Source organism: Paenibacillus guangzhouensis, assembly GCF_009363075.1.
In the GTDB taxonomy this organism is placed as follows: domain Bacteria; phylum Bacillota; class Bacilli; order Paenibacillales; family Paenibacillaceae; genus Paenibacillus_K; species Paenibacillus_K guangzhouensis.
In genome coordinates, this window is the sequence record NZ_CP045293.1 from 3,979,329 (window position 1) to 4,036,999 (window position 57,671).

General features: G+C 46.3%; 58 protein-coding genes, 2 tRNA genes, 1 pseudogene, 1 riboswitch and 1 other annotated feature (1 of these 63 only partly in view). Of the genes and pseudogenes, 13 read left to right on the plus strand and 48 right to left on the minus strand.

What is annotated here, in order from left to right:
• Positions 1-217 precede the first annotated feature (217 nt).
• Positions 218-1,009, minus strand: a complete 792-nt coding sequence (locus tag GCU39_RS17825) for an ETEC_3214 domain-containing protein (protein ID WP_152394752.1) — start codon at positions 1,007-1,009, stop codon at positions 218-220.
• A 621-nt stretch (positions 1,010-1,630) separates the two neighbouring features.
• Between GCU39_RS17825 and GCU39_RS17830 the strand changes: the two genes are divergently transcribed.
• The 4 genes from GCU39_RS17830 to GCU39_RS17845 all read left to right on the plus strand — a co-directional run bounded on the left by GCU39_RS17830 (position 1,631) and on the right by GCU39_RS17845 (position 6,326).
• The gene (locus GCU39_RS17830) at positions 1,631-2,197 is read left to right on the plus strand and encodes an NUMOD4 domain-containing protein (RefSeq protein ID WP_193726533.1); all 567 of its coding nucleotides are present in this window, start codon (positions 1,631-1,633) and stop codon (positions 2,195-2,197) included.
• A gap of 842 nt (positions 2,198-3,039) precedes the next feature.
• Positions 3,040-4,893 carry a hypothetical protein gene (locus GCU39_RS17835; protein WP_152394754.1) on the plus strand — a complete coding sequence of 618 codons (1,854 nt, stop codon included), beginning with the start codon at positions 3,040-3,042 and terminating at the stop codon, positions 4,891-4,893.
• A 441-nt stretch (positions 4,894-5,334) separates the two neighbouring features.
• Positions 5,335-5,790 carry a hypothetical protein gene (locus tag GCU39_RS17840; protein ID WP_152394755.1) on the plus strand — a complete coding sequence of 152 codons (456 nt, stop codon included), beginning with the start codon at positions 5,335-5,337 and terminating at the stop codon, positions 5,788-5,790.
• Between the two features lie 80 nt (positions 5,791-5,870).
• Complete coding sequence (locus GCU39_RS17845; RefSeq protein WP_152394756.1) at positions 5,871-6,326, plus strand: hypothetical protein; 456 nt, start codon at positions 5,871-5,873, stop codon at positions 6,324-6,326.
• 44 nt (positions 6,327-6,370) lie between these two features.
• Here the strand turns inward: GCU39_RS17845 and GCU39_RS17850 are convergent, their stop codons facing one another.
• Positions 6,371-6,796, minus strand: a complete 426-nt coding sequence (locus GCU39_RS17850) for a hypothetical protein (protein ID WP_152394757.1) — start codon at positions 6,794-6,796, stop codon at positions 6,371-6,373.
• 29 nt (positions 6,797-6,825) lie between these two features.
• Positions 6,826-7,017: a hypothetical protein gene (locus GCU39_RS17855; protein ID WP_152394758.1), complete on the minus strand. Its 192-nt coding sequence runs from the start codon at positions 7,015-7,017 to the stop codon at positions 6,826-6,828.
• Between the two features lie 122 nt (positions 7,018-7,139).
• Here GCU39_RS17855 and GCU39_RS17860 point away from each other — a divergent pair, with 122 nt between their 5' ends.
• Positions 7,140-7,343 (plus strand): hypothetical protein, encoded by a 204-nt coding sequence (locus tag GCU39_RS17860; protein ID WP_265333549.1) that lies wholly within the window; start codon positions 7,140-7,142, stop codon positions 7,341-7,343.
• Positions 7,344-7,573: 230 nt separating this feature from the next.
• On the opposite strand, the gene GCU39_RS17865 is transcribed toward GCU39_RS17860, so the two are convergent.
• From GCU39_RS17865 to metA, 6 genes are all read right to left on the minus strand, one after another.
• A complete protein-coding gene (locus GCU39_RS17865; protein WP_152394760.1) occupies positions 7,574-8,623 on the minus strand; it encodes a tyrosine-type recombinase/integrase in 1,050 nt (349 codons plus the stop codon).
• A 151-nt stretch (positions 8,624-8,774) separates the two neighbouring features.
• Positions 8,775-9,908 (minus strand): cyclic dehypoxanthinyl futalosine synthase, encoded by a 1,134-nt coding sequence (mqnC, locus tag GCU39_RS17870; protein WP_152394761.1) that lies wholly within the window; start codon positions 9,906-9,908, stop codon positions 8,775-8,777.
• 194 nt (positions 9,909-10,102) lie between these two features.
• A complete protein-coding gene (locus GCU39_RS17875) occupies positions 10,103-11,461 on the minus strand; it encodes an EAL domain-containing protein (protein WP_152394762.1) in 1,359 nt (452 codons plus the stop codon).
• A gap of 89 nt (positions 11,462-11,550) precedes the next feature.
• Positions 11,551-12,720 carry a trans-sulfuration enzyme family protein gene (locus tag GCU39_RS17880; RefSeq protein ID WP_152394763.1) on the minus strand — a complete coding sequence of 390 codons (1,170 nt, stop codon included), beginning with the start codon at positions 12,718-12,720 and terminating at the stop codon, positions 11,551-11,553.
• Positions 12,721-12,722: 2 nt separating this feature from the next.
• Positions 12,723-13,895 (minus strand): aminotransferase class I/II-fold pyridoxal phosphate-dependent enzyme, encoded by a 1,173-nt coding sequence (locus tag GCU39_RS17885; RefSeq protein WP_152394764.1) that lies wholly within the window; start codon positions 13,893-13,895, stop codon positions 12,723-12,725.
• Positions 13,896-13,920: 25 nt separating this feature from the next.
• Positions 13,921-14,856 carry a homoserine O-acetyltransferase MetA gene (gene metA, locus GCU39_RS17890; protein WP_152394765.1) on the minus strand — a complete coding sequence of 312 codons (936 nt, stop codon included), beginning with the start codon at positions 14,854-14,856 and terminating at the stop codon, positions 13,921-13,923.
• Between the two features lie 108 nt (positions 14,857-14,964).
• A riboswitch (SAM riboswitch) is annotated at positions 14,965-15,076 on the minus strand.
• Positions 15,077-15,463: 387 nt separating this feature from the next.
• Here metA and corA point away from each other — a divergent pair.
• The gene (gene corA, locus GCU39_RS17895; RefSeq protein ID WP_152394766.1) at positions 15,464-16,399 is read left to right on the plus strand and encodes a magnesium/cobalt transporter CorA; all 936 of its coding nucleotides are present in this window, start codon (positions 15,464-15,466) and stop codon (positions 16,397-16,399) included.
• Positions 16,400-16,472: 73 nt separating this feature from the next.
• Here corA and GCU39_RS17900 read toward each other — a convergent pair whose 3' ends face one another.
• The gene (locus tag GCU39_RS17900) at positions 16,473-17,486 is read right to left on the minus strand and encodes an HRDC domain-containing protein (RefSeq protein WP_152394767.1); all 1,014 of its coding nucleotides are present in this window, start codon (positions 17,484-17,486) and stop codon (positions 16,473-16,475) included.
• A 235-nt stretch (positions 17,487-17,721) separates the two neighbouring features.
• Between GCU39_RS17900 and GCU39_RS17905 the strand changes: the two genes are divergently transcribed.
• On the plus strand, positions 17,722-18,018 hold the full coding sequence (locus GCU39_RS17905) for a DUF3055 domain-containing protein (RefSeq protein ID WP_152394768.1): 297 nt from the start codon (positions 17,722-17,724) through the stop codon (positions 18,016-18,018).
• A 78-nt stretch (positions 18,019-18,096) separates the two neighbouring features.
• On the opposite strand, the gene GCU39_RS17910 is transcribed toward GCU39_RS17905, so the two are convergent.
• The 9 genes from GCU39_RS17910 to GCU39_RS17950 form a co-directional block, all read right to left on the minus strand.
• Complete coding sequence (locus GCU39_RS17910) at positions 18,097-19,230, minus strand: phosphodiester glycosidase family protein (protein ID WP_152394769.1); 1,134 nt, start codon at positions 19,228-19,230, stop codon at positions 18,097-18,099.
• 8 nt (positions 19,231-19,238) lie between these two features.
• On the minus strand, positions 19,239-20,075 hold the full coding sequence (locus GCU39_RS17915) for a 5'-3' exonuclease (protein WP_265333550.1): 837 nt from the start codon (positions 20,073-20,075) through the stop codon (positions 19,239-19,241).
• Positions 20,076-20,344: 269 nt separating this feature from the next.
• Positions 20,345-20,704, minus strand: coding sequence for an arsenate reductase family protein (locus tag GCU39_RS17920; protein WP_152394771.1), 360 nt, complete (start codon positions 20,702-20,704; stop codon positions 20,345-20,347).
• A gap of 23 nt (positions 20,705-20,727) precedes the next feature.
• Positions 20,728-21,699: an RluA family pseudouridine synthase gene (locus GCU39_RS17925; RefSeq protein ID WP_152394772.1), complete on the minus strand. Its 972-nt coding sequence runs from the start codon at positions 21,697-21,699 to the stop codon at positions 20,728-20,730.
• Positions 21,696-22,265 carry a cob(I)yrinic acid a,c-diamide adenosyltransferase gene (locus GCU39_RS17930; RefSeq protein ID WP_152394773.1) on the minus strand — a complete coding sequence of 190 codons (570 nt, stop codon included), beginning with the start codon at positions 22,263-22,265 and terminating at the stop codon, positions 21,696-21,698. Before GCU39_RS17930 ends, GCU39_RS17925 begins: the two co-directional genes overlap by 4 nt.
• Positions 22,262-22,825, minus strand: a complete 564-nt coding sequence (locus GCU39_RS17935; protein WP_227793648.1) for a bifunctional adenosylcobinamide kinase/adenosylcobinamide-phosphate guanylyltransferase — start codon at positions 22,823-22,825, stop codon at positions 22,262-22,264. The genes GCU39_RS17930 and GCU39_RS17935 overlap by 4 nt, the downstream gene beginning before the upstream one ends.
• Positions 22,826-22,885: 60 nt before the next feature.
• On the minus strand, positions 22,886-23,437 hold the full coding sequence (locus GCU39_RS17940) for a hypothetical protein (RefSeq protein ID WP_193726534.1): 552 nt from the start codon (positions 23,435-23,437) through the stop codon (positions 22,886-22,888).
• A 104-nt stretch (positions 23,438-23,541) separates the two neighbouring features.
• The gene (locus GCU39_RS17945; protein WP_152394776.1) at positions 23,542-25,335 is read right to left on the minus strand and encodes a sensor histidine kinase; all 1,794 of its coding nucleotides are present in this window, start codon (positions 25,333-25,335) and stop codon (positions 23,542-23,544) included.
• On the minus strand, positions 25,325-26,038 hold the full coding sequence (locus GCU39_RS17950) for a response regulator transcription factor (protein WP_152394777.1): 714 nt from the start codon (positions 26,036-26,038) through the stop codon (positions 25,325-25,327). The genes GCU39_RS17945 and GCU39_RS17950 overlap by 11 nt, the downstream gene beginning before the upstream one ends.
• A gap of 191 nt (positions 26,039-26,229) precedes the next feature.
• Between GCU39_RS17950 and GCU39_RS17955 the strand changes: the two genes are divergently transcribed.
• The gene (locus GCU39_RS17955; RefSeq protein ID WP_152394778.1) at positions 26,230-27,246 is read left to right on the plus strand and encodes a M23 family metallopeptidase; all 1,017 of its coding nucleotides are present in this window, start codon (positions 26,230-26,232) and stop codon (positions 27,244-27,246) included.
• Between the two features lie 16 nt (positions 27,247-27,262).
• Here the strand turns inward: GCU39_RS17955 and GCU39_RS17960 are convergent, their stop codons facing one another.
• The 9 genes from GCU39_RS17960 to GCU39_RS18000 all read right to left on the minus strand — a co-directional run bounded on the left by GCU39_RS17960 (position 27,263) and on the right by GCU39_RS18000 (position 34,683).
• Positions 27,263-27,475: an aspartyl-phosphate phosphatase Spo0E family protein gene (locus tag GCU39_RS17960; protein ID WP_227793252.1), complete on the minus strand. Its 213-nt coding sequence runs from the start codon at positions 27,473-27,475 to the stop codon at positions 27,263-27,265.
• A gap of 122 nt (positions 27,476-27,597) precedes the next feature.
• Positions 27,598-28,797 (minus strand): aminotransferase class I/II-fold pyridoxal phosphate-dependent enzyme, encoded by a 1,200-nt coding sequence (locus tag GCU39_RS17965; RefSeq protein WP_193726535.1) that lies wholly within the window; start codon positions 28,795-28,797, stop codon positions 27,598-27,600.
• Positions 28,798-28,815: 18 nt separating this feature from the next.
• Positions 28,816-29,307: an Lrp/AsnC family transcriptional regulator gene (locus GCU39_RS17970; RefSeq protein ID WP_227793253.1), complete on the minus strand. Its 492-nt coding sequence runs from the start codon at positions 29,305-29,307 to the stop codon at positions 28,816-28,818.
• 181 nt (positions 29,308-29,488) lie between these two features.
• On the minus strand, positions 29,489-29,902 hold the full coding sequence (locus GCU39_RS17975; RefSeq protein ID WP_227793254.1) for a spore coat protein: 414 nt from the start codon (positions 29,900-29,902) through the stop codon (positions 29,489-29,491).
• A 27-nt stretch (positions 29,903-29,929) separates the two neighbouring features.
• Positions 29,930-30,166, minus strand: coding sequence for a hypothetical protein (locus GCU39_RS17980; protein WP_227793255.1), 237 nt, complete (start codon positions 30,164-30,166; stop codon positions 29,930-29,932).
• Positions 30,167-30,354: 188 nt separating this feature from the next.
• The gene (gene cysK / locus GCU39_RS17985; protein ID WP_152394780.1) at positions 30,355-31,272 is read right to left on the minus strand and encodes a cysteine synthase A; all 918 of its coding nucleotides are present in this window, start codon (positions 31,270-31,272) and stop codon (positions 30,355-30,357) included.
• A gap of 19 nt (positions 31,273-31,291) precedes the next feature.
• A complete protein-coding gene (locus GCU39_RS17990) occupies positions 31,292-31,714 on the minus strand; it encodes a hypothetical protein (RefSeq protein ID WP_152394781.1) in 423 nt (140 codons plus the stop codon).
• A gap of 141 nt (positions 31,715-31,855) precedes the next feature.
• Positions 31,856-32,275, minus strand: coding sequence for a DUF350 domain-containing protein (locus tag GCU39_RS17995; protein WP_152394782.1), 420 nt, complete (start codon positions 32,273-32,275; stop codon positions 31,856-31,858).
• A gap of 44 nt (positions 32,276-32,319) precedes the next feature.
• Positions 32,320-34,683, minus strand: a complete 2,364-nt coding sequence (locus GCU39_RS18000; protein WP_152394783.1) for an endonuclease MutS2 — start codon at positions 34,681-34,683, stop codon at positions 32,320-32,322.
• Positions 34,684-34,835: 152 nt separating this feature from the next.
• Here GCU39_RS18000 and GCU39_RS18005 point away from each other — a divergent pair, with 152 nt between their 5' ends.
• The gene (locus GCU39_RS18005; protein ID WP_152394784.1) at positions 34,836-35,183 is read left to right on the plus strand and encodes a phage holin family protein; all 348 of its coding nucleotides are present in this window, start codon (positions 34,836-34,838) and stop codon (positions 35,181-35,183) included.
• A 114-nt stretch (positions 35,184-35,297) separates the two neighbouring features.
• Here the strand turns inward: GCU39_RS18005 and GCU39_RS18010 are convergent, their stop codons facing one another.
• The 7 genes from GCU39_RS18010 to kduI all read right to left on the minus strand — a co-directional run bounded on the left by GCU39_RS18010 (position 35,298) and on the right by kduI (position 44,490).
• Positions 35,298-35,798, minus strand: coding sequence for a CvpA family protein (locus tag GCU39_RS18010; RefSeq protein WP_152394785.1), 501 nt, complete (start codon positions 35,796-35,798; stop codon positions 35,298-35,300).
• Between the two features lie 33 nt (positions 35,799-35,831).
• Complete coding sequence (gene zapA / locus GCU39_RS18015; protein WP_193726536.1) at positions 35,832-38,075, minus strand: cell division protein ZapA; 2,244 nt, start codon at positions 38,073-38,075, stop codon at positions 35,832-35,834.
• A gap of 91 nt (positions 38,076-38,166) precedes the next feature.
• Positions 38,167-40,602: a phenylalanine--tRNA ligase subunit beta gene (gene pheT / locus GCU39_RS18020; protein ID WP_152394787.1), complete on the minus strand. Its 2,436-nt coding sequence runs from the start codon at positions 40,600-40,602 to the stop codon at positions 38,167-38,169.
• Positions 40,603-40,654: 52 nt separating this feature from the next.
• Complete coding sequence (gene pheS / locus GCU39_RS18025) at positions 40,655-41,689, minus strand: phenylalanine--tRNA ligase subunit alpha (protein WP_152397312.1); 1,035 nt, start codon at positions 41,687-41,689, stop codon at positions 40,655-40,657.
• A 69-nt stretch (positions 41,690-41,758) separates the two neighbouring features.
• Positions 41,759-42,015 (minus strand) — a binding site (T-box leader).
• Between the two features lie 52 nt (positions 42,016-42,067).
• Positions 42,068-42,820, minus strand: a complete 753-nt coding sequence (gene kduD / locus GCU39_RS18030; protein ID WP_152394788.1) for a 2-dehydro-3-deoxy-D-gluconate 5-dehydrogenase KduD — start codon at positions 42,818-42,820, stop codon at positions 42,068-42,070.
• 19 nt (positions 42,821-42,839) lie between these two features.
• A complete protein-coding gene (locus GCU39_RS18035) occupies positions 42,840-43,595 on the minus strand; it encodes a DeoR/GlpR family DNA-binding transcription regulator (RefSeq protein WP_152394789.1) in 756 nt (251 codons plus the stop codon).
• Between the two features lie 61 nt (positions 43,596-43,656).
• The gene (gene kduI, locus GCU39_RS18040) at positions 43,657-44,490 is read right to left on the minus strand and encodes a 5-dehydro-4-deoxy-D-glucuronate isomerase (protein WP_193726987.1); all 834 of its coding nucleotides are present in this window, start codon (positions 44,488-44,490) and stop codon (positions 43,657-43,659) included.
• A 223-nt stretch (positions 44,491-44,713) separates the two neighbouring features.
• On the opposite strand from kduI, the gene GCU39_RS18045 reads away from it, so the two are divergent.
• Entirely contained in the window at positions 44,714-45,052 is a 339-nt protein-coding gene (locus GCU39_RS18045) for a YrdB family protein (RefSeq protein WP_152397314.1), read from the plus strand.
• A gap of 607 nt (positions 45,053-45,659) precedes the next feature.
• On the opposite strand, the gene GCU39_RS18050 is transcribed toward GCU39_RS18045, so the two are convergent.
• The 11 genes and pseudogenes from GCU39_RS18050 to GCU39_RS18100 all read right to left on the minus strand — a co-directional run bounded on the left by GCU39_RS18050 (position 45,660) and on the right by GCU39_RS18100 (position 54,417).
• Positions 45,660-45,733, minus strand: a tRNA-Gly gene (locus tag GCU39_RS18050).
• Between the two features lie 22 nt (positions 45,734-45,755).
• Positions 45,756-45,832 (minus strand) — tRNA-Pro (locus GCU39_RS18055).
• 110 nt (positions 45,833-45,942) lie between these two features.
• Positions 45,943-46,587, minus strand: coding sequence for a response regulator (locus GCU39_RS18060; protein WP_152394790.1), 645 nt, complete (start codon positions 46,585-46,587; stop codon positions 45,943-45,945).
• Entirely contained in the window at positions 46,584-47,429 is an 846-nt protein-coding gene (locus tag GCU39_RS18065; RefSeq protein ID WP_152394791.1) for a sensor histidine kinase, read from the minus strand. Before GCU39_RS18065 ends, GCU39_RS18060 begins: the two co-directional genes overlap by 4 nt.
• Positions 47,430-47,468: 39 nt before the next feature.
• Positions 47,469-48,407: an ROK family protein gene (locus tag GCU39_RS18070; protein ID WP_152394792.1), complete on the minus strand. Its 939-nt coding sequence runs from the start codon at positions 48,405-48,407 to the stop codon at positions 47,469-47,471.
• Between the two features lie 27 nt (positions 48,408-48,434).
• Positions 48,435-49,295, minus strand: a complete 861-nt coding sequence (locus GCU39_RS18075) for a MurR/RpiR family transcriptional regulator (RefSeq protein WP_152394793.1) — start codon at positions 49,293-49,295, stop codon at positions 48,435-48,437.
• A 16-nt stretch (positions 49,296-49,311) separates the two neighbouring features.
• Positions 49,312-50,018 (minus strand): annotated as a pseudogene (locus GCU39_RS18080) (N-acetylmannosamine-6-phosphate 2-epimerase).
• Between the two features lie 240 nt (positions 50,019-50,258).
• Positions 50,259-51,248: a LacI family DNA-binding transcriptional regulator gene (locus tag GCU39_RS18085; RefSeq protein ID WP_152394794.1), complete on the minus strand. Its 990-nt coding sequence runs from the start codon at positions 51,246-51,248 to the stop codon at positions 50,259-50,261.
• 32 nt (positions 51,249-51,280) lie between these two features.
• A complete protein-coding gene (locus GCU39_RS18090; RefSeq protein ID WP_152394795.1) occupies positions 51,281-52,636 on the minus strand; it encodes an ABC transporter substrate-binding protein in 1,356 nt (451 codons plus the stop codon).
• Between the two features lie 51 nt (positions 52,637-52,687).
• Positions 52,688-53,527 carry a carbohydrate ABC transporter permease gene (locus GCU39_RS18095; RefSeq protein ID WP_152394796.1) on the minus strand — a complete coding sequence of 280 codons (840 nt, stop codon included), beginning with the start codon at positions 53,525-53,527 and terminating at the stop codon, positions 52,688-52,690.
• Positions 53,524-54,417 carry a carbohydrate ABC transporter permease gene (locus GCU39_RS18100; protein ID WP_152394797.1) on the minus strand — a complete coding sequence of 298 codons (894 nt, stop codon included), beginning with the start codon at positions 54,415-54,417 and terminating at the stop codon, positions 53,524-53,526. The genes GCU39_RS18095 and GCU39_RS18100 overlap by 4 nt, the downstream gene beginning before the upstream one ends.
• 342 nt (positions 54,418-54,759) lie before the next feature.
• On the opposite strand from GCU39_RS18100, the gene GCU39_RS18105 reads away from it, so the two are divergent.
• Both GCU39_RS18105 and GCU39_RS18110 read left to right on the plus strand, forming a co-directional pair.
• Entirely contained in the window at positions 54,760-55,083 is a 324-nt protein-coding gene (locus tag GCU39_RS18105) for a YbjQ family protein (protein ID WP_152394798.1), read from the plus strand.
• On the plus strand, positions 55,080-55,325 hold the full coding sequence (locus GCU39_RS18110) for an HD family phosphohydrolase (protein WP_152394799.1): 246 nt from the start codon (positions 55,080-55,082) through the stop codon (positions 55,323-55,325). Before GCU39_RS18105 ends, GCU39_RS18110 begins: the two co-directional genes overlap by 4 nt.
• Positions 55,326-55,388: 63 nt before the next feature.
• Here the strand turns inward: GCU39_RS18110 and GCU39_RS18115 are convergent, their stop codons facing one another.
• Together GCU39_RS18115 and GCU39_RS18120 are read right to left on the minus strand one after the other, a co-directional pair.
• Positions 55,389-56,069: an MBL fold metallo-hydrolase gene (locus tag GCU39_RS18115; RefSeq protein WP_152394800.1), complete on the minus strand. Its 681-nt coding sequence runs from the start codon at positions 56,067-56,069 to the stop codon at positions 55,389-55,391.
• Between the two features lies 1 nt (position 56,070).
• Entirely contained in the window at positions 56,071-56,718 is a 648-nt protein-coding gene (locus GCU39_RS18120) for a TetR/AcrR family transcriptional regulator (protein WP_193726537.1), read from the minus strand.
• Between the two features lie 197 nt (positions 56,719-56,915).
• Here GCU39_RS18120 and GCU39_RS18125 point away from each other — a divergent pair, with 197 nt between their 5' ends.
• Positions 56,916-57,671: the 5' portion of a C40 family peptidase gene (locus tag GCU39_RS18125; RefSeq protein ID WP_152394802.1), read on the plus strand. Its footprint extends 141 nt past the window's final position; the window shows 756 of its 897 coding nt (coding positions 1-756); the start codon lies at positions 56,916-56,918; its stop codon lies beyond the right edge, outside the window.

The following is a 57,671-nucleotide window of genomic DNA, read 5'->3' on the forward strand; positions in this document are numbered from 1 at the left end:
GTACCTTTATGGAAGGATAGAGTGCCCGTCAAACTATTACTCAATGATAACTTAATCTCTTATTAAAAGGATATGTATACTCGTTTGATGTTGGTTCTTCGACCAAAAGAAAAACCGCTCTTATTGAGCGGTTCATTGGATTCATTGAACTATCGTTAAGACAGAGGTCAGAATGGTTCGAAGCTTGAATATGGTGTTAGATGAAGTGATCTGCATTTCAGTTATACCCTCGTGCTTCAAAATAATCTATACCAATCATGCTCTCTTTATAATAGTTAAAAAAATCTTCCTCTACTTCTTCATCAATGACTGAGAAGGAATTTGGAATATATGTTTGCCTAAATCTATGAAGAACTATAGGGTCTATATTATCAACTAAGTAATGAATGTCACTATTTTGTTGATCTGATATTTGGGTAATACCTGCCGGAGCATATCCAAATTGATAATATTTATATAACCCTGAGTTTCCATAATAATTAGTTTCAGTATATGAGATGAACTTGCTTGACATATCCGCCATCACAAATTCTGGTGAATTATTATTTAACTCAACAAGCTTTGTTTTTCCTAATTGTTTTTTCCTACCCGCTATTTCAATAGGGAAATAAGGATTAAAATCATTCATTCGTTGAGTAACAGAATAATACTTAATCGAGTTGTCTTCATTTGTAACAAGGTATAGAAAAAACTGATCCTTTACATATAATCTTTCAAAGTAACCTTTTAGGTACTCATGCTTTCTACTAATTGAAGGAGGTCCAAACAACTTCCCAACGTAATCTGCATTCATACCAGTCCTAATTTCATTTAGTTTTTGATAGTCTTCTTTATATTTATCCGTAAATAAGTTGATTGTACTGTGACCTAAACTTACGACGTGTGACGCAGTATCGAATACTGTATTTATACCTGTGAGAATTGCCACAATCGTTATTATCATGACGCTTATAGGTTTTTTTACGAACTTGGTTTTATACCATTTTAAAAACTTCTCAATAGAATACATACATTTCCGCCTTTAATAAAATTTGATTTTGAATCTCTAAATCACTAATACTCCAAAATACTCCCTCCACCTTTTGTTGTTTTGTATCCACTATGTAGTAATACGTCGAAATCTATACTTTGTCCTGCTAATCTTCTATTTTTCATACCATAAGCTATTACAATGTGACAAGCAATAACAATAACAAAGTTTTATGTTAAAAAGGGAAGCGGAGATGCTCTAATTGTGTTTCACTACATTTAATCCGAGACAGGTATCGAATGTACGATAGAGATGCTCCCCGAGGTGATTTACAGCCTGAGTTGATACTGAGACGAATTAGATCGCCCGAACACTTACATGCAGAGACACAGCACAATTTAACGGCGATACGACAGAGAACAAATGCTCAACTTCTAAGCAAGATCGTCCTATGTCTTGGTTCTCTAGTTAATCACTTAAAATTTCCCTATTGTACCAAAAAAGGATAAATAAAGATGTTCTTGACTCTTTAAGGAGTGAGGGAGAAAAACGGTATATACCTCTTTCCCAAGAGTGAGAACAAACCAACCTTTGCCAATCATGGTAAGGGTTTTTTTGACATTCTCTCCTCAACAATTCGACAAATAGGAGATGTTTTTCATGACAATTAAAGAAGTGAAAGAATGTTTAAATGAGGATTTACAAGGTGAAATCTGGGCAGACATTGAGGGCTATGAAACATTGTATCAGGTAAGTAATTACGGAAGAATTAAGTCTCTAAGTAATAGTCTTGGGCGACAAGAGAAGATTCTGAAACAGCACATTCAAAGAGATGGGTACAAAAGAATCCAATTGTCCAAGAAAGGTCAGAAAGCAAAATTCCCTATCCATAGGCTTGTCGCTATTGCGTTTATTCCTAATCCACTAGGGAAAGAACAAGTTAATCATCAAAATGGAGATAAACTTGACAATAGTGCAAAAAACTTAAATTGGATGACACGAAAAGAAAATATCGCTCATGCTCACGAAACTGGGCTAGTGAAGAAGAATAACAATCCAGTAATCGCTACTCATTTGGACTCAGGAGAGCAGCGCCAGTTTAAGTCGCAGACAGAAGCATCTAGGGAACTTGGCGTTTATATGAAGAATATCTCTAACGCACTCAAAGGAAAAACCACACATGTAGGTAGATGGGCGTTTGAGTATCTAAGTGATACTGCGGTATAACATGTTGATTAGAGGTGAAATTCCAATGGGTAGTAATGATAACCAAAAACTATATGTATGGAAATATAAAAATGCCCAGAGGTGCTTCCTCATGGGCATTTTTTGTCGGATGCTTTACGAACAAATCAACTTAGTATTATTGGATATCTTTGTAAATAGCGAATTACATGTTTATTGCGGGGGCGGGTAGTTTACAGTTTCAGGAACCCCCATCCCGCGAAAAATTACCCCAACACTTATAGTCACAAACACATATTATGTATTTACCGATACGAGAACTTTACACCTTATTCTAAATAAGTCCCCTATCCAATTCTATAATAAATCATTAATAATCCCACTCTAAGCGATCATAAAATATCATGAAATCGATAAAACTCTCTCGTAAAGCGATTTTATTTTGCCAAACTGTGTGTTTTGCCACCTCTTCTGTATAACTATATATAGGAGGTATTTTTCTCCTGCCAAACTGATGGAAATCTATTGGCTATTAAAATTATATGAAGTGAACCGCTCTCCGAACCCACGGAGAGTTTTTTATTTTGCTTTATACATCACACTATCGTGAAGGGGGGACATGAGAATGAAGGATACTGAATTGCGGTCAGCTTTATTATGTTTCCAGCAAAGGTGCGGAACATCAGTCACATTTATAGCTAATAAATGTGGTGTTTCCAGAGAGCATTTAAGCAGATGGTTAAATAATCAAGACTATGTAATCTCAGAAACATTAATCAGAAAGATTCGCTCGTTCATTTCAATGAGATAGCGAGTATCTATATCAAAATCCCAACCACTCAATGCGGTTGGGATTTTTTAATTACAAAAGGAGATGAAGCATCATGAAATTATTACTCGATAAACAAGCATATACCGATAAACCACAAGAAGCAGGAAAGATTAGCAATCGAATTACAAGTTATGAAGTAGATATTACATTGGGTGAGTTAGCAGACGAAATCGTGAAAGGTAAAACGTTTGTTCCTGCAACGTTGAAGTCGATTGATGGAGTAAAGAAAAGACAAAAGCTATATTGGGATCGTCAGCAAATCATTGCCCTAGACATTGATGAGGGCTTGTCACTCGACCAAGCCTTATCTAATCCATTCATCAAGGAAAATGCGGCATTCATATACACCACCTTTTCACATTCACCAAGCAAACATAAATTCAGAATTGTTTTCGCACTTGATAAGCCTGTATTCCATTACGAACACTTTGAACAAATCTGGTCATATCTATTTGCACAACTCCCTTACGCTGACTCTGCTTGTAAAGATGGTGTAAGGCTTTTTTATGGCGGTCGAGAAGTCCATACAATCAACATGGGTAACAGAGTGCTAGTTGATTCTGTCCTCTCCAAAAGGGGTTTTGAGTCGGACAAAGAGTATATATCTAATATGTCCGCTCAGAAACCCCCTTCGGGAAAACATTCCCTTTCGAATGTAAAAGCCATGCATACAAAAAGCCTTAACTCGGCTAATAATGTACAAGATATCCTAAACAGAGATTATGAATCTCTACACAATAAATTGAATCCAAGTTCAATCCAACTATCTAATATGAATGAAGTCCATGATTATCTGAAACAACAAGACTTAAAGGCTTTCTTAGGTATAGCCAGCAATAATTTTCATGACATTTTTCACGACGAATCAAAACCAAGCGCAAGCATCTTTACAAGCAAGTTAGGTAATGGGCACCAATTATATAAGTGCCACAGTCAGAACCATCCCTTCTGCGGCACAATTTTTCAAGTGGTCGAGCGGCTTCTTAGTTGTACCAATGTTGATGCTGAAGATTTTTTGATTAAAGTATATAGAATTGAACTTGTTGAAACAGAGATACAAAAACAAATGAAAAGAATATTAGATTCGAACAAACGTTTGTTAATGTCTGACGAACTTGATGAACTATATCCAAGCTTCTATAAAGTCATTAATCGTTTTCGTGAAGACCTATACATTCTGTTTGATTTAGTCAAAGAATATCTTCCTTCTGGTGAAAATCCAGAAATTATGTTCTACCATTCAATCAGAAAAATTGGCGAACGATTATTGCTAAAACACGATTCTGCCAGTAGAAGGCTAAACTTCTTCGTACTCTTGAAATTAATGAAAAAATTAGATGAAATTGAAATACCTAGTGAATTGCAAGAATCTTTATTGGAATGGAAGCAAAACAGTAGATACAGGTATCAAAATTCCGTATATTCAATACCAAGTTATACTTACGATTTGTTAAGTGTCATTGATTCAAAGTGTAGGATATGGCTTGAAAATGGTTGTACGTTAAAAACAATTAGCTACGAAGGAATCGCACGAAATTTTGGAGTTGAAGAAGCAAACAGGGTATTTCCACAAGATAAAGACAAGGTTATTCCTGAACTTAACGAAATAGTAGCACGAAAACTCGAAGAAAGTATGCTAACCCAAATTCATTTAAACGGATTCACTACTGAGAAAGAAGTTCTGGAAAGCATCAATTTATACTTTCAAGGTCAGAAGCAGTTCAAGCAAGAACAACTCAAACGATGTTTGGGCGAGATTATTGAAAGTTATTGTCTTGTTAGAGTGCGATTAAATAAAGCACTTCGCGAAAAATTAGGTTATAAAGGTAATGGTTATCCTGTTGTAATTATGTATGAAAGAGATTTTGACACTACGACGAATAATAGTCTTATTGTTAGTGCTTAGTTATATCACAATAATTTCTAACTCATCTAAGTTGATTATCTCATTTTCGGATGTTTTACTGTACTCACATTCTAAGTACAGTACATCAAGGACTAAAGCGAAGCGTAGTCCGCGACAGCAAGAAATCTGTAATGCCAAAGAAAGTACTAACGAAATTATAGGTACTTTACATAATTTTTCGATCGTGTTATGTTCATATCAGTTATTTGTTTTAGCTTTTTCATATAGAAGGGGTGCGATATGCATATGCAACAATCCTGTCAAAGACATACGACGTTATCATACATTTACCTTATCACAGAGTGGCTACTTAGCCACTCTGTTTTTTTATTACGAAAAATTGGCGCGGTACTTTATTTGGCATCCAGTAAGGGAGGTGGTTCGAATGTAACTTTCTGACTCAAAACGATGTGAAAAGTATAAGAGAGGATTGATTTCGATATGAAAACCACAAGATTAATAAACAACAAGAGTGATAACTTCTCCGTTAGTGAGAATCTTATGTTTATTGGGGAAATGTTACATTCTCCTGTTGTTGGGAAGATGTTTTCCAGCAGAACTGAATACTTGTCAGTTGCTAAGGAAATTACGGAAGCAGTAGAATTTCTCGGATTATCAAATCAAAGCAAAAAATCTACCGCTATCTTAGTTTTAAAAGGAAATATTGAAGTTGATATCGTTGAAAGAGAAGATTGTATTTTCATGAGCGTCTGGTTTAAAGGAAAGCCAGATAAAGCTGGATTCTCGGGCTTAACAGATACAAAAGGAATTGGATATGCAAAATTCATAGAAAAATACAATAAGCAATTCCCTATCGTGTTATCCCTTATGTGTAACGAGACCAAAGAGGAAACACTGATTTTTGGAGTTAAGAATGTTAGATTAACAACACTATAGGTTGAAAACGGATATGAACTCATGATGTCTAAATAAAATCAATGTTCAATTTACATTGTAAAGGAGCGAGGAGCAGAAACATGAAGGGAAACAAAGAAAACAGAAGCGATAATGTACCTGAGTCCCTCGAAGGCAAAAGCTTAGAGGAATTATGGGAACTTCTGCTAGGGAAAGAAGACTTAGAGGAACGGAAAGCAAAATATGAAGCACGAAAGTTAAAGCCTGATTATCGGGAAGATGCGATGAATATACTAGAATGCCCGATGTGTGGTTGTGATGATGTTCCAAACGAACTACTCACAATTCCAGTGAATATGAAAGGGATCGTGTCTGTAAATGTTCTGGGCGCGAAATGCTCAAATCCAGAATGCTTAGAGGAATATTATAATAGTGAGGATACAGAGGTAATCAGGCAGTTAAAAGAACTAATCAAGCAACAAGCATTGATTGGTCGAATAAAACCCATGCACTTACAATCAGAGGAGTACCAAAAATCATCAGCAGAAGCGACTAGGGATGATGATGAAAATGGTTGAGGTTATATGCAAAGACCACTTCAATTTACGAAGTGGTCTTCTTGTTAATTAATATCCTGTGCTTTTTTATTTTCTTTTAAAATCGCAACCATAGATTTTTGAAAAGATTCTCCCGCTAACTCAAATTTTTTCTGGGTTACTGCTGAATAGTCCCCTGTCCCCAATTGAGCACATACTTTATTCAATGCAAGGACACTATTCAAATAATCATCATGAATTTCTTTAAATTTCTCAGGAGGAGTTTGGTCTTGTACTACACCAGCAATTGTAGCAATCGCAATCATTCCTTTAAACGTAGCTTCTGAATCCTCAGATGATAATCCATCATAAAGAACACCTAGATACTCTTGAATAGAATCCATAGATGCTACCATTGTTTCAAGATATTTTACTTCTTCCTGCGTATACTTTACATTCGAACAAGCAGTGAGTAGTACTGATATTATCAGAATAAGAAAAATGTTCTTCATTTTGACCTCCGAATTTTCTAGGTGATACATTAACATTTGTTTACTTTGTCGCAAGCATCGAGATAATCATTCATTAAATCGGTTTCCTTCTTTAACTGATTAATCTCCTTATCAAGTTGGTTAATTCTAGCCTTCCGTTTGTCGCTCTCTGATTCACAGGCTGTTCCCAATAGAATCAAACAGATACAAGTAAACCCAAGTATGTAGTTCTTAATTCTCATATGTATGCCCCCCTAGTTGTATTGTCACTTGTCACATATTAACATATGACACCCAATCCTTATAGGAAAATTCTGGCACAAACATTACTTATATTTCTGACACTGAACGTGGCGAACGTAACATTTCAATGGAAACACTAGAAAAAGTGATTACCGCTTTGGATGTTAATCCTGTCGAGGTATTTAGAATCGAGGGGATTGAAGGTATTGAAGAACGATCTGATAGACGTGAATTGATTGATGCTCTGAACTCGTTATTGGTAGAAAGAAAGCTAGAGGAAATAAAGATGGTTCTTCGTCTTACTAAAGATGTGCTAGGTACATGACAAGTTGAACTGAATTGATATTAGAAATGGGCTAAAACTAATTAGCCCATTGAAACGACGTATTTTCATTCCGATAACAAGATAATATTCCTTTCTACTCTCAGACGCTCAATTTCGGCTCATATGGCTTCCCTGCGTTCTGAACGAGTATCTTTGCCGATATGTTCCAGAGCAATCTTAGAATGCATCCTCGCGATCTAGTAAGCGTTGTTCATTAGTTCTCAACGTCTTCAAACCCTAAATTTATTAGCAGGAGAAAACCGCTTATGCGCTTCTGCAATGTCTACTGCATTCATCTGTACGTAAGTCCTTACAATATCCATTCTCGAATGACCAAGAAGTTTCTGTAAAGTAAAAGCATCTCCACCATTTTGTATATAAAATTTAGCAAAAGTATGCCTTAGCACATGACAAGAAGCCTTAACACCTTCTAATCCTGCATTTTTTCTTATAGTTCCAAATTGACGTACAATACCTTTGGTTGTCATGGTTTGTCCGTATGCTGTCATAAAAAGGTGATCTGAACCAAAATTAATTTTGTTCTCAGTCAGTAGTTTCTGTATAAGATTAAGAACCTTTCGCGATACTGGAACAATTCTAGCCTTGCTGTTCTTAGCTATTTCCTCTTCTACTTTCACAACACCAATATCAAAATCGAAATTTATTGATTTGAGCGATACAAGTTCTCCTGCCCTTAAACCACAGTCGATTCCAAGCATTATTAAAACAAAATCTCGGTAGCCTGTATATGTACTTTTCTTACAAGCTTTGAGCATTGCCTTTACCTGTTCTTCTGTAAGTCCTTCAACTGTATCTATAGGTTCTTTAAGTAACTTGATTGGAGCCGCTTCATTACGTTCCCATAAACAATTCTCGATTGATACATTGTAAAAGTGCTTTAATGTCTTGATTCGTCCATTAATTGTCTTTGGTGCAAGTCCCTTACGCTTACCACCACGTACATGAGTCTGATAAACAACATACTGTTCTTGCATTTCAACAAGCCATTCACGAATTATGCTTGTTGAAATGTCATCCATAAGTTCTGAATAGCCTTTTAATTTCAGAAAATCAACAAAGTATTTCTTATCTTGCAGTAAATCCTTTTTTCGACGCTCTGAAATCCCTTCTGACCTCTTAATATCAATAAACTTCGAGAACAAGTCATGAATGGTTAATTTCGTATAATTCTTAATTTCATTGCTGTTATTTTCCTCTGACAGTACCGCTCTCTTCCTACCTCGAATATCTCTGCCAGACGACAAAGAACGCTTGTCCATAGTAATCCCTCCATTTGGATTAATAGTTGACAAGCGTTGTAGTTACTATTGCAGAATAACGGAGTTAATACCCATTTTGTGTAGTATATACCCGTTATTCTGCTTGTGATGTATTTACCCTATTTAATGATTTCCCATAAAAACGGTTCAATTAATTTTGCATAATAAAATCACGATCTACATTCGATTCTTCTTCAAACACCCGCAGGATATTGTATTTCGTATCACGCTGCGCAGGTATTTTGCCCGCTTCGCGAATCGTCTTCAGAATCGTTCCGATATTCACCTTATGCGTTGCGCCTGCTGCCGAGACAACATTCTCTTCAATCATCGTACTGCCGAAGTCGTTGCAGCCATAGCTTAACGTCTGCTTCCCAACTTCTGGTCCCATCGTTACCCATGAGGATTGGAAATTCGGGATATTATCAAGGTAAATCCGGCTGATTGCAAGTGTCTTCAAATATTCTTCAGGCGTAACGCGTTCTGCCTTCATATTCGTGTTATCCGGCTGGAAGGTCCATGGGATGAAAGCCAAGAAGCCTTTGGACGAATATTGATTCTGAATGCACTCATCCTGTGCGATACGAACGCGGTCAAGGTGAAGCGCACGTTCATCCATCCCTTCACCGAAGCCAACTACCATGGTCGCTGTGGTGTTCATGCCGACTTTATGTGCTGTCTGCATCACATCCATCCAATCACGCCACGAGCCCTTGAGACGGCTAATCTTACGACGTGTGCGATCGTCCAGAATCTCAGCACCGCCGCCTGGCAGCGAATCAAGTCCAGCTTCGTGAATCGCGCGAACAACCTCTTCTAATGATAAGCCATTCGATACTTCCTTCATCTTCATAATCTCTGCTGGAGAGAAGGAATGCATCGTAATGTTCGGGAACCGCTTCTTAATCTCGCGTAACAAGTCTGTATAATAGCTGAATGGCAGGTTCGGGTTCGTTCCGCCCTGCATCAGGATTTCTGTACCATCTACATCAATGGTCTCCTGGATCTTCTGGAAGATCGCCTCATCCGGCAATACATAGCCTTCCTCAGAGCCCGGTCTACGGTAAAATGCACAGAACCGACAATATACATCACAAATATTCGTATAGTTAATGTTTCGACCAATAACGAAGGTTGTTACCGGGTCTGGATGCCATTTCTGCATGATCTTGTTCGCGACATGGCCCATTTTCTCCACTTGATCCGATTCAAACAAGGTCACGCATTCATCTACATTGATGCGCTCTCCTGCTGCAGCTTTATCCAATATACGATCTACTGACATGTCTGCTCACTCTCCTTTACTTCCCCCATACTATTAGCTTTCCCCAAGAAATAACGACTTCGTCGTCCTGAACAGGACGATAATCGTTCTTCGGAAATATAAGAACGGTTTACCCGTAAAACTTTATAAACCCTTATATTTTAAAAACACCTGTACTTTTTATCGTAACACATTTCACAAGGAAAAACAGCATCCTAAGATGCTGTTGTCGCACGTAATTGATGTATTTTGTGTTTCATTTCATCCAGATAGAGTCGTCCATGGCCTGGCATAAACCGTTCCGGCTTCGCAAAAAAGAACCCCTGCCCCATCTCCACATTGTGCCGCATCAGCACACCAGCTTCCTCCTCACGCTCAACGCCTTCCGCAATAACTTGGCATTGTATATCCTTCGCAAAGGACATAATCGCCTTGAGCATGGATTCCTTGGCGGCGACACGATCTATCTGTTGAATAAGTGATTTATCGATCTTAATCATATCTGGAATAATCTCAAGAATGGACTGTAGACTAGAGAAGCCTGCACCCGCATCGTCAATCGCCACTCGAAATCCGAGACTGCGGAGCTTGCGAATCACTTGAGAGCTGCTCACATAATCACGTATGAGATGCTGCTCCGTAATTTCGAAGATCACATGACATGGATCAATATTTCCCTTCTCGATAAACCGTCTAATGTTCCGTTCGAAGTGCGGGTGACTTAGCGTCACGGCTGTAATATTAATAAAGACAGGACTCATGATTCCCCTGCTCTTCATTTCCTCGAAAGCCTTCTGGATCACGACAAATTCCAACTCAGATAGTAATTGAACCCGGTCTGCATAATCAAACAGCGCTTCCGGCGAATGGAATATGGTATCGATTGGTCCGCGCGTGAGAATCTCATATCCATAAACTTCACCTGTCTGAAGACTTAATATGGGCTGCGTAAGAACCGTAATATCCTTATATTCGATGATCTGGCTCAATTGCTGCTTCAAGGAATTGTACGGAACCGGCGCAAGCCCGGCCGCAAGCAGCCAGGCTTCTTGGACAGCGAGGTAGATGACATGCCTCTCATCGTCGATATCTGAGGGAAGCTGGGTCGCACCACTGATGATCTGAACTGTTAAATCACGCTCTTGTAATTCAAAATTCAGATCGGTCTGAATCGACTTCCCGATTAGAATAGCAAGCTTATCTGTCTCGTGCGCCAGAAATGGAATCGTCTCCCGAATAAAAATGCCATAGACATTGGTCTGAAGCAACTTGACGCCAATAAGTCTGGAAGCATCAACATACTCAAGAATCGTATCGCGCAGAATATGTTCGAGCACCTCATTGAGGTTCTGCATTGTATCTGAAGAATGCTGCCTGATGAATTGATCATATTGATGAATACTTAATAGAATGAGCGAGCATATATGGCCCTGACGGCGGGCCTTGCGAACCTGGTGAATAACGGGATCACGCAGCGTAAAGCTAGGCGGCAATATATTCATGGAACGGTTCGTTCGAGATAACATACAGACGTACTTCAATCGGTTGATCGATTGACGAAAAAAGGTACTCATACTACGCTCTTATGCCCCCTCGCATCCAGACGTTCTTGTTGTCCATATTCTATCACAGCATCGTAAAAAATAACAATATTTCCCTATCGTTATACCTCTTGCAATGCCTGCGATAAATCTGCGATTAGATCGTCAATATGTTCAAGTCCGACAGAATAACGGAGCAAACCGTCGGTAATTCCCTTCTCTAACCGAACATCCCGAGGCATCGACGCATGGGACATCATGGCTGGATAAGACAGAATACTCTCTACAGCGCCAAGGCTGACCGCAACGAGCGGGATTTTCACTTTGCTCAGAACCAGCTTCGCCCGTTCGCCTGAACCGACATCGAAGGATACAACGGCGCCATAGCCTGTGGATTGCTGTTCATGAATGGACCGGCCAGGATGGTTCGCAAGACCAGGATAGTAGACCTTTGCAATCGATTGTTCTTGATCAAGCCACGCAGCCAACTTCTTCGCACTCTGCTCTGAATGCGCCATCCGTGCTTCAAGCGTCTTCATCCCACGCATGAGCAACCAGCTCTCTTGCGTGCTCAACACCGCTCCCATACCATTCTGCAAATACTTCACGCGGCGAGCCAGCTCTTCTGTAGCCGTGACCGCAAGTCCCGCAAGCACGTCACTATGACCGCCTAAGAACTTCGTGGCACTATGCAGGACGAGATCTACCCCGTGTTCAATCGGACGTTGATGATACGGCGTCATGAACGTATTATCCAGCATCGTTAGAAGATTGTGTTCCTTCGCCCACGAAGAGACGGCGCCAATATCCGTAATTTTGAGCGTTGGATTCGATGGCGTCTCCATGAATACAGCCCTGGTATTCGGCTTGAGCGCGCCTTTCACTTGATCGAGATCCGTCATATCGACGAATGTCGTCTCAATATTCATTCGACTTAGAATAGTCGTTAGAAAACGGTATGTTCCGCCATACACATCCTCCGTCACGATGACATGATCCCCGGCGGATAGCAACATAAAAGCGGTAGAGATCGCCGACATCCCGGAAGGGAACGCATACCCGTTCGTTCCACCTTCCAGCAGAGCGATATAATCTTCAAGCGCCTGACGGGTCGGATTGCCCGAACGTGAATAGTCATACGTCGGCGGATTGAAGATATCATGGTGATGGAAGGTGGAAGCTTGGTAGATCGGGACACTGGAAGCACCTGTCGTCTCATCGATTTCACTTCCGAAATGAATCAACTTCGTTGCAAATTTACGATTCTGTTCTGATCCTTCTGCATGTGCCACGTCTATGCCCCCTCGATCTCTTGTCTTGCCAATTCAATTGCGCGGCCTAGATCCGCAATAATATCGTCTGCATGCTCAATCCCTACAGAGAAACGAAGAAGGCGATCATCGACGCCGACCTTCTCACGAATTTCAATCGGAATATCCGCATGGGTCTGCACGGCTGGATAGGTCATTAATGACTCAACGCCGCCTAGACTCTCCGCAAAAGCAATCAACTCAATATGTCGCAAAATCGGTTCGATATATTTGGCATCCTTCATTTTGAAGGAGAAAATGCCCGTATTGCCCGATGCCTGTTTCTTCTGAATGTCGTAGCCAGGGTGTCCCGGCAGTCCTGGGTAATAGACTTGATCCACAAGCGGATGTTCCTGCAAATAGGTAGCAACCCGTGTTGCATTATATTCATGACGCTCCATCCGCAGCGCCAACGTCTTCATCCCCCGCATTAACTGATAACTGTCGCTTGGACTAAGTACGGCACCAATGGAATTGTGCAAGAATGCGGTATATTCTGAGAGCTCTTTGCCCTTCGTGATGATGAGCCCTGCAAGCACATCGTTATGTCCGCCCAAATATTTCGTTGCACTATGCACCACGATATCTGCACCGAGCTCAATCGGACGCTGCAGGAATGGCGTTAGCAACGTGTTATCCACGATCGTAATCATATTTTTGCGCTTCGCCCATGCGGCCACGGCTTCAATATCTGTGATCATCATCAGCGGATTCGTCGGCGTCTCGATGATCACAGCCTTCGTGTTCGGCTGCGCCACGGCTTCAAGTGCATCGAAATCATTGGTATCTACATAGGAAGCCGTAACGCCGAAGCGAGACATAATCTTTTCGATTAACCGGTATGTCCCTCCGTATAGATCGAGCGACACGATGAGGTGATCCCCTTGCCCGAACATCGCGAACACCGTCTGAAGTGCTGCCATCCCGGAGCTACAGGCAAATGCTGCATCACCGCTCTCGAGCTTCGCTACCGCTTCCTCCAAGACCGTGCGTGTCGGGTTCTTCGTCCGAATATAATCAAATCCGGTGCTTTGGCCTAACTTCGGATGGCGAAATGCGGTTGCTTGATATATCGGATAATTGACCGCCCCTGTAACTGGTTCCTGCACCGAACCAATCTGCGCGAGGCGACTTTCAATTTTTAAATCTTCTGACATAGCTATGAATCCTCCTCTGGCAATGTTAGATGCCTGCTCCAAGTTCATACGGCGTCTCTAAATCATATGGTGTTTCTTGATATACATAGTAATTCAGCCAATTAGAGAATAATAAGTTGGCGTGGGCACGCCAGAGCGATAATGGTGTCCGTGTTGGATCATCTTTAGGATAATAATTTTGCGGAATGGCCACTTCAAGACCTTTGGCAATATCCCGATCGTACTCCCATTTTAATGTTAGTGGATCATATTCGGAATGTCCCGTCACGAAGATTTGCTTACCGTCTTTCGTCGCAACAATGTAAATGCCTGAATCTTCAGACTCCGATAAAATCTCAAGGTTATCGCATTTCTCGATGTCTTCGCGTCTTACCTCGGTATGACGGGACTGCGGCACGAAAAATTGCTCATCAAACCCGCGCAGCAAGCTGATATTGGGTGTAGAGATCACATGCGGGAATACGCCAAAACACTTCTCTTCAAGCGAATATTTCGGTACGCCGAAATGATAGTACAGGCCTGCCTGAGAAGCCCAACAGATATGCATCGTCGATGTTACGTTTGTCTTGCTCCATTCGAAGATTTGTTCGAGTTCTTCCCAATAATTCACTTCTTCGAACTCCATTTGTTCAACAGGCGCTCCCGTTACGATCATACCGTCGAACCGGCGATGGCGAACATCTTCAAAGGTATGGTAGAACGACTCGAGATGCTCTGCAGATGTATTTTTCGACGTGTGGGATTTCGGATGAAGAAGAACTACCTCAACCTGCAGCGGGGTGTTCCCAATTAGACGCAGCAGCTGAGTCTCTGTCGTTTCCTTCGTTGGCATCAAATTTAAGATCACAATCTGAAGCGGACGAATGTCTTGATGGTATGCAACGCTCTCATCCATCACAAAAATATTCTCATTAGTCAATATTTCTTTCGCTGGCAATGCATCAGGAATTTTAATCGGCATGCGTCATTCGCTCCTTTGTGGGATTCTTAAACCATGATGGGGTTATTGCTCGGAAGGTACAAAAAAAGACCTCCCAAGAGAAGGCCTACGTTAGTATTTCGGGCGCCTCTCTCATCTCTCAGTAACGAAATCCATTCGTTTCCGCAAGAATTAGCACCGTGCTTTTCAGTCGGTTGCCGGGTATCATCGGGCTAGTCCCTCCACCTACTCTTGATAAGAATTTAGCAAAACCTTATTTGGTTTTATCATACATAACCCTACTTTAATCCAATTTGTAACAGACGTCAATACACTTCCATCCGCTTCATCACAACCAACTTAGGGAACGCACCATTCTTCGATTCGCACCATATTCTAACTTAAAATTGGTTCACCGTTTTTTTCATTGCTTGTAAGGTATATGCGCGTTATACTAAGACGAGTGTTCCAAGAGATGAAACGAAAAGTAGAGGTGAGTAAGGATGGAAGGCGACCCTATACCACAGAGGACCATGTCGTACGTACAACTAAATAGGAATGAAATCTGTCGGTTGTGCCTGAAGTCTGTGTAGCAAACGCATCTTTTGGCCTGCCTTCTGGTTTCATTCGGGAAGAGGAGTGAAATCAGATGAAAATCCGGTTGGTACAAGAAGGTGTATTCACCGTCATCGAAGATATTAACCAAACGATCATCCCGCCAGAGAACGGCTTCTACTGGATTGATGCAGATGTTGAAGATCTGATCGTCTTGCAGCCGTTATTCACGCTGCACGATTTGGCTGTGGAGGACTGTCTCAGTGAAGAGGAACAACGTCCTAAGATCGAAATTTATGAAGGACATTATTTTATTGTTATTAACAGCATTCGATTTGATGATGAGGAGATTTTCCTGCGCGCCCTAAGTATGTTCCTGGGCAAACATTACATTATTACTGTAACGAAGCAGAAGATCAATGAGCTCCGCACGGTGAAGCCGATCTTATGGGAGCAGGAGGTCAATCGACCTGATAACTTCCTATATCATCTTGTCGACCTTGTCGTCGACAGCTATTTCTCCGTTGGAGATCGCATCGAAGACCGCATTGAACATCTCGAAGAAGATATCGTGCTGCATACGAAAAAGACCCATTTGAACGAAATTATCGGTCTGCGAAGCGAAATCCTGTGGCTCAAGAAGGTTCTTGGACCGCAGAAAGACGTGATCGCGACCTTAAATAAGAAAGACCTGCGTCTCATCGATGACCAGCTGCAGAAATACTTCAGCGATATCTATGAGAATGCCGTCAAAATATCCGAGACATTCGATACGTTCCGCGACCTGATGGCCAACTTACGAGAAGCTTATCAGTCCAGCGTCGCCAACCGCGCGAATGAGATCATGAGAGTCTTCACGGCGCTGACGACCATCTTCATGCCGATGACGATCATCACTGGGATCTACGGAATGAACTTCACCCATATGCCTGAGCTGAATCTGAAGTACGGCTATTACATTGTACTCGGTGCGATGCTCTGCCTCGGGTTCGGGATGTACTTCCTATTCAAAAAGAAAAACTGGCTCTAAATGTCGTTATTAGATGCAGGACTTGATCTGAATTGCTGCTTACAGCAGTGTAGATCAAGTCCTGTTTTGATATTTAACCAGCTTGTCGTTGCTGATTGTCCAGATCCCGCTGACGACGGTAACGAATACGTACCAAACGAATACGCTCATAGTACATCGCTGCCTGTTCCCCCTGCAGCCCCGTGTCCCCATAGACCTCGAGCAGGATCGGCTTCAAATAGCGATACCCGTCTCGCTCCATCGCTGACCAGATGGCAGCCTGCTCCTCCATTGGCACTTGACGCAATTCTTCCTCAATAAGCCTTTCGGTATCATATCCATCTCGATCCAGCGTCTCGAGCGCGATGAGAATATTCCGGCGCGACATGCTGCAATACTCCTCAAGATCCGTGATCGAACTCCCTTGCTGAATGCCTTCGAGCAATCGTTTCTGTTCTGCCAGGCGGTCCATTTCCTGCTTGTACTTCTGCTCCTTCTGTTTATACTGCCACTGAGCGTATTCATCCCGCGATACCCGCTCCTTCACCCAACCCAGCGGAAATTCTGTCGTCCGCTCGGCATCATGAAGCAAGCTGACAATCTCCTCGCCATATAGATTCACCTTGTTCTCTCCAAATCCAGGCAGCTGGTGCAACTCCTCCATTGTCTGAGGTACGAATACGCTGATGAGACGCAGCATACGGTTCGTCGCGATGAAATACGGCGCCTTCTTGTCAGCTGTTGCGCGAGATCGGCGCCATTGGCTTAACAACGTATATAATGCTTCATTGGGATAGAGGTCGCTGTAGCAAGCCAGCAGTTGTGACCGAACGAGTCGTCCCGACGGCTCAGGATCACTGGCCATGCCGTCAATGATCGGCGAGAAGCCTTCTCCCAATTTGACTGCAACACCATGTCGAAATACGGTTAGAAGCTCTTCCCACGAAGTTCCTGAATACCACACGGACTGCTCCATCTGCCCATGATCGGGCTCATGCCATGTCAACTGCCACACGCCATGCGCCTCACCAATGCTTAACTGCGATGTAACAATCCCCTCGGATTCTTGCTTCTTCTCGAATGTGTTCAGAAATACGATATTCATCATACACCTCCATAAAGTTCATGAACGCACGCAAAAAAGCACCTCTCTTATCGTGAAATAAGAGAGGTGCTTCCTCATCATCCGTTCATGCAATTGAACTTATCATAGCATATTTCCAAATGTTGGACAAGTATAGTCGGACAAAAGTTTTCAAATAACTATAAGTACAGAAAATATGGTTCCTGTTCTTCCCAATTTCCGCTATAATGACCTCATTATCATTAAAGGAGTGACATCCATGTCTCAGCACGAGTTAGATTTTCTATCGGATACGACAGAGGCGACAACGACGCGATTCGTGACATTCATTGGCGCAAGCTATAAACGGTTCGACCTTGCCATCATGACGACGAACCGCTTCTATGGGAAGAAATTGGTGACCGATCTTCAAGGCGGCGTGACAGCGATCATCGGAGAAGAAGATTTAGAGGAAGAAGGCTACCTGGAATTCACCTTTAAGCTTACCGAAGAAGAAGCTGGAGAGCTTCGCGAATTCCTCCATCTCGTTGTAGGACCAACCGTCTTCACGGATTGAGTCATCCGGGTCCGAATTCGAACATAGTAAAGACGGCTACTTTGCATCATCGAGCAAAGTAGCCGTCTTTATTATGTCTCATTGCATATGCGTGCCGAATAGCAGCATATTGCTTAAAGGTCTGCCTGCAGACGTCAGCGTTCTCCCATTTGCATAGAGCCCCGAAGATGCGCCGCCGTCCAGATTCATCGCCTGCTGTGCCCCAAGCTTCTGCATCACTTGCGCCCAGGCTTGAATTGTCGCTCCATTCACTGTCGCAATCATAATGGAGCCATCCTTCATGACAGCTATCCCGCTTCGCGCACCGCCAGCGGTCAAAATCTTAGCCGATGTAAATCCTTCAGCAGCCGGGTTCACCGCAAGCTGTCCGTCCTTCACAAGTCTTGGACCTGCCCCAACCGCGGTAATGACATCGTCCCAAGGAATCGCATTCCCTTTCAGATCCTTATAGTGAACTTCGTATGCTGTCTGTGTACCGACCTTAAATCGTTTGGCTTGCCCCGTCTCACTGCCATTAAAGACAAGCACGTATCCTTTTGCAGGTATGTCTACGTCTTGATTTTTCGTTACTTTCGTAACCACACCTTGATCGACGACAACCATCTCACCATAGTTAAATCCGATGGTTTTGCCTCGTGCCGGCGTATAGAGAATCGCACTCGAGTTCCCCTTTACCGGCGTTCGATTCGCAAAATAGACATAGTAGTTGCCGCTCTTGCCGCTGTCTGGATCATAGACGCTCCCCGTGACGGATACTCTGAGGTGATCCATCCGAACTTGGCCGTTCTTCGTAAATCCGATCGTTGTTCCCGTATTCCCAATGTGAGCGAGTTTCCCATCTTGAATGATCATGCCATAAGGCTCCGGGATACCGCCGTAGGCTTCAAAATAAGTCCCATTAATTCCATAATCCGCTTGATACCTTTTGACAATGTCTTTCATATTCGCGGCCTGGCCGACTTTACCACCTGCCAGTCCAACCTGCACGCCGATCTGTTTCGGCATAGTCACGGTCTGTACCGTATACGTTCGTCCACCTACCGCTACCTTCTTCGTCTCGACTTTCGGTTGGTAAGCGAGCTTTGGCGTACTCTTCGAAGAAGATGCCGTATTGCCCGCCGTGACTCCTTGCCCTGCTGCCGTAGCGATCATCGCTCCGGTTAGACTAAGGACGAGCGTAAGGATAAGCGTACGAATAAACCTTGTGGTCATGATGACTGTTACACCCCGATCAATGAATTTAAGCTCTGCATTTCCAATTCTGCAAATTTGCGTTCAATTTGTGCACGATCTAAGGTGAATTCGCAGTTGTCTATCGAACAGATGAGCGGCACATCACAACGAATGCGCGCTAAATCGCGTGATAAGTGCAGCATGTCGATGTCCGCTTCAATTTTGGTACGTACGGCCTTGGTGAGTTCATGAAGGTTCGCTAATATCCCTTCAACGGATTCATACTGTTGAACGAGCTTGTAAGCTGTCTTCTCCCCAATGCCGCGAACACCAGGATAGTTGTCGCTTGTATCGCCCATCAACCCTTTTACATCGATGACTTGTGCTGGCGTCAGTTGACGTTCTTCCATGAGTGTTACCGGATCGTAAACCATATAATTGCCGTGGCCCTTCTTCATGATGATGACATGGACACGCTCATCAACCAATTGCAGCATGTCATGATCGCCGGTCAGAATATAAATATCCATATCGGATCCATATTGCTTCGCAATCGTACCAATGCAATCATCAGCCTCGTATCCAGCTTCCCCGATGTTCGGAATGCCGAAGCTCTCCATCACTTCGCGAATGAGTCCAAATTGCGGGATGAGATCTTCCGGCGCATCGCCGCGATTCGCTTTATAATCCGAGAATTGTTCCGTACGAAAAGTCTTGCTTCCCATATCCCAGCAGCAAGCAATATGCGTCGGGTCGAACTTCGATACCGCGTCCCAGAAATAACGGATGAATCCATAGATCGCATTCGTTGGAATGCCGGTGCTTGTCTTGCGAATATAACCGCCATATGCTGTCGCATAATAAGCGCGGAATAACAAAGCCATCCCATCAACGAGGAGCAACTTCTGCTTATTCTGTTCCAACTTGAATCTCTCCTAACTGTAATCTAGTAACAATCTCGAAGAGCTTACGAAGTATATTCCTTCGGAAACATTTCAAGTAACTAGGCATCCTATTATTCTATCATAGTACGCTCGTAACTGCCCGGCCTCTTTTTGCCATTATAGAGGCTGTTCAAAAAGTCATCATTTGCCCACATCAGAATGTGTGCTAAAATGCCGACTTCTTGAACATTCATTATCCTATCCAGGGATCAGCCCCAGCTTGTCTCATACTGTTCTTCTTTGTACCCCACCGTTACTTGCTGCCCATCGGTAACTATCGGACGTTTGATCAATCGGCCATTCGAGGCAAGCAGTTTGATCTGTTCATCTGCGCTCAGCTTCGGCAGCTTATCTTTTAATTGCATTTCACGGTAGACTTCTCCCGACGTATTCCAGAATTTCTTCAGCTCTAGGCCGCTATGTTCGATTAATGTCTTCAATTCTGCTTCTGTCGGTGCGACCTCGAAAATATCTTGAAGCTCCAGTTCATGGCCCTTGGCTTGCAGCGACTTGGTCGCGCTGCGGCAAGTACCGCATTTTGCATAATGATAGACTTTTAACTTGGACATCACGTTATTCTCCTTTTAACTCTCTATGTTATTTCGTTCTTCATCGCGTCTTGCAGCTGCTGAAGATCGTCTGGTAGTTCGGCGGTAAATTCCATCCATTGCTTCGTAATTGGATGCGTCAGACCAAGCTTCCAAGCATGCAGCGCATGCCGACCCATTCGATCGTCGAGCGCCAGTGCCTTCGTCAGCGTTCTCTCGTCTATTGGATGAAGGAACTTGTACATTTTATCCCCGATCAATGGACAGCCGATCGATTGCATGTGTACACGGATTTGATGCGTGCGGCCTGTCTCCAGCTTAAGCTGAACCATCGCGCCCGCGGCTTCCGGATACGACTCCAGCGTCTTGTAATGCGTTGTTGATTCATATCCGGTTGGTGTCACAATACGAATATGGGGCGATTCCGGGTCGCGATCAATCGGACCTTCAATCGTCCCATCCTGCGGCTCCGGCATGCCGTGCACGAAAGCCAGATATTGCTTGTCCACTTGCCCTGCGATCATCTGCTCCGATATATGCTGATGAATATATGGGTTCTTCGCAATCGCGAGTACACCTGAAGTCTCTTGATCCAAGCGATGAACAGGCCGGAATCGATAATTCCAGCCCTGCTGCTGCCAGTAATGGACAACGCCATTCGCCAGTGTATTCATATAATGGCCATGGGTGGGATGGACGATGATTCCTGGTTCCTTATGCACGACCAGCAGATGTTCATCCTCATAGAGGATGGTGAAATCGATCGGCTGCGGCAAAATATCATCCGACTGCTCCTGCTCCATCCGAATCTGAACGCAATCCCCCGCCTGTACGCGTACGCTGATATAACGCCGCTCACCGTTCACCGTAATTCCTTGTTCTGTTAACTTCAATCGCGACATTAATTTGCGGGATACCATTAATCGATTCGATAGAATCGTCTTTAACAGCATCCCTTCCTCCGTTGCAGGAACAATGTACGTGATCGGTTCGTAATACTTCGTCTCTGTTGTCATGGCTCGGAACGGAACACCTCGGCACTACGAATATATTCAACATCAGGAACACCGTTCCGAACATTTGCCGTGCGGGCGAGTACGAAGAATAAATCCGATAATCGATTCAAATATTGGCGAACTTCAGTATGAATGTCTGCGACGCTTCCCAGCTTCACAACCAGCCGTTCAGCACGGCGGCATACCGTTCGACACACATGAAGCGAGGCCGATCCGCTGCTTCCCCCTGGGAGGATGAATCGGGTCAGCTTCGGATTCTCTTGTTCATAATGATCAATCCACTGTTCGAGCTGCGTCGTCATCTCGGATTGGACTTTGAAGCTCTTCCCATCTGGATTCGCGAAGGCAAGATCCGATCCACAATCGAATAGCTCATGTTGGATTTGCAGCAGGATCGAACGGATATCCGAGAATCGCTCTCCGTCTAACTGGCTGATCGCTTGACCCACGAAGCAGTTCAACTCGTCTATCGTCCCATACGCCTCGACTTGAATATGATCTTTGGGTACGCGTCCGCCGATCACCGAAGTCGTTCCTTGATCCCCCGAACGAGTATAGATTTTCATCCTAAATCCCTCCCGAATTTCACTTGTTTACTTAATAACTCCACAGCAATCCCTGATGTTAATAGGTACAATTGCTTGCTTCTTGCAGCTAAACGCGCGTTAATTGCCGGCAGCCAGTTATGGAATAGACGAAGGTGCGGTGTCATCTCATCCCAGCCGCTGTTCATCTCGTTCGTAATGACGAGAATGGCGCCTTGGTACGCGAGAATGGACTGAACCAGCTCCTCGACGCGCTGCTCGACATGCGCCTTCATTGCCTTCGTGTCGAGATGCAGCGACGAAGCTGCCTTCACTTCACCATAGAGCCATACCGCAATACTATCGATCACGAGCACGCGATTCCGTGCCGTATAAGGGTTCGATTGCACATTGATCGTATCAATAATTTCTGGAAGTAACGGATCGGTCTCAATAATTTTCCATGCAAAGGAGGAAGAAGCCACTTGTTCCTTGTCTTTATCCGGCCATCGCGAGACAAGCCACATACCCGTATTGCCGAACGTCGTAGCCAGCTGCAGAGCAAAGCTCGTCTTCCCGCTGCCTGCGCCGCCTGTGATCATTACCAACAAGTGAGTTCCTCCTTTCCTTCATTTGCTTCCTCAATCGAAATACAAGCTCCCCTACTCCGCCATCGATTTCAATACTTCCTTCGCAAGTTCCGGATGCGGTGCATTCGACGGAATAATGACGAATAGATTCTCTAGTGCGAACCCAATGGACTTGAACATCTTCATATCATGAATAGGCAAAGCGTAAAGATGCTCTTCCTTCTTCTCCTGCTCTTTTCCCGACGCATCCTTCACGAAGACGGTCCCTTCTACGAAGCCGCGTTTGTATTTCTCTTTGTCGAATATATCTTCAAGCGGCGTCGTTCCCGAGTTTTTCGCGAAATTTTTCATGTCGTCCTCAGGCAGCACGATCAGATCGTTCGTGCCAACGGCTAATTCGGCGATCAATTTCTGTATGCTGTACATCGCGCTTGCATTGACTTCGATCTTCTTCTCGCTACCAAGCTGCTGCTGCAGCTGCGCCTTCACTTGATCTGTCACTTCCGTCGGTATAACCTGCTGTGGACCAGGCATCATTAAGATCGTAAGATCCGCCTTATCTCCGCATCCTGCTAAGAGGCCCATCGTCACTACCATCATAAGAATGATTCCGATTCTTTTCATGTCCATTGCGTCCCTTCTGCTGTGTGCATCTATACCACCCACTATATCATAAACTTGGAAGACAAAAAAAGAAGACCCTGGAAGGTCTTCTCTTCATCGCTTGACTAAGATCCGCTTCCTTGTCCGCCACATGCGGACTGACGGAATTTTAGCAAGATCGCCGTCCCTACTCCGACCTGGCTCTGAACCTTAATGTGACCATCATGCTCAAGAACGAGTTGTCTCGCAATGGCCATGCCGAGTCCAGTCCCTTGGGGTTGATTCTCCGTCGGTGTCCCGCGATAGTAACGTTCGAATAGCCGCTGAGCGGTCGCCTCATCCATCCCGAGCCCCTGATCTTGAATTTGGATTCGGAATATTCCTTCTGGATCGGTCTCTACCATGACTTGAATCGGCGTACCCGGCGGGTTATGCGACTGCGCATTGGCCAGTAGATTCTCCAGAATTCGGCGAAAATATTTCACATCAACCGGATAGTAGATAGGCTGATCGGCGGATACGAATTGAATCGGTTGATGGTTGTGCTGTGGATGCTGCTGCATTTGCTGCACCATTTTGCCGATAAATTCATTCATTTCGATCTCGACGCGCTGCATCGGTACGGCATGATTGTTCAGGCGATACGTAAGATTGAGATCGTCAATCATCTCATCCATATGAATAGACTTCTCCCGAATGATACCCGCGAACTCCTGGATCTCCTCTTGTCGCCATTCATACGCATTCGATTCAAGCACATGCGCGTACCCCATAATTGATGATAACGGCGTCTTGAGATCATGCGAGACCCCCGCAATCCATTCTTCGCGCGTCGTCTCCAACTGCTTGCGGATCTGCTCGTTCTTCTGCAGCGACGCCGTCAGATGGTTCAATGAGTCGATCATTTCGGCGTAGGCCTTGAATCTTCGCTTCATCCGTCCTGAACGATTCATACTCCTCGTATTCCCTCTCCGATCCACGGGCTCTATGAACCGTCCCTCTGCCAGGTGCCGCAACCAATCAATCATATGCAGAATTGGCGTTCCGAATCGATGTCCATACCATAATGCCAGAAGCGCTAGCAGAATGATTATAATAACGAGCAAGATACACAGACTGATCACGAAGATATAGATCATCGCCAGATAGGGATCCTGCGGCACATTGGAATCTTTATGCGATAGCGGAAGATGCAATAACCATGTATAACCTGTCGCTGGATCGTATACGGATTCTAGCTGGGAAGCATATCGTTCAGGATATTGCGTTCGTAAAATAATATCATGGACAGCATATTGGCTGGGTCCGTCTGGCGGTTTGTTATAAGAGGCGACTTCCGTTCCCTTCCCATTAAGGACCTGCACCCAAGCCGATAGTTGCGAGATTTGCGCGGTTAGCTCCTTCGTCATCTGAACCTCGCCATTCTTAAATCGAGCAGATTGCAGCAAGTCCTCCTTCATCTCGGTAATCAGATTCTGAACGCCATAAATCAGCGTATAGAGCTTCCCGTTCCTCTCTTGAATCCATACATATAACCCGTAAGGAAATGGGCGAGCCCCCGTCCAATAGCTCGTTAATTCACCAGAATGATATTCGCTCGGCACATCGTCCGGTGTCTCGAATTCAGCAATGACCTGATCACGATCATTCATCAACTGTAGCCAACCGCCCTGCTCCCGCACCTGATCTAATAGTTCAGGATCAAATGTGATCTTCCCATCTTTCTCAGATAGAGAGTTCATGAGCATGGGCAGGCCTGATTTGGCAAAATCACGTTCCTGCTCCAACTGATTCAACTTATCGAAGGCCACATACATCACCGTGAGAATTATTGCGAGCAGCAGCATGCCTACGAACAATAACTGCCTGATGTATATGAAAATAAACCGCCGGTTCACACTCTTCCGTTTATTCATCATTTCTCCGTACAAGCTTATACCCTAGTCCTCGTACCGTAATCAAATATTTCGGCACCGCCGGGTTCGGCTCGATCCGCTCGCGAATCCGGTGGATATGGACCATCACGGTATTATCATCGTTAATGCTCAGGTCTCCCCATACCCGTTCATACAGCTGCTGCTTGTTGAAAATCCCGTTCGGATGCTGACAGAAAAATAACAGCAGTTGAAAGACCTGCGCCGGGCAATCCACCTGTTCCCCTTGAACCCAAAGTTCGCCGGCATATGCATCTAGTTGAAATCCACCATAATCATAAAAGCTCGTTTTCCGCTCAGGTGCCAGGTCCGTATTCTTGGCATAACGCCTTAGCTGCGCCTTTACACGTGCAATGACTTCCAGCGGATTGAACGGCTTCGTGACATAATCATCTGCGCCAAGCGCAAACCCCGTTAATTTATCCAGATCCGTCGTTCGTGCTGTCAAGAATAGAATTGGCGCATCCGTCGTCTGCCTAATCCAAGGGCAGATATCAAATCCGCTCTGTCCTGGCAGCATCACATCCAGCAGGATCATATCATAAGTCACCCGCTCGCATGCCGCTATCGCCTCTTCCCCCGTCGAGGCTGTATCCACATAGAGGAATCCTTCTTTATTTAATACTGTCTTTAGCAGCTTCAAGATGGATGCTTCATCATCAACTAACAAAATTTTGGCTTGATTCATCTAGCTAGCTCCAATCGTTCTGTACTGCTATCACCTTAACATCTTTTGAATACAGAGAGTAGATTCTGATCCTTAACAGAACCTTAATTTTCACGCACAAGATTAAGGTACTGATAAGCTTGCGTTATTCGTGAGATAAACTCCATCCATTATGATTAAATACGATCAAGAATAAAGGAGCGAATACACGAATGCATATGAACACAAAATCCAGGCTGCTTCAAATCGTCTGCGCCATCGCCATGGTTGGAGCCTTGTCAGCCTGTGCGCGGAACACGACCGACATATCAACGAATACGCCATCCGTAAACCAAACGACTTCTTCTACCGAGGTGAACGCTGTGAATACGAAGACATTTCAACCGGAAGAACTGCCGGATCTCCTACTTCAAGGGAAACTTGAGATGGTACATGGACAATTTGATTCACAATTTCAGCAGAAGGTCTCACTGAAAGACATGGAACAACTCTCCGCTTTTCATGAAGGCGTCAAGTCCTATTCCTTGCAATCAACGATGAAGATTAACGGGTTTAGCAAGTACGTCTGGACCGAACCGTCAGGCGCGAAGGGGATTCAAGCCATATTCAATTCGGATGGACGTATATCCGGACTGCTTCTACTCCCGTTAGAGTCTTTCCCGGAGACGGATGCGAAGAAATCGGTTACGACCTTTGCGCTTCCATTCCACGGAGACTGGTTCACCTTCTGGGGCGGAACGAATGTCCTTGTCAATTACCACTATGAACATCCAAGTCAGCGGTATGCCTATGATTTCGTGCAGCAAAAAAATGGCAGCTCCTATGAAGGCGATGCCACGAAATTATCCAGCTATTATGCTTTCGGTCAACCTATACTCGCTTCGGCTCCCGGCAAAGTAATTGAATTGAAGAATCAGATCCCCGATAATGAACCCGTAGGAACGATGAATGAAAAAGAACCTTCCGGAAACTATGTTGTCATCGACCATGGAAACGGCGAATACAGTATGTACGCCCATTTGAAGAAAGGATCTGTCAAAGTAAAGGTCGGCGATCAGGTGCAGACGGGAGATTTGCTCGGCTTATGCGGCAACTCTGGCAATTCAAGCGAACCCCATCTCCATTTCCAAGTGTCGAACGGCGTAGATTTATTCCAATCCGAGTCCATTCGAGTTCAATTTAGGAAGAGCGAAGACTATATACAAGGAACAACAATAAAGGCGCCGTAATCGGCGCCTTTATTTGTTATGATTTTCGCGGTCGAATTCGCATATACTCGTTAATCTTCACATCTAGCAGACTACTAATTTGAATAACGATATCAGAAGTAAATGATTTCTCTAACAATACGATTTCTTCCATCTTGAGACGTAAAAATTGAATTTCGTCCTCCAGAGTAATCGCAGACGAGTATGAATCTCTCGCTTTGTCGCGCAAATCATATTCTACAGAATACAATACGATCCCTCCCCGGAGTACAAATTCAAAGACGACTTATGCAAAAATTCTATCAAAACATAATAAAAGTGAGACTCATGTTATATTATATCAAAAGTTCCCTATTATTGGTATATTATTTTTCATGAATTTCTCAGTTTCAAGAGAAAGTTACCAATTCTGTCAAAGGCTTCGTTTAATTGGGAAACGGATGTCGCATAAGAGCAGCGTAAGAATCCTTCACCGCCAAGGCCGAACACATCCCCCGGAACAGCGGCAACTTTCGCTTCCATCAGCAATCTTGTCGCAAATTCCTGCGATGAAAGTCCTGTCGATTGAATCGACGGGAACGCATAGAATGCGCCTTGCGGCTCATGACATTCCAGTCCGATCTCACGGAAGCTCTTCACCACAAGTCTTCTCCGTTGGTTATAGGATTCGACCATGCGATCCTTCTCTTCCATCCCGTTCGTCAAGGCTTCCAGGGCAGCCACTTGCCCCATGGTTGGAGCACACATAACCGTATATTGATGGATTTTCAGCATCGCAGCAATAATCTCAGGATGACCGCACGCATATCCCATCCGCCAGCCTGTCATCGCGAACGCCTTAGAGAACCCGCTTACGAGAATCGTACGATCCTTCATCCCAGGCAGTGATGCGAAGCTCACATGCTTCTGGTCATAAGTCAATTCCGCATAGATTTCATCCGAGATCACGATAAGATCGTTCTCTTCTACAATCTTCGCAATCGGCAACCAATCCTCACGCGTCATGATTCCACCCGTTGGATTGCTCGGATAGCACAGGATGAGCACCTTGGAACGTGGTGTAATCGCAGCTCGAAGTGATTCCGCAGTTAACTTGAACTGATCCTTCGCGAACGTCTCAATTCCGACAGGAACGCCGCCACCAATCGCAGTAATCGGCGAATACGTAATATAGCAAGGCTCTGGAATGAGAATCTCATCTCCAGGCGCAATTAATGCACGAAGTGCCAAGTCAATCGCTTCACTTCCGCCGACGGTGACGAGAATTTCATTTCCCGGGTCATATTCAACATGGAATTCATGATTCAAATATTGGCCAATCGCCTCACGCAGCTCCGGAATTCCCGCATTAGAAGTATATTTGGTCTTGCCGCGCTCCAAGGAGTATACGCATGCTTCGCGTACATGCCATGGGGTGCTGAAATCCGGCTCGCCTACCCCTAATGTGATAATATCCTTATTCCCTACTGCCAAGTCAAAAAACTTCCGAATCCCCGATGGCGGAATCGCACGTACAGCAGGAGCTAAATACGATGACATCGATTTATTTTGTTCTTCCTCTTTTATGATCATGGCTACTCTTCCTTTACGTTACGGTGAGATAATGAGACGGTGATCGTCTTCATGCTCTTCGAATATAATTCCATCTTGCTTATATTTTTTGAGAATAAAATGCGTCTTCGTCGATAGCACCGAATCAATCGGTGATAATTTATCCGACACGAAGCTGGCCACTTCCTTCAGGTTCTTTCCTTCTACCTCAACGAGCAAATCATATGCGCCTGACATGAGATAGACTGATTTCACTTGCGGGAACAAATAGATCCGCTCCGCAATCCCTTCAAATCCGCGTCCCCGTTCAGGTGTAATCTGAACTTCGATGAGCGCCGTGACTTTGTCGTCTTCTACTTTGCTCCAGTTCACAACGGTCGCATACTTGACGATTACATGATCTTCTTCAAGCTCCGCAATGGCCGTTTTGACTTCTGCTTCATTCACTCCGAGCAGCGTGGCGAGCAGCTCTGGATCCCGTCGAGCATCTTCTTTTAACAAGTCTAGAATTTGTAATTTTAGCGCGTTCATTTCACAGACCTCCCAAACCATAATAACTATATTACAACGAATACCAACTTCATGCAAAACAAAATAAACCTACAAAGTGGTGTTTTTGCATAGAAGCTATCTAGATACTTTGCGGGGACCCAAAAACAAAAAAACCGCTCCAGCGGGCGTTGCATTCCCTCTCGAAGCGGTACTTGACTCATTACATATAATACGGGTTCTTTCCGCTGCTCGGTGGCTGAGCCCCATGCATATGCGATTGATAATGCATCGGCTGCCCCATGCCGCTCATTTGCTGCTGAACGAACTGATCCGTCTGCTGATGTTTTTGCTGTGCTTGTAGAATTTGTTTATCGATGGATTGCTTTAGTGCAGGAGCCGGCTTCGAATACATCTGATTTTGCTGCATGAAATTGTAGAGCTCCCCCTGCATCCGCATGGAGTGATTCTGAAGTTCCATGAACATTTGGCGCACATTTGGGCAAGAAGCTTCTGTCGTTGCCGTCGTATATTCCGAAACTGTTCTTTTTAAATCCGTTAATACCGTTAGAAGCATATCTTTATCTTGCATAATGCCACCATGATGTTGTCCTTGTCCTTGATACTGCGTGTACACTTGTCATTCCTCCTTCATATGCGTGCGTTACTGAATTTGGCTTGGCGCCATCGACTGATGCTGCTGAAGTGATTGGATCAAAATTTGCATATGGTGGTGATGCTCTTTCGCCATTTGAGTGCACAGTTGCTTAACACCAGGATTCGTCGAATTGTTCGCAGCAACGGCGCATTGCTTGAGCAGCAAATCCTCATTCGTAATTGAATCGGAGATATAATCCAGTTCTTTGCCGGAAATCGGCTGTTGTTGCATCATGTTGTGCATTGCTTATTTCCTCCTTGTTGGGACACAGTACTCATTCTTCTTTAGAATGGACTAAGCCGAGAGGAATTATGTATCGGCTAAAAACTGGAAAATGCTCATGTCCACATCGTTCACATCCTAGCCTGACAATGCAAAAAGCCCCGTTCACGCCAATTGACGCAATAACGAGGCTTAATCATGTGATTCCATTAGAACAAATCCATACTCAAATAACGTTCTCCCGTATCCGGCGCCACCGCAAGCACGCGTTTGCCTGGACCCAGCTTTGCAGCGAGCGCAAGCGCGGCCCATACGGTCGCTCCCGATGAAGGACCAACGAGTATGCCTTCTTGACGAGCAAGCCGTCTCGTTGTCTCAAGCGCATCCTCATCTGCAACTTGAACGATCTCATCATACACAGATGTGTTCAGAATCGATGGGATAAATCCCGGGCTTGTACCGACCAGCTTATGCGGGCCTGGAGATCCGCCGGATAAGACCGGAGATCCCTTCGGTTCAACGACGGCAATGTGCAGTTCAGGCCATTGCTCTCGCAGCGTCTCCCCAGTACCGGTAATGGTGCCGCCCGTTCCAGCGGATGCGACGAATGCATCCAACCGACCTTCCATCTGTTTTATAATCTCGAGCGCTGTCGTGTGACGGTGCGCCCCCGGATTCGAACCATTCTCGAACTGATTCGGAATAAAACTGTTCTCGATCTCGCGAGCAAGCTCCTTCGCTTTGCGCAGTGCGCCAGGCATTCGCTCAGCGGCAGGCGTAAGCACGATTTCCGCACCGTAGGCTCGCAGCAGATTAATGCGCTCTGCCGTCATGTTGTCAGGCATGACGAGAATCGCGCGATACCCTTTGGCCGCTGCTGTCATGGCTAATCCAATACCGGTATTTCCGCTCGTCGGTTCGATAATGGTCGCACCTGGCTGCAGGACACCCACTTGTTCGGCATCGACAATCATTTGATACGCCGCCCGATCCTTTACGCTTCCGCTCGGATTGAACATCTCCAGCTTCACGAATACGTCCGCGTGCTGATCTGTCACCATTCGCATGAGTTGAACAACCGGCGTATCTCCGATCAAATCCGTAATATGCTGCACGACACGTGGCATACGCAGTCCTCTCTCTCCCTTAGCGGCTAAGTCGGTTAATCATCTTCTGGCGATCTTCGCCCGATAAGACATAAGTCACTTGGAAGCATCCTGTGCACACATACATGTTCACGTTGAACGGTGCTTCGACAAATGGCTGCCCTACGGCTTCAGGAATATTCGGCTGGAATGCGTTAGGCGCCGTTGCTTGCTTCCCGGCGAGCACCATATATTCGCGACAGTACATACATTCAGGCACTTCATCTTGCTGATCCAAGACTTGTTCAACGGTCTCTTCATAACGGCCCATCTGCTCGTCATCTTCCGTGACGGCATCAAGCTGCACCTGCAGCGTACGATAACCTTTCAGTTCATTATTGCAATGCGGACATTCTTCCTCTGGGCCGATCTCCTCATCCCATACAATCTCCGTATCACACCAAGGACAAATTACTGGTTCCATAGTCTATTCCCTCACGATTCTTAAGTTCTATATGTTTATCCAATAAATAACACCAATCACAACAAAGATGAGTGCTAGCGCAAACAACGTTCCCCATAAATATTTCATCCGTTTAACGATTCCCCTTCTCTATCCAAGCTTCTAAGACAGTCCTGCACTAATAATAAAAGACAACGAGATCGAGATCATCATCGCAATAAGCCCTACGGCCCGATTATCTTTGCCGATCTCCTCATCAATATGAAACACAGGCGTCAAAAACTCAAATAAGAAATAAGCAATGATTAAGAGTACGAATCCGAAGGAGGCCCAGGCGAGCGATTCATAAATCGTCCTGGCCTCTTGAATACTCGAGCGAAAAATATTGCATATACCAAATATTTTGCCGCCCGTTGCCATGGCGACAGCCACATTCCCACGCCGAATTTCTTCCCAACACCGGTATTTGGTGAACAGCTCAAAACAAGCTAAGAAGACGATCAGCGCAAGAACAGCGACTGAAAAATAAGCTACCATTGAGAAATAAGGATTTAAGAGCAACGTCTCCAGTTGATTCCCCATGCCGATCCTCCTCACCCATCATCAATTCACCGCAAAGATCTCCATTAAGACAATTCAGCGACTGTCACGCCAGATCCGCCTTCGCCATAGTTACCAAGGCGATAGCTCTTTACGTGACGATGCTTACGCAAGTATTCTTGAATCCCCGTGCGCAGAATGCCTGTTCCTTTGCCGTGTATGATATAGATCTGACCCAGATTCGATAAGAAAGCCTCATCAATGAATCGGTCCACTTCCATAAGCGCCTCTTCGAGGTTCGCTCCCCGCAGGTCGAGCTCCGTACGCACATTGTCATCCCGTGTCCGTTTGACACTTGTAACATGACGCTGCTGCTGCACTTTGGCTGTCGCAGCCGCCTGCACCATTTCTAGATCGTTCAAGCTAACTTTCATCTTCATAATCCCAAGCTGTACAACAGCTTCTGTACCTACCATCTCGACGACATGCCCCCGTTGATTCAAGCTGTAGACCATAACTTCGTCTCCCGCTTGGATCGGTCTCGCCTGCTTGGTCTTCGCACGTTTTGGTGCTTGCGTACGGCGCGCAGGTTCGGCTTCATCCAATTGGCGACGCGCTGCAATCAGCTTGTGTTCCTTGACCGAGGCGCCTTCCTCCATCGCGAGCTTACGCAAATCTGCAATAATAGTCTCGGCTTCACGACGCGCCTTGCTAACCACTTCACGCGCTTCTTCTTCAGCCTTAGCAATCATCTTATCACGTTGCGCATCAAACCGCTCCCGCTCGCTCTCTTGCTGCTTGCGGAGCGCCTCAAGCTCACGACGCAGCTGCTCGGCACTGACGCGTTCCGCTTCTGCGCTTAAGCGATTCTCTTCGAGGGAAGCGATCATACTCTCGACGCGCATATCCTCTTCTTTGACATTACCGCGTGCATGTTCAATGATTTCATTCGATAATCCGAGCCGCTCCGCAATTGCAAATGCATTACTTCGTCCAGGCACACCCACGAGGAGACGATACGTTGGACTGAGCGTTTGTACATCAAATTCCATACTGGCGTTAATTACGCCTTTACGATCATAAGCATAAGCTTTGAGCTCACTATAATGCGTTGTCGCAACCATCCGGCAGCCTTTCGCATGAATATGCTCCAGGATCGAGATCGCAAGCGCCGATCCTTCGGCAGGGTCCGTACCTGCTCCAAGCTCATCTAAGAGAACCAAGCTCTTCTCCGTCATTTGCTGCAGGATCCGAATAATATTCGTCATATGGCTGGAGAAGGTACTGAGGCTCTGCTCAATACTCTGCTCATCTCCAATATCGGCATAGATCGCATCGAAGACACACATCTGACTGCCGTCTTCAGCTGGAATGAACAACCCCGACATCGCCATGAGACTTAGCAATCCAATCGTCTTCAGCGACACGGTCTTACCACCTGTATTCGGCCCCGTCACGATAATTGAAGTAAACGAATTCCCGAGCTCCAGATCGATCGGTACGACTTTATCCAAGTCAATCAACGGATGGCGCCCCTTACGCAGCTTCATAAAGCCGCGATCATTCATCATCGGCAAGGTGGCCTTCATGACATGAGCAAGACGAGCTTTGGCAAACATGAAGTCGAGGTCTCCCATAATTTCGACATCCGCCCGAAGTAGAACTTCCTGTTCTCCCGCTTCGGATGACAATCGATATAGAATTTTCTCGATTTCTCGTTCTTCCTTCAATCTTGCCTCACGAAGCTTATTATTCATAGCCACAATCGATTCGGGCTCAATGAACATCGTAGCCCCCGAACTCGATTGGTCATGTACGATACCACCGAAATGCGAACGATATTCGCTCTTCACGGGAATAACGAATCGATCATTCCGGATGGTAATCAATTGATCTTGCAGCATCTTCGATACGGAAGACGAACGAATCATCTGTTCTAATTTCTCACGAATTCGAACCTCGCCATTGCGCAACTCCCTGCGAATGAGTGCAAGCTCGGCACTCGCTTGATCCATAACATCCGCTTGATCGTCGATACAAGCTTTGATTGAATCTTCAAGCGGCTTCTGATCTGTGATCAACTGACTCAGGTCATGGATGAGCGGTACCGGCTCGTCATCATGCACCTGTTCAATGAAGCGCTTCACTCTTCTTCCGCCGAAGATCGTGTTCGCAATATCAAGGAGTTCATGTGCATTCAGCATGCCCCCGATATGCGCGCGTCTTAAACTGCTGCGTATATCTACAATGCCCCCGAATGGCGCGCTTCCTTTGAGTCGATCGATGGTGTACGCTTCATCTGTTGCCTGTAAGAGCCGCTTCACATCATTTAGAGAAGATACAGGTTGCAGTGATTCCGCCATTTCTTTCCCAATACTCGTCGAAGCATGGCTAGCTAATCTATGTAAAATCTTCTCATATTCCATCGTTCTAAATATTTTCTTATCCACTGAGCAATTCAGCTCCTCTCGATGTTATTATAGCCGAACCGCGCACGTAAAGCCATGTTCGGGCTTTTTTTCACCTGTACTCATAATGTTCGCCAAGAAGGGTAAAATAATCGTTGAACCCGTTGTAATGATTAAATTAAAGGAGGATTCACATGAATTTTCTTGGCCACGTTGTTCGATTTATCGTCTCGGCGCTTGTACTACTCGTCGTCAGCTGGATCGTCCCTGCCTTTAAAATTGGAGGATTCTGGAGCGCATTGTTCCTTGCCCTTGCGATTGCCATCATTGGATGGATTATCGAGAGCATCTTCGGCACAAAGGTAACGCCATTTGGCCGCGGTATAGTTGGTTTCTTAACCAGTGCGCTTGTCATTTGGGTTGCTCAATTCTTCATCGGCGGTGTGTCCGTATCCGTCATCGGTGCGATTCTCGGTGCGCTTGTGATCGGACTGATCGATCTATTCATTCCGGTCTCTACCCCATACGAAGCCGCGAAATGATCCTGCACGTTCGATAAATCAACCATCGCACCATATATCACAAAAAGAGCGGTTGTGCATGCAGTTCCCCCGCATGACGTAACCGCTCTTTTTGTGCGCATAGGCCCGCTACAGTTAACTTCCTGTAATTCGCGTAATAAACTGTGCGGTCGCTGCAATAATATCTGGCATATGGTTGCTGATCTGGCGTGATACCCAGCTTCCCTCAAGCATCGATTTCACTTCGGGCGCCTTCATGTATTTGGCCAAATAAATGATAATAATGGAGATAACGATCCACTCGAAAACACCGAATATAGCGCCGGACCATCGATTTAATCGATGAATCCCTGGTGCCTTTGCAATAAAATTCAGGAAGCCCCCTGCAATAACGAGCACATATTTCATCACTAGGAACAAGACGATAAAGGCCAAAATACTGGAGAGCGTTACATTCAGCCCTGTTGTCTTTCCCAACCAGCCGCTAAGTTGTTGGTAATAAAGAATCGAGATAATGAATGAAAAACAAATGCCAAATATCGATACGAACGTATTAACGAACCCGCGAATATACCCGTAGACTCCGGCAATAATCGCAATCCCCAGCCATACATAATCAATCACGTTTACCTGCATATCGGATAACCCTCTGTCATTCTGTCTGTCCTGTTAGTTCTGATCAATGAGTTCGATCCACTCATTGTACTCTTGTTGGAGTTTCGCGTATTCTTCCTGCAGCTTACGGTATTCTTCAGCCACTTGATTCTCTTGATCAGCACCAAGCTCGCGTTCCGATTGAAGTAAGCGATATTGATGGGAGACGACCTCGAATTGTTCCTTTAGTACACTCAGCTCATCGTACGCATCATTTAATGAACGCTCGAGCACCTCGCTGCGTTCCACTGCTGCACGGAACTGCTCTTGCTCTTGATCAAGCTTCTCCTTCAGACCATCGCGTTCATCCTGCCATTGCAATTGATCCAGTTCAAGCTGTTCTTTATCGGACCGGATCCGTTCAGCCGTCACCGCCAGCTCTTCATTGGTCGCAGCCAATTGGGCATTCAATGCCTTAAGCGGAGCAAGCTCCTCTAGCAGTTGTTCGAATTGAAGCTGTTCGTCTGTTAGCTTCGATTTCTCATCCTGCAGTTCTTGCTCCAACAAGCTGTTGCGAGCAGCCAGCTCACTCTCCGAAACACGCAGCGATTGCTCCCGCTCTTCCAGGTCGTAGATTCGAGCCTGCAACTGCTTGATATCCTGTTGTTTCGCCGATAAACTTGCTTCGAGTTCCATATATTTCGCTTGGGTCGCTGCAAGTTGTTCTTCCATTTGCAGCTTCTCTTCTTGGATTAACTCATCATAATAAGACTTCATATCTTCCAGCTCAACGTCCGCGTTCAGCTTCGCATGTAAGAGGTCCTTCTCGCATTTTTCCTTCAGATCAGCAAGTTCTTCCTCGTATTGCAGCTGCTTCTCAGACCATTCTTGCTCGGAGATTAGTTTGTATTCCGATAGCTCTTGCTCCGCTTGCAGCATGAATTCTGCAAGCTCTTCCTCGGACTTCTTCTGAAGCTGCTCGATCTTGACTGTGGAGTCCTGCTTCGCGGCAGCGATCTCGCGATGATACTGCTGCTCCGCTGCTTGCTGCTGTAATTCGTATTGTTCCATGAGCTCGGCCAATTCTTGCTCCGATTGCAATTTGAGCGCCGCTAGCTGTTGTTCTGATTGCGTTTGTGTATCATCAATCTGCTGTTCGAGCTGCGACTTCATCGACTCGAATTGTTCCTCGAACTGCGATTTCAGTGCAGCGAGACGCTGCTCCGATTGAGATTTCTGTTGGTCATGTAGTGTCTTCACTTCCGCGAGCTGTTGCTCGAGCTGTTCCTTCATCGCCTTGTACTCTGATTCGTACTTCGCTTTCAAGTCTGTGAGCTGCTTCTCTGCCGTTGTTCTGGCCTGTACCGCATTCGCCTTCACTTCCGTCACTTGTTTCTCAGCTTGCGCCTTCACTTCCTGTATTTCCTTCTCTGCCTGCGCTTTCGCTTCTTGCAGCTGCTGTGCTGCCAGTGCTTTGGAATCATCCACTTGCTTCGCCGCTAGATTCTGCACATCGGCAAGCTGTTTATCCATTGCGGTCTTCGCTGATGCAAGCTGCTGTTCAAGCTGTGTGATCTGCTCTTTCAGCTTCACTTCGCTCGACTTCAGCGCCTGTTCGCGCTGTACCGCTTGCCCCAATTGCGAACGAAGATCGCCCGCTTCCTTCTTCGCCGTATTCCATTGCCCCTGAAGGGAAGATAGTTGATTATTCTGCTTCGTCTCCAGCTGAGATAATTGCTCTTTATGTACGTTCTCAGCTTTTGTTGCCTGTTCCTTGAACTGCGCTTCACGCTGAGCGGATTCATCCTTATATTTCGACTCCAGTTGCGTAAGCTCTTTGTGACGCTCTGCCCCAAGCTGCTTCAACTGCTCTTGATGCTTCAGCTCGGCCTGCGTCAGCTTCTCTTGATGCTCTGCGTTCAGCTTCGCCATCTGAGCCTTCTGCTCATCAATCAACTTCAATTTCTCTTGCACTTGCTGCTTCTGATCTTCCAGCTGCTTCTGTGCCTGTTCCTGCTTCACAGCCTGTTCGGCACGTGTGCGGTGCAGCTCCGCTTGAATTTTATCGTAATCTGCTTTGATCTTATCGATATTCTCCTGATGACGACGCGCGTCCATCAGCTGTTCCGCCATATGTACCGCTGCAAGAACAGCGATCCGTGGCACATCTAATCTTGGATTTCCTTTTGCAATCTCAACCATATGATCATTGACGTAGTCCGCCACCGTTTTTACGTAGTCTTTACTAGAGGTTCCGACAAGTTTGTATTGTGCTCCGTAGATTTCTACGGTTACGCGGGTACGATCTTCGGTAGTCATGGTCGTTGTCCTCCTCAACATCTTTTTGTACAAAAAAAACAGCCACACCGATCCCTCTGATTACATTCGATGTGACTGTTCGTATTTCCTGCTATTTTCTTAATTCCGCCTCAAAAGATTGTTCCAGGCGGTTTACCACCTTGCCATGTACTTCTGTCACTTCTTCATCTGTCAACGTGCGTTCTAAGTTGCGATATACAAGCGAGATCGCTACGCTCTTCTTGCCTTCGCCAAGCTTCTCGCCCATATAAATATCGAACACTTGGATCGACTCTAGCAAATCGGATGCTTCTTCACGCGCAGCCGCAACCATATCGCCAACAGCGACACCTGTCGCAACTACAACCGCAATATCGCGCTGTACCGCAGGGAATCGCGGCAAGGATTTATAAGTCACTCTGAAATCAGCTGCTTCATAGAGCGGAGCAAGCTGCAATTCCGCGACATAGGTGTCATCGAGGTCCTTGTTCTGTTGAATTTCCGGATGCACTTGACCGATTGCGCCAATGCGTTCCTCACCCAGATAGATCGACGCCGAGCGTCCTGGATGATAGCCTTGCGGCTGATTGGAAACATAACGAATTTGACCTTCAACGCCAATGTGAGCGAAAATCGCTTCCAGCACACCTTTAGCGTCATAGAAATCGTATTTCTGCGCTTTGAGATTCCATTGTGCCGGTTGACGATTGCCTGCAAGCAGTAGACCGAACATTGGCTGCTCGCTTGGCAAATCCGTTAGAGTCTCTTCATTCGTCGAATAAAGGTTCGCAACTTCGAAGATGGCAATATCCTCTGTCTTCCGATTACGGTTGTAAGCTGCATTCTCCAGCAAGCTCGGCACGATACTCGTGCGAAGCACGCTGCGCTCTTCACTCATCGGCATGGACAGGGCTACAGCTTTCGATCCAACCGTTAAACCGCTGAACAATTCGTTTTGTGCCGGGTGCGTAAACGAGTAGTTCACAACCTCATACATTCCCATGCTCGTTAGCAATTGACGAAGTTCGCGGCGGATTTTTTGCGATTTCGAGTAACCGCCTGGTGTTGTTGCGCCTTCGATCAATGTCGTCGGAATGTTATCGTAGCCGTATAGACGCGCCACTTCTTCAATTAGATCGACATCGACTTTAATGTCGCCGCGACGCTTAGGTACCGATACGGTAACGATATCGCCTTGTTCTGTATATGCAAATTGAAGACGATCGAAGATCGCTTTCACTTCTTCAGCAGATAGCGTGGTTCCCAGGTAACGGTTCACTTTGGCAAGCGATAATGTGACAACCGTAGGTTCTGGCTTACTTACAACGGTATCTACGATGCCTTGAGCAACTGCCCCACCTGCACATTCAGCCATAAGTGCTGCTGCACGATTTAGCGCAGGGATAACCGCCTCTGGATTCACTTCTTTCTCGAACCGAATGCTTGCTTCCGAACGTAATCCTAACGCACGAGAGGTTTTGCGAACCGAACCACCGTCGAATTTCGCAGATTCCAGTACGATGTTCACCGTCTCCGAAGATACTTCCGAGTTCGCTCCACCCATCACGCCGGCAATTCCAATCGCTTTGTTCTCACCGTCTGTAATGAGCAGCATGGAGGATTCCAATTTACGTTCTTGATCGTCAAGTGTCACGAGCACTTCGCCTTCGCTTGCAAGACGTACGCCAACTTTGCCGCCAGCGAGTTTGTCAGCATCAAATGCATGCAGCGGTTGACCGTATTCAAGCATCACATAGTTCGTGATGTCAACAATGTTATTGATCGGACGTACACCAGCCGCCATCAATCGATTTTGCATCCATTGCGGGGATGGACCAATCTTCACCCCACTGATGTAGCGAGCGGCGTAATGGCTGCACAATTCCGTTGCCGTAATGCTCACTTCGACAATATCTTTCGCATGCGCATTCGAAGCTACGGCATCCACATCCACTTGCGGTAATTTCACTTCACGCCCGAGGATCGCTGCAACCTCGTATGCTGCACCGAGCATGCTCAAGCAGTCCGAACGGTTAGGTGTTAGATCCAATTCAAGAACATGGTCATCAATCGCGAGGACATCGACGATCGGCGTACCGATTACCGTTGCCTTAGGCAAGACCAAGATGCCTTCTTGCTGTTCTTTTGGTAGCAGCTTGTCGTTCAAGCCAAGCTCTTTCGCCGAGCAGATCATCCCGTGGGAGGCTACGCCGCGCAGCTTCGCTTTTTTGATTTCCATTCCGCCAGGCATAACAGCTCCGACAAGGGCCACAGGTACCTTTTGGCCTGCATCCACATTTTTCGCGCCGCACACGATTTGCAGCAGTTCTTCTTCACCGACATTCACGGTACATACGTTCAATTTATCCGCATCCGGGTGTTTTTCCTTCGACTCCACATAGCCGACAACAACCTTGTTGACCCCTTTATTGCGGTTCTCGACAACGTCGATCTCAATCCCTGCATATCTAATTTTATCTGCGACTTGCTCCGCCGTCAGATCACTAATATCGATATAATCCTTCAACCATTGGTAGGATACTCTCATCGCTCATTCACTTCCTTCTTCTTTATAGAGGTAGTTCAACATGAACTAAGTGTTAAATCCGTGAAAATTGCTTCAAGAAGCGCAAATCATTTGTATATAGATGACGGATGTCGTCAATGCCGTATCTCAGCATCGCAATCCGGTCAATTCCAAGGCCAAATGCGAAGCCTGAATATTCTTCAGGATCGTAGCCGCCCATGCGCAATACTTCTGGATGCACCATACCCGAACCTAGAATTTCAAGCCAACCTGTATGTTTGCAAATTCGGCACCCGCTGCCGCCGCAAGTCACACACGTTACGTCAACCTCTGCGCTTGGCTCTGTGAACGGGAAGAAGCTTGGACGCAGACGAATTTGTGTCTCTTTACCATACAATTGCTGTACGAATTGAAGAAGCGTCCCTTTCAAATCGCTCATGCGAATGTTCTTGTCGACCACAAGACCTTCCATTTGGTAGAACTGGAACGAATGCGTCGCATCGTCGTCATCGCGGCGGAACACTTTGCCTGGGCAGATGATTTTAATTGGCCCTTGCCCTTTTTTCGCTTGCATTGTACGGATTTGGACCGGTGAAGTCTGCGTGCGCATAAGAATCTCGTCCGTAATGTAGAAGGAGTCCTGCATATCGCGCGCAGGATGGTTCTTCGGCAAGTTGAGCGCTTCGAAGTTGTAGAAGTCGTTCTCTACTTCAGGCCCTTCCGCAATCTCATAACCCATCCCGATGAAAATATCTTCAATATCCTGAATGACTTTATTCAGCGGATGCACTGCACCTGCGTTCATCGGGCGACCTGGCAATGTCACATCAATCGTCTCTGCAGCGAGACGTTGTGCTGTCTCTTCTGCGCGGAATTTCTCTTGCAACGTCGTAACCAGTCCTTCGATCGCACCACGTACCTCATTCGCCACTTGCCCGATAACTGGACGTTCTTCCGCACTTAAGCTTCCCATCCCACGAAGCACTTCCGTGAGCTCGCCTTTCTTACCAAGGTATTTCACGCGCAGTTCGTTAAGCTCTTGCGGGTCCAACACTTTGGACAGCGCAGTGACTGCGATTTCCTTCAGTTCCTCTAACCGTTCTTTCATCAACATCAGGTTGACCCCCCTATAGAAATAATGACTATACCTTACCAACAAAAAAAGGCCTCTTCTCCCGTAAGGGACGAAAAGACCGTGGTACCACCCTTGTTAGACAATATCCCGATCCGCACGGTTGTACGACTGGATATTCTCTCACTCATCGAATAACGGTTCGAAGCCGGTATCTTCTACTGAACTAGGATTGGCCTGTCGTTCAAAGAACTGCTCAAGAGTGAATTTCGGCAGCCTATCTCTGCAGAGATGCTCTCAATCTCCGGCATCTCCTCCCTGGTCTAGAGGTACTGCGTACTTGTCTCTATCATCGCATTTCATTCATTTCAACAATCAGGTTATATTATATGCAAAAAATTGCTTGGTTGCAAGCTATCGCACCAACCATCCGCCATCGACACAAAGAACATGACCATTCACGTAATCCGATGCGCTCGAAGCAAGGAAAACAATCGGCCCTTTCAGGTCTTCCGGCGTTCCCCAGCGGCCCGCTGGAATCCGCTCCGAAATCGATTGGAATCGATTCTGATCCGCACGAATTTGCGCCGTGTTATCTGTCTCCATGTAGCCTGGTGCGATTGCGTTCACCTGTACGCCTTTGGAAGCCCACTCGTTCGCCAGCGCCTTCGTAATGCCCGCCACCGCATGTTTGCTCGCCGTGTAGCCCGGTACATTAATACCGCCTTGGAACGTTAGCATCGATGCGATATTGATAATTTTGCCGCTGCCGCGTTCGATCATATGGCGCCCGACCTGCTGACAGAGGTAGAAGACCGTATTCAAGTTCAGATCAAGTACCGCTTGCCAATCTTCCCAGCTGTGCTGCGCTGCCGGCGTTCTGCGAATAATCCCCGCATTGTTCACTAGAATATCGATGCCACCAAAAGCTTCTATCGCTTGGCTAACGACGCCGTCCAACTCTTCATGCTTACCCAGGTCAGCTTGGATAAAAGCCGTTCTGCGACCAAGCTTCTCAATCGCCTTCATCGTCTCGCTCGCATCTGAATACGATACCGCAACGATATCGGCGCCCGCTTCTGCAAGCCCGATTGCCATTGCTCTGCCGAGTCCGCCAGAGACGCCAGTTACGAGCGCTGTTTTACCTTGCAATTCAAAAGTTCCCATTCGAAAGACACGCCCTCTCTCAAAATCGATCTATCATGACACCCGCTTGCTGATACTTCACATAAATTTCCTCTGACAACTTCGCATCCGTAATGATGCCATCTAATTCTTGGATAGAAGCCACGGTCCGAAGGGCACTCCGATCGAATTTCGAATGATCGACAACGGCATAGACCTTCTGGGCCATTTCCAGCATCGCTCTTTTCATCTCAATAAAATCACCCGTAAACACGGACAAGCCCTGCTCCAAATGAATCCCCGTCGCAGAGATGAACGCTGTCTGCACATTCAGCTTGCGCATATAATCGATCCCTTCGGTACCCGTCAGCATATTGCGTACGCGGTAGCCTCCAGGAACGACGAGACGAATCTGATCTTTCGCTGTTAGCGCTCCGATAATATGAAGATCGTTCGTAATGACCGTGTACGGCCGATTCTCTAGCAATCGCGCAATTTCAAGGGTCGTACTCCCCCCGTCCAGCGCAATGACCGCATCTTGCTCAATATATTTCAGTGCCCGCTCGGCAATCGATGTCTTATCTTCTCGATGTTGAATGATCGGCTCATAAACAGACAGCATCCCGAATTGATCTTGATGCTTCAGCATGGCTCCCCCATGGACACGGACCAGCAGCCCTTGCTCCTCCAGCTTGCTGAGATCCTCACGAATCGTCTTGCCTGTGACCTGCAGCTGCTCGCTGAGTTCATTCACAGACACTTCACGCTGCGAGAGCAATCGTTCCATAATTTTTTCATGCCGCAAAGTACTGTTCATTCGTTTCCAACCATCCAATCTCTAATTATATAGGCACTCATTGTACCACAGGCGAAGCACGTTATCTTAAATCCTGCATCGCAACCGCGTCCATATCTTCGAACGTCTGGTTCTCGCCTGCCATGCCCCAAATAAATGTATAATTGTTCGTCCCTACACCGCTATGGATCGACCAGCTCGGCGAGATAATCGCTTGCTCATTGCGCATCACCACATGGCGCGTCTCATTGGGTTCGCCCATCATATGGAATACAACGCCGTCTTGCGGCATATCGAAATACAGGTAAACTTCCGAACGACGATTGTGCGTATGACTAGGCATCGTATTCCACATATTGCCCGGCTTGAGCAGCGTCATGCCCATCACGAGCTGACAGCTCTGTACGCCGTTCTGATGAATGAAACGGTAGATCGTGCGTTCATTAGAACTTGTAATGCTGCCGAGATGGTTCGGTGATGCTTCTTCGAGCGCCGATTTGACCGTTGGATATTGCTTGTGCGCTGGCGTCGAATTCAAATAGAAACGTGCCGGAGCAGCCTCGTCCACACTCTCGAACAATACTTCCTGCGCGCCAAGGCCGATATACAAGCAATCCTTGGTCTGCATCTCGTAACGCTCGCCATCTACGGTAATGACGCCCGCAGGACCGATGTTAATGATCCCAATCTCGCGACGCTCGAGGAAATAAGCCGTTCCCATATCTTTCGCATCCGCCTCGAGCTTCACAGGCCCTTTCGTCGGCACCACGCCGCCAACGATAAAGCGGTCCACATGCGAGTAGACAAGATTCAATTGTCCTGGTGTAAATAATGTCTCAATCAAGAACTCTTGACGCAGACGGTCTGTATCAAACTGTTTTACTTCATTCGGGTGGGATGCATAACGAACTTCCATCATGATCAACTCCAATTCGTAGTATTTGCGTTCATTATAGTTCATTTGTTCGTTTATGTATATACAAATTTATATAAATGAACCTAAATGAACGAAACATGCACCTCCATTGTTTTCATATACGTTGAAAGCTAGGATATAGGTGATAATGAGGAAATGAAGCTTGCTGTCGTGTTTTTTTCAGGTACCGAACGCAAATTCTCAGAAAGCCAGGTGATGAATGATGGTGATCTTGAAAAATGTTAACCTCGCGCTTGCATTTCTCTTGGAGCTCTGCGCGCTTGCCGCTCTAGGTTATTGGGGGTTCACACGACCTGCCGGATGGCTCGTAAAAATCATCTTAGGGATTGGAACACCCGTCATGACGGCTTTTGTATGGGGCTTGTTCGTTGCGCCAAAAGCGACATACGTCCTGCCTGTCGTCTACAAGGAGATAATAGCCTTTGCGGTATTCGCCATCGCTGCGTTCGCTTTATACGCAGCAGGCAGATCGGAATGGGCACTATGGTTCGCCATTCTCGTTATTGGGAATCGCGTATTGATGTATGTGTGGAAGAATTAGGGATTGAGACATGTAAGCTTGGGAGCCACCTGATTAGGTGGTTTTTTTGTTGCGGTGTAGCATCTGGGGCAACGTGTCGGTTGAGGTCCGAAAGTAGATATTGATAAGATAGGAGCCAAAATAGGATGATCGCATTCCTATACTGGATTTTTGCAGGAAATTTGGAGTAATATGCGGCGATCGAGCTTCTACAGTGGATTTTTACAGGAACTTAGGCGGAGTATGATAGAATTGCGCGTTTTCGGGCTCGAGATGTTGCAATACTACAGGATAGCGCGGAGATTACGCGGAAATGAAGGGGTTATCTTTCAAATATACAGGATAGCTAGTTAAACTGACGCTACCATAAACACAGCATTCAATATACATATAAAGCCACCATCGGGTGGCTTTTCTCAGCTACGGGTGATGGGAAACTCCCTCAGTCTCGTCAGCCTCCAATATCGGCTGCCTCGAACAGCTTCGGGACGCTCGTCTGTTCGTGAGATCGTGCCGTTCGCACGATCTCACTAACAGACGGTCGAACCCATCCCGTGGCTTCGCTTCCCACACAGCCGCTCCAGTAAACTAAAAAAGCCACCCAATGGGTGGCTGTTTGTTATTATACTGGAGCGGGTGATGGGAATCGAACCCACGCTATTAGCTTGGAAGGCTAAAGTTCTACCATTGAACTACACCCGCGCGACCTTTAAAAAAAGATTAATGGTCGGGACGACACGATTTGAACATGCGACCCCCTGGTCCCAAACCAGGTGCTCTACCAAGCTGAGCTACGTCCCGATGCTGCGGTGCTTCTAGTATGTCACCATTGCGGCGACAAGTAATAATATATCACGGTTATTTATTCTTTGCAATAGTTTTTTTAAAAAATAAATTAAGAACGGCCTTCATCATAAAATGAGGCCGTTCTCAATCGCATAACGTGTCAACTGAACACGATTCTCCAAATGCAGCTTCTGCAATATATTTTTGAGATGGTTCTTCACAGTATGCTCCGAAATCTTGAGCACCTCGGCCACCTCGCGATTCGACTCGCCTTTCGCGACCCGCTCCAAGATTTCTTTCTCCCTCGCGGTCAACGGATTCATGGCGGCCTCAGGCTTCAGCTCCCGTGGTTGAAACTCCTGAAGCAATCGGAATGCCAATTCCTTCGACATCGGCGCCTCATCGATCGCGATCGCTCGCAAATACTCGTGCCATGCCGACGGCTTCAAGTTTTTGAGCAGATACCCTTGCGCTCCCCGCTTCAAGGCCTCGAAAAGATGCGTAATATCGTCCGAGACCGTGACCATCACGATTTTGACATAGGGATATGCCGCTTTGATATGTTTGGTCGCCTGCAGCCCGTCCATCTCCGGCATCGAAATATCCATCAAGATCAAGTCCGGCATATATTGCGCGGTCATTTCGATCGCCTCTAGTCCATTCTTGGCTTCGGCAACGACCTCGAACTCCGGATCAATCGAGAGAATATCCCGCATGCCTTCGCGACCATGCGCATGGTCGTCCACAATCAACACACGAAACGCCTTCATACGGCATCCCCCTTCCCTTTCTGAATCCGAACAACGGTAAATCCTTCTTCTCGTATGAACTCCAGCACCCAGCCCATTTGTCCTGCTCGATCCTTCATCATCTGAAGTCCATATTTTCCTTTCCCCTTCAACTCGAAGGGATAATCCTCGAATCCACGACCATTGTCTTTCAGCTCGCATCGAAACCCGTCGCTTGTCGATTGGCCGGTTAACCATACCCGCGTCGCTTGCGCATGCTTCTGCACATTCATAAGCGCCTCCCGCAGACAAGCGAACAGCTCAATTTTCTCCTTGGCAGAGAGCGGGTCTTCCGACAGCTGCCATTGGAGGCGGACCTCGATCCCCGTCTCGCGCTTGAACTCTTCGATCATCGTGAGGAGCGACTGCGACCATGGAAGATCCGCTGCTTCCGGCTCGGTCTGCAGATTACCGATTGCTTGTCTAACATCTTCATAGACATAGCGCACCTTCTCGCGAAGCTTGTCCAATTTATCGTTGCGTTCCTCGTCGGATTTCGCCATCTCCAATTGATCGAGCTTCACGGACAGCATGAACAGCGACTGCGAAATCCCGTCGTGCAGCTCGCGCGCAAGCTTCTCTCGTTCTTGCAGCGCGGCCTTTACCATCCGCTCTTCATTCAGCTTCTCCTGCGTTTCCTCCATCTTCTTAAACAAGCCGCGCATCATCGTAATCGTCACTAGAAATACGATCACCGTGGCGAGCAAATTCCCGAGGTCCATCGAGATATAAGGCAGCAAGAACGTATGCCGCGCATACTCCCAAAGCCCAATCGTTACGGTCGGGATGCAAAGAATCATCCATTTAAGCGATTTATAAGACATTATGCCTCATATCCTTTATTCGTTGTTGCCGCGATCCGCCTAACCGTACAGGTACACGAGCCGAGCTGCCCCGACAATCCCTGCGTGATCCCCGAGCTGCGCCGGAACGATCGGAACCGTCTCCGAATCCCGATACACCTGCATCACGTTGGCATATACCTTGGATCGTATCCGCTCGAATAGAAAATCACCCTGTGAGGTAATCGCGCCCCCAATAATCATCGCCGAAGGATTGAAAATATTCAAGAGGTTCGCAAGACCAACAGCGACAAATCCCGCATAATTGTCAATGATGTCATGCGCTGCAGCATCGCCTTGGCGAGCAGCCTCGAACAACAGCTCCGGCTTAACGAAATCAGGACCTCCCTGCTCCGCAGCGGCCTTTATCTGCCGAATCAACGCTGTGACCGAAGCGTATTGTTCCCAACATCCCGCACTACCACAGTTGCACGGCACGCCGCCATGAACGATCACTTGATGCCCTACTTCGCCCGCATAACCATCCCGGCCTCGGAAGGGTTGCTTATTCAAGATGACACAACCTCCGACGCCGGTGCCAAGCGTAACGCATACGAAATCATTCCATGCCTGGCCTGCCCCAATCCAGGCTTCCCCAAGCGCAGCAGCGTTTACGTCATTGTCCACAACGGCCGGCAGTCTCGAGACCTCACTAACCCATGCAGCCGACAGCATATCCGCCCATCCTGGCAAATTGCCCGTCGCTCCCGTGACACGTCCTGTACGGTGCTGTACCTGTCCAGCGGTCCCAACGCCCACCCCTAACAGTTGAACCTCTATCTCACCTGCCTTGGCGATCAATGATTGAATCATCTCCCGCAAGCGATCCCTTAACGACGAAGAACCGCTTGCTGCTTCTGTTGGCATGCGATCCGTATAGACGATCTCGCCGTTATCCAGGACGATGCCTGCCTTTACATTTGTACCTCCAATATCAATTCCGATTGAGCCTCTCCGCATCTCATTATTCCCCTTCAGCGCCTCAAATTAGTATAGTTTATCCATAACCGCCTTCGCCGTCCGTTCCACCGCACGGTTCGTCTGTTCCTTGTGCTGCATCGAAGTTGCTGTCGTTAGAATATCCAGTACATGAATTTGCGTGATTTTCGACTTGAACGCTCCGCCTTCGAGCGGATTTTCCTTGGTATACGAGAGCAATACCGCATCGGCATATTGCGTAATCGGCGATTTCGCATGACTCGTTAAACAGATGAAATAAGCCCCATTTTCCTTCGCGCTTCGAACGGTATCTACTACATCCTTGGTGCTCCCAGAAGTCGATACCGCAAACAATACATCATTCGGCCGCATTAATGTTGCCGCCATCGCCATCACATGCGAATCGGTGATACATTCCGTATTGAAACCAAGGCGCATGAATCGGTACTTTGCATCCTCCGCCGTGAACGCAGATGACCCAACCCCAATAAAATAGATTTTACCTGCCCGCTGCATCGCATCGATCGCGCGCTGCATTTCCTGGACGTCCAATAACGCGAGGGTATTCTCCAGAAAAGATTTATTCTCCAGCGTAATCTTACTCGCAATAGTCGCGAGCGTGTCATCCGCTTGAATTTCCCCCGCTTCGCTCGATACCCGATGAACCAACTCTTGGGCAAGCGACAACTTAAACTCTTGATAGCCCTGAAAACCGAGCTTGCGGCATAACCGCAGTACAGAGGCGTCCCCCGCTCCCGCTTTTTCCGCCAAATCCGTCAACGTCGCATAGACGACCGATTCCGGGTCACGTTGAATAACCTCTGCGATCTTTCTCTCTGTACGAGACAACGAATTATACATACTATCCATCATGACTAACGTATGAGATCCTTCTATTCCTTTGTTCAATGCTGCTCGTTCTCCTTTATTCTGCCGTAACGTTATGCCTCGCTTGGATAGCGTCAACGAATCGCTCAGTTATGCTCTGCGGTCTCGTAATGGCCCCCCGACAACAACCGCATACGCACCTATCTCTAATAGTTCCGCTGCCTGTTCAGGCGTATAAATGCGGCCTTCAGCGAACACTGGAATTGGCACGCGTTGCGATAATTCCTGAACTAGCGTCATATCAGGTCCCTCGAACGCTGGGCTGTAATCGGTATAGCCAGACAACGTCGTTGAAATAATGTCGAAGCCGAGACGATAAGCTGCAAGTCCTTCTTCGAGTGTTGAAATATCCGCCATCAATAAGCATGAATAATTGGCCTTAACCTTCCGGATGATATCCTCCAACTTCTCGCCATCCGGTCTCTCACGTAATGTCGCATCCATCGCCACGATATCGGCCCCTGCCTTCACAACCGCTTCGACATCGCTGTATTTCGGGGTAATATAGATGTCCGAATCCGGATAATCTACTTTCCAGAGTCCGATGATCGGTAGATCCACTTGCTCACGAATCGCTGCAATATCAACCGGTGAATTCGCTCGAATGCCTGCCGCTCCACCACGCGCTGCGGCTACGGCCATCTTCGCCATCACATCACTTCCATGCAAAGCTTCCCCGATTAATGCTTGACACGAGACGATCAATTTCCCTGCAAAACGTTGAATAAGATCCTGTTGATTCATGTTATACACATCCCAGCTGATAGATTTGTTAAACACGGGCAGCCATTTTGATTTCCGGCGCAATACTCCACTTTATATATCAATAACGGCGGTTTACTCCAGATTAACATCGCCTGAACGCACTGTAAACCCATTATTATACAAAAATAAACCTGGAATCTTATCCATTTGATGAAAAAAAACGAGTGTGATTGAAGAGGAATCCCTTCATCCACACTCGTTCCCTATACGTTCACATCGCTACCGGATGCTGCGTGTTGAATCTCTAATAATGAGCTCCGGCTGCAGCTTGACGATCGTGCTGCGCTTACTCGTACCTTGAATCTGCTTCATGATGAGCTCCACAGCGGTTCTCGCGATTTGCGTCGCAGGCTGCCTAACTGTTGTTAAATGAGGCCGCAACGATTCAGCAAGATACTGATCATCGAATCCGACAATCGAGACTTGATCCGGCACCCTGATTCCCGCTTCCGATAAGGCATTTATCGCCCCAAAGGCTAGATTATCATCCCCGGCAAAGATAGCTGTCGGTAACCGATCCTCTTGAATCCATCGCCGTACGATATCATATCCGTCTGAAATCGAAAATTCTGCCTCCTCCACAATAAATGGCGCCAGTCCAGCTTCGGATAATGCGCGCAGAAAGCCTTTCTCCCGATCGATGGAGCTTCGAAACACGCGCGGGCCGCTAATATGAGCAATCCGTGTATGGCCTAATTCAATCAAATATTTGGTTGCATCATACCCGCCCTGATCATTATCAACGATGACACTGGAGACCGACGGCGTGTTCAACTGGTTATCGACGAGCACGAAGGGAAGCTTCCGCTTCTTCAATTCCGTCACGTAATCAAGTTCATGGATCGGAGAGAGGATAATGAGGCCATCGACTCGCTCCTCTTGAATCAAGTAAGGATTCTTGTCATCCTTATCCTTGGATACAGACAGCACCAGGAAATAGCCATGCGTTTCTAATTCTGAAGTAATCTCATGCATAATTTCATCCAGAAAAGAGTCATGCAGTGTTGTTGCAATGAGACCCACGATGCGCGTCTTCCCCCGGGCAAGCGTCCTAGCCGCCGCATTCGGAACATAATCCAGCTCTTTGACTGCATCGAGCACCCTTTGCCGATTTTTCTCACGAACAGAAGGTGAATTATTCAGAACCCGGGATACCGTGACCACGGATAAACCCGATTTTTTTGCCACATCAAAAATACTGACCTTCATCCCGCTTCTCTCCACCCACCATAGGGCAACCCCTATTTATTCAGACGCTCCAACAATTTCGTAATTTTTTCTTGGATGCCAGGCAGCGCCGCTTCCACCTTCTGATCTCCATTCTGAACGGACTGGAATTCATTGATGAGCAACTCGTTCAACTGCGAATAATTCGAGATCAGATGGTTATAAGATTCGACACCATATTTATTAGCACCTTCATACACTTGCTTAATAACCTGAGGATCAACGCCCTCAAAGCTATTATAATATTTCTCCTTGGCATTGTCATTGACTGGAGGCGTACCGCCACTGAGCTCGATTGACTTTTCCTGCACATCTGTCGTCAGCATATATTTAATGAACTCATACGCCTCTTTGGGATGCTTCGAATCTTTCAAGACGAACAATGGGTCGACATAGAGTACGCTTCGCACATCTGGATTTCCGCCAATTGGAACCGCAGCGACACCAACTTTGAAATTAAAGTCCTTCTGGCTTGCGAGACTCCACGAACCGACGACCGACATCCCGATTTTTCCGGAGAGGAACGGATCTCCGAATTGGCCGGCTACCGCTTTGGAGAAAGCAGGAGGCGGAGATACCTTCTGATCCCAGATCAACCCGATCCATTTCTGGTAGGCCGCAATCGCTTCCGGAGAGCCGAAGTATGTCTCACTTGGTTTGCCTCCATTGGTCCATGCATCATCAGAGTACACTTTGGCACCGAAGTAAGCCGGGCGCATATCCAGCTCACCCCATCCAAAATCAACACCATATTGCGTCTTCGTGATGTCATCGCTAACCACTGTTAACTTCTTCGCAATCTCTACCATTTTATCGAACGTCCAGCTCTTATCTTCATAATCCGATGGCGGATACGGTACGCCGGCCTGGTCGAACATATCCTTGTTATACAACATTAACGTTACGTAGTTGTTCGAAGGAATACCATAGGTCTTTCCGTCTACTTTATAGATGTTCATCAATTGTTCTTGAATGCCGTAATCGGATGCTTTGAAGTTATCTGTCTTCATAATGTCCGTAAGATCCGTCAGTAGTCCCTTATTGTAATACTCCATGAAGCCGCCGTAGCCGAAGTGGGATGTAATGTCAGGCGATTTTTTGGCAGCGATGTTCGCTTGCAGCTTAGAGTCGAATTGCTCGTATGGCGCTTTATCGACCTTCACTTTAATATTCGGGTGTTTGCTCTCGAAATCCGGAATCAGCTTCTCTACGAACGTGCGGTCCGGTGAATCAATCGTATAATACGTAATCGTGACCGGATCCGAGCTGCTTCCTTCCGAAGATCCTCCTTTCCCGCATGCTGACAAGAAGAGCGTGAGCAGCATGGATGTTGCAAGTAGAACCAACCACATTTTACGACCGTGTTTCATTCTGATATCCCCCTTAACAATGTGAATATACATTAATTAATCGCAGAACGATTACTTAATACCTGTAAGTACAATCCCTTCCGTAAAGCGCTTCTGAGCGACGGCGAACAACGCTACGACAGGAATCACCGCCATAATCGCTGCACACATGAGCAGGTTCCAAGGGGCAATGCGGAATTTGGATGAGATCATGGCCGCCATCCCGATCGGCAGCGTGAATTTCTCCTGCGAATTCAAATACAAGACCGGTGCCAAGAGATCATTCCAACTCCATACGAAAGAGAAGATTGCGACCGTCGCTAGCGCAGGGCCTGAGAGCGGCAAGGCGATGCTCGTGAACATTCGAATCACCGACGCGCCGTCGATTTTCCCGGAATCATACAGCTCATTCGGAAGCGTATTGAAGAACTGCCGCAATAAGAAGATCTGATACGCGGACCCAAAAAAAGCAGGTACAATCAATGGTAAGAACGTATCCATCCAATCCAGCTCCGAGAACAATAGAAATTGCGGAATCATAATGGCCGGATAAGGCAGCATCATCGTCGAGATCATGAGCATGAACATCAAATTTCGCCCTTTGCCACGATACCGGGAGAACCCATAGGCAACGACAGCCGACGAGAAAACGGTTCCAATAACAGTAAACACAGCAATAATGATACTGTTCTGATACAACACGCCGAACTTAATCTCATCATTCGTGAACAATTCCTTGAAGTTCGCCCATTGAAAAGATTGTGGAATCCACGTTGGAGGAAAGAGCAGCATTTCGCTCTTCGTCTTAAGCGACGTCGAGATCATAAAGAAGATGGGCGAGATCATCGCGGCTGTACATACGATTAGAATGAGAAAAGCGAGCCCGCGGCTGATGAAATGTTTGTTCATCATGATTCTTTGCCCCCCTCATAGTACACATAGCGGTTGGATGTCTTCATGATGATGTACGTGATGATCAACACGGCAATGAGGAGCAGCCATGCCATAGCGGAAGCGTAACCTAAACGGAAGTTCTTAAAGGCTGATTCGTATAAGTGGTAGACATAAAATCTCGTGGAGTAATTCGGACCGCCTTGGGTCATTACATAGGCTGGAGTAAACACTTGGAAGGATTCAATAATGGCCATAATTAATTGAAATAAGAAGATCGGAGAAATCATCGGGAACGTTACATTCCAGAATGTGGACCATCGGCTTGCGCCATCTAGTCTAGCCGCTTCCAGCAAGCTTGCCGGCACGCCTTGCAGTGCTGCGAGGAAGATCAACATCCCTGCGCCCATTCCCCAGAAGGACATAATGATCAGCGCCCATAAGGCAAGATGTTCATCCAAGAACCAGAGCTGCGGCTTCACACCGAACCAAGATAAGATGTAGTTAAAAAAACCGATCTGAGGATTGAAAATCCAGAACCAGAGCAATGACATCGATACCCCGGACACCATACTCGGAAAATACATCGCCGTTCGGAAGAAGCCTTGGGCAGGTATTTTCTGATTGATTAACATCGCGAAGATCAGCGATAGGATCAAGGTAAGCGGCACACTGATAATCGTGTACTTGAAGGTCACCCAGATCGATTTGTAGAACAATTCGTCTTGGAATAGTTCTTGATAGTTCGCAAGACCAACGAACTTCGGCGAGCTGATAATGTCATAATCCGTAAAACTGTATACCAGTGATGCTCCAATTGGGTATAATGCAAAGATAAGAAATCCGAGAAGCCACGGCATAATAAAGAGATAGAAATAGAAATTCTCTCTGCCGGTTGCGGATAATTTCATCCTGCCACCCTCCCCCTTTTTATTTTTAATGCCACCAAAATTAAAGGGCTTTAACTTTCAGATACAAAAAAACCTTTAACTTCTAGGGTGACACAGCAGACACCATACCTTAAATCCATTGAATCTATTATTAGATACAAGATTTATTGAATCTAGCGATTCGTGCTGTGTATGTATCCCAAAGTTAAAGGGCTTTAATTTTGATGTATATCGTTAATATATCACGAATGGATAAAATTTCAATATCTATTTTTATTTTTTAAAAAGTGAACTTTTTTAATGATCATACGTAATATTAATGAATGACTCAGTGAAACATACATAACAAAAGGAGCTGGTTACATGATCGTTGTAACAACAGAACATATTGCAGGACACGAAGTTGTTGAAGTTCTCGGTCCCACATTCGGCGTCGTTGTGCGTGCACGGGGGATCGGTGGGGATATTATGGCATCGTTAAAAGGACTCGTCGGTGGAGAAATCAAACAATATACGCAAATGATTGAAGATGCTCGTCGCCAAGCGATGGATCGGATGGTGCAGAATGCCCATGCGATGGGGGCTGACGCGATCGTCATGATGCGGTTCGACAGCGGCGAAGTTGCACAGAATATGAGTGAAATCGTGGCCTATGGGACAGCGGTTAAAGTGAGAAGAACATCATGATGTGGCTCTTCGGCTACGGAGGGCTTCAAATCCTGATTTTCCTGGTCCTCTTGTGGCTGAGCTGGGCATACTATGATAAACGTTACCGCAACAGATCCCCTCAAGACAAAAGCCCGCTCTATTCCGGGGACTTTATCAAAACCAATGAAATCTTCGTCGACCCGAAGGACGGCCTAACTTACCAGGTTTATTATAATCCGAAGACCGGCGAACGTGAATATGTTGTCATCAACGATAAATAATTCTGAACTCATAATTTATTAAAATCAATAAAAGGGAGCCGCGCGGGATGCGGCTCCTCTTTTTTATGCATTAAGGTACGATTGCAATTGATTCATCGGATGGAGCACAGCACTTCCATGGCACACTTCAAGCTGTCTTGGCTTAAGCTTCTCGACAATGCGTGCGCTGTTCATCGCTTGGTCCATATCGGCTGTGAACATCGGCATGGGCCGCTTCAACTTGCTCCCGCTGCTGTTCGAAGTGAATAAATCACCCGCGAGCAAGATCTCATCCCCTTCATGGTAGAACACGACATGTCCTGGTGAATGCCCCGGCGCGAAATACGGCGTCACCCCACCGATCGGAAGCAATTCCCCTTGTTCATTGACTGGCAATGGCCGTACAAGCCCGCGCTTGACGTTGTATTCCAGCTTTTTGCGGCGAGGATACATGCGTTCCCCCTCCATATAAGGAATCTCATCCGCATAAGCATAGACTTTGGCCCCCGTCGCCTCGACGATGGCATCGATCACCCCCACATGATCACTGTGACCATGCGTTAACACAATCGTACGAATCGGTCCCTGATTTAATTGTTTCACATGATCGAGCACCCCTTGAGCCATGCCCTTCATCCCTGCATCAACGAGGGTCCAGCCTCCTTCGGCTTCATCACGCACTAACCAGATATGCACAGGAATGAACGGAAATATCAGCCACCCTTTTCCTCTCCAGATATGTTCCGATACTTGTGTCCACTTCATGTTACTTCTCTCCCTTTTCCGTAAATTGGTGAATCATCCCTGCGAGCATGACATCCATGGTCGTATCCATGATAGGCGTAAGGCGCTCCATCAGAGCTATCGTGGCTTCTTCATGATCGATATACGTATGCACAATCCCCATTAACATGTAGAAATAAATCCGTGAACAAGTGAGGCGCTGTTCTGCAGTCAATCCGCTTGGCAAATTCGAGAGCAGTACCTCTTCAAGCAGACGATAAATATCTAGCCGCAGCTGGTTAAGCGGCAATACCGGTTCCACTTCATCCACGCGAACCGATTTCAGCGTGATAAGCACGGATGCAATGCTGCGATGCTTCAGGCAGAACGCGATCCATTTCCGGCTAAGCTGCTGTAGAACGCTACGCGGCTCATCCCCGGCGTGCAGTAATGCCGTCGCTTCTTCCTTGAACGCGGTAAGAGGTGGAATCACCAACTGATGCAGCAGGTCCTCCTTATCCTTGCAATGCATATAGATTGCCGTGTGCGAGCATCCCGCTTGCTTTGCAATTTCCCTCATCGTGACCGTCTGGAAGCCGCGCTCTTCGAACAATTCCCCGGCAGCTTGCAAGATCCGTTGTTTCGTTTCTTCTGCACGTGTACCTTTTATTTTCGATGGTGTCTGATTCACCAGTAAACCCCCTCAATTTAAAACTAACCGTTGGTTACTAACCATTGGTTACATATTATGCGACTGACGTTATTTTGTCAACCCAACATTTAGAATTCCATGAGTGTAAGCCATAAATCCGCCACCTCCATGACCGTTTACATAGAAGCGGACACTTTATCACAAAATAGAAAAAAACAAACGGGAGTGACTGCTGAATGTCCAAGAAATCTCACATACACCGCTTACGAACCATCATGATGCTGACATGCCTGTGCCTTGCCTTCGCTTCCTGCAGCAAACCGATGGATCATCCCAAAACCTACAATGCCTCCGGCAGCTTTCACGACCAAGTGGTACTAACCGAGAAAGACGGCACTGTATGGGTCCCTGTCAAACAAGCGGTTCAATCGTTAGGTTTCCAATTGCACGAGACCAGAAACCGAACCTTGATCGGATACACCGATCCCATGTATGAAATACAGACCGACAATTTGGAAGCGACCTCCCTCGGCTCGCCTGTTACCTTAAGCCAAGCACCTATCCGCTTAAAAGGCCGGTTGTATATGTCGACGAATGCAATGTCTGAGCTTCTGCAGACGAAAATGTATTGGAACAAAAACCAGCGCAAAATGATCATCGGGAACCTCCAAGACAAAGGACCGATCAACTCCCATCTAAAACCACAAAGCGTTACCGGAATGCGGGCGCTTAGTAACGGGGGAGCGAACCCGGAAGCGATTATCAATTACGCGCGCAACTATCTAGGAACACCTTATGATTTTGGAGCTCAGCCCTATGCCGAATCCAAAAAATTCGACTGCTCCTCCTTCACGCAGCATGTGTTCGTGAATTTCGGCATCAATTTACCACGACTCGCGAGGGATCAAGCCAATATGGGAACCCCCGTTACCAAGAGCAACATGGCAGCGGGCGACCTCGTCTTCTTCCGCGTCCCTGGAAGGTTCAATGAC

Excerpts from the sequence above, each read along its gene's own strand:
- GCU39_RS17825 (WP_152394752.1), bottom strand. The coding sequence starts at position 1,009 with ATGTATTCTATTGAGAAGTTTTTAAAATGGTATAAAACCAAGTTCGTA.
- GCU39_RS17830 (WP_193726533.1), top strand. The coding sequence starts at position 1,631 with ATGACAATTAAAGAAGTGAAAGAATGTTTAAATGAGGATTTACAAGGT.
- GCU39_RS17835 (WP_152394754.1), top strand. The coding sequence starts at position 3,040 with ATGAAATTATTACTCGATAAACAAGCATATACCGATAAACCACAAGAA.
- GCU39_RS17840 (WP_152394755.1), top strand. The coding sequence starts at position 5,335 with ATGAAAACCACAAGATTAATAAACAACAAGAGTGATAACTTCTCCGTT.
- GCU39_RS17845 (WP_152394756.1), top strand. The coding sequence starts at position 5,871 with ATGAAGGGAAACAAAGAAAACAGAAGCGATAATGTACCTGAGTCCCTC.
- GCU39_RS17850 (WP_152394757.1), bottom strand. The coding sequence starts at position 6,796 with ATGAAGAACATTTTTCTTATTCTGATAATATCAGTACTACTCACTGCT.
- GCU39_RS17855 (WP_152394758.1), bottom strand. The coding sequence starts at position 7,017 with ATGAGAATTAAGAACTACATACTTGGGTTTACTTGTATCTGTTTGATT.
- GCU39_RS17865 (WP_152394760.1), bottom strand. The coding sequence starts at position 8,623 with ATGGACAAGCGTTCTTTGTCGTCTGGCAGAGATATTCGAGGTAGGAAG.
- mqnC (WP_152394761.1), bottom strand. The coding sequence starts at position 9,908 with ATGTCAGTAGATCGTATATTGGATAAAGCTGCAGCAGGAGAGCGCATC.
- GCU39_RS17875 (WP_152394762.1), bottom strand. The coding sequence starts at position 11,461 with ATGAGTACCTTTTTTCGTCAATCGATCAACCGATTGAAGTACGTCTGT.
- GCU39_RS17885 (WP_152394764.1), bottom strand. The coding sequence starts at position 13,895 with ATGTCAGAAGATTTAAAAATTGAAAGTCGCCTCGCGCAGATTGGTTCG.
- metA (WP_152394765.1), bottom strand. The coding sequence starts at position 14,856 with ATGCCGATTAAAATTCCTGATGCATTGCCAGCGAAAGAAATATTGACT.
- corA (WP_152394766.1), top strand. The coding sequence starts at position 15,464 with ATGAAAATCCGGTTGGTACAAGAAGGTGTATTCACCGTCATCGAAGAT.
- GCU39_RS17900 (WP_152394767.1), bottom strand. The coding sequence starts at position 17,486 with ATGATGAATATCGTATTTCTGAACACATTCGAGAAGAAGCAAGAATCC.
- GCU39_RS17905 (WP_152394768.1), top strand. The coding sequence starts at position 17,722 with ATGTCTCAGCACGAGTTAGATTTTCTATCGGATACGACAGAGGCGACA.
- GCU39_RS17910 (WP_152394769.1), bottom strand. The coding sequence starts at position 19,230 with ATGACCACAAGGTTTATTCGTACGCTTATCCTTACGCTCGTCCTTAGT.
- GCU39_RS17915 (WP_265333550.1), bottom strand. The coding sequence starts at position 20,075 with ATGGCTTTGTTATTCCGCGCTTATTATGCGACAGCATATGGCGGTTAT.
- GCU39_RS17920 (WP_152394771.1), bottom strand. The coding sequence starts at position 20,704 with ATGTCCAAGTTAAAAGTCTATCATTATGCAAAATGCGGTACTTGCCGC.
- GCU39_RS17925 (WP_152394772.1), bottom strand. The coding sequence starts at position 21,699 with ATGACAACAGAGACGAAGTATTACGAACCGATCACGTACATTGTTCCT.
- GCU39_RS17930 (WP_152394773.1), bottom strand. The coding sequence starts at position 22,265 with ATGAAAATCTATACTCGTTCGGGGGATCAAGGAACGACTTCGGTGATC.
- GCU39_RS17935 (WP_227793648.1), bottom strand. The coding sequence starts at position 22,825 with ATGATCACAGGCGGCGCAGGCAGCGGGAAGACGAGCTTTGCTCTGCAG.
- GCU39_RS17940 (WP_193726534.1), bottom strand. The coding sequence starts at position 23,437 with ATGAAAAGAATCGGAATCATTCTTATGATGGTAGTGACGATGGGCCTC.
- GCU39_RS17945 (WP_152394776.1), bottom strand. The coding sequence starts at position 25,335 with ATGATGAATAAACGGAAGAGTGTGAACCGGCGGTTTATTTTCATATAC.
- GCU39_RS17950 (WP_152394777.1), bottom strand. The coding sequence starts at position 26,038 with ATGAATCAAGCCAAAATTTTGTTAGTTGATGATGAAGCATCCATCTTG.
- GCU39_RS17955 (WP_152394778.1), top strand. The coding sequence starts at position 26,230 with ATGCATATGAACACAAAATCCAGGCTGCTTCAAATCGTCTGCGCCATC.
- GCU39_RS17965 (WP_193726535.1), bottom strand. The coding sequence starts at position 28,797 with ATGATCATAAAAGAGGAAGAACAAAATAAATCGATGTCATCGTATTTA.
- GCU39_RS17970 (WP_227793253.1), bottom strand. The coding sequence starts at position 29,307 with ATGAACGCGCTAAAATTACAAATTCTAGACTTGTTAAAAGAAGATGCT.
- GCU39_RS17980 (WP_227793255.1), bottom strand. The coding sequence starts at position 30,166 with ATGCACAACATGATGCAACAACAGCCGATTTCCGGCAAAGAACTGGAT.
- cysK (WP_152394780.1), bottom strand. The coding sequence starts at position 31,272 with ATGCCACGTGTCGTGCAGCATATTACGGATTTGATCGGAGATACGCCG.
- GCU39_RS17990 (WP_152394781.1), bottom strand. The coding sequence starts at position 31,714 with ATGGAACCAGTAATTTGTCCTTGGTGTGATACGGAGATTGTATGGGAT.
- GCU39_RS17995 (WP_152394782.1), bottom strand. The coding sequence starts at position 32,275 with ATGGGGAATCAACTGGAGACGTTGCTCTTAAATCCTTATTTCTCAATG.
- GCU39_RS18005 (WP_152394784.1), top strand. The coding sequence starts at position 34,836 with ATGAATTTTCTTGGCCACGTTGTTCGATTTATCGTCTCGGCGCTTGTA.
- GCU39_RS18010 (WP_152394785.1), bottom strand. The coding sequence starts at position 35,798 with ATGCAGGTAAACGTGATTGATTATGTATGGCTGGGGATTGCGATTATT.
- zapA (WP_193726536.1), bottom strand. The coding sequence starts at position 38,075 with ATGACTACCGAAGATCGTACCCGCGTAACCGTAGAAATCTACGGAGCA.
- pheT (WP_152394787.1), bottom strand. The coding sequence starts at position 40,602 with ATGAGAGTATCCTACCAATGGTTGAAGGATTATATCGATATTAGTGAT.
- pheS (WP_152397312.1), bottom strand. The coding sequence starts at position 41,689 with ATGAAAGAACGGTTAGAGGAACTGAAGGAAATCGCAGTCACTGCGCTG.
- kduD (WP_152394788.1), bottom strand. The coding sequence starts at position 42,820 with ATGGGAACTTTTGAATTGCAAGGTAAAACAGCGCTCGTAACTGGCGTC.
- GCU39_RS18035 (WP_152394789.1), bottom strand. The coding sequence starts at position 43,595 with ATGAACAGTACTTTGCGGCATGAAAAAATTATGGAACGATTGCTCTCG.
- kduI (WP_193726987.1), bottom strand. The coding sequence starts at position 44,490 with ATGGAAGTTCGTTATGCATCCCACCCGAATGAAGTAAAACAGTTTGAT.
- GCU39_RS18045 (WP_152397314.1), top strand. The coding sequence starts at position 44,714 with ATGGTGATCTTGAAAAATGTTAACCTCGCGCTTGCATTTCTCTTGGAG.
- GCU39_RS18060 (WP_152394790.1), bottom strand. The coding sequence starts at position 46,587 with ATGAAGGCGTTTCGTGTGTTGATTGTGGACGACCATGCGCATGGTCGC.
- GCU39_RS18065 (WP_152394791.1), bottom strand. The coding sequence starts at position 47,429 with ATGTCTTATAAATCGCTTAAATGGATGATTCTTTGCATCCCGACCGTA.
- GCU39_RS18070 (WP_152394792.1), bottom strand. The coding sequence starts at position 48,407 with ATGCGGAGAGGCTCAATCGGAATTGATATTGGAGGTACAAATGTAAAG.
- GCU39_RS18085 (WP_152394794.1), bottom strand. The coding sequence starts at position 51,248 with ATGAAGGTCAGTATTTTTGATGTGGCAAAAAAATCGGGTTTATCCGTG.
- GCU39_RS18090 (WP_152394795.1), bottom strand. The coding sequence starts at position 52,636 with ATGAAACACGGTCGTAAAATGTGGTTGGTTCTACTTGCAACATCCATG.
- GCU39_RS18095 (WP_152394796.1), bottom strand. The coding sequence starts at position 53,527 with ATGATGAACAAACATTTCATCAGCCGCGGGCTCGCTTTTCTCATTCTA.
- GCU39_RS18100 (WP_152394797.1), bottom strand. The coding sequence starts at position 54,417 with ATGAAATTATCCGCAACCGGCAGAGAGAATTTCTATTTCTATCTCTTT.
- GCU39_RS18105 (WP_152394798.1), top strand. The coding sequence starts at position 54,760 with ATGATCGTTGTAACAACAGAACATATTGCAGGACACGAAGTTGTTGAA.
- GCU39_RS18110 (WP_152394799.1), top strand. The coding sequence starts at position 55,080 with ATGATGTGGCTCTTCGGCTACGGAGGGCTTCAAATCCTGATTTTCCTG.
- GCU39_RS18115 (WP_152394800.1), bottom strand. The coding sequence starts at position 56,069 with ATGAAGTGGACACAAGTATCGGAACATATCTGGAGAGGAAAAGGGTGG.